At 73.1% G+C, this 54,219-nt stretch carries 56 protein-coding genes and 3 tRNA genes; 24 read left to right on the top strand and 35 right to left on the bottom strand.

Annotated elements, in window-relative coordinates; all coding sequences use genetic code 11:
* Positions 1-145: 145 nt before the first annotated feature.
* The gene (locus ACFYML_RS28730; protein ID WP_387423590.1) at positions 146-886 is read right to left on the bottom strand and encodes an SDR family NAD(P)-dependent oxidoreductase; all 741 of its coding nucleotides are present in this window, start codon (positions 884-886) and stop codon (positions 146-148) included.
* 32 nt (positions 887-918) lie between these two features.
* On the opposite strand from ACFYML_RS28730, the gene ACFYML_RS28725 reads away from it, so the two are divergent.
* Positions 919-1,077 carry a hypothetical protein gene (locus tag ACFYML_RS28725; RefSeq protein ID WP_387423589.1) on the top strand — a complete coding sequence of 53 codons (159 nt, stop codon included), beginning with the start codon at positions 919-921 and terminating at the stop codon, positions 1,075-1,077.
* A gap of 152 nt (positions 1,078-1,229) precedes the next feature.
* A complete protein-coding gene (purB, locus tag ACFYML_RS28720; RefSeq protein ID WP_387423588.1) occupies positions 1,230-2,654 on the top strand; it encodes an adenylosuccinate lyase in 1,425 nt (474 codons plus the stop codon).
* A gap of 138 nt (positions 2,655-2,792) precedes the next feature.
* On the opposite strand, the gene ACFYML_RS28715 is transcribed toward purB, so the two are convergent.
* On the bottom strand, positions 2,793-3,362 hold the full coding sequence (locus tag ACFYML_RS28715) for a YbjQ family protein (protein ID WP_387423587.1): 570 nt from the start codon (positions 3,360-3,362) through the stop codon (positions 2,793-2,795).
* A 24-nt stretch (positions 3,363-3,386) separates the two neighbouring features.
* Positions 3,387-4,067, bottom strand: a complete 681-nt coding sequence (locus ACFYML_RS28710) for a S1 family peptidase (protein WP_387271317.1) — start codon at positions 4,065-4,067, stop codon at positions 3,387-3,389.
* 362 nt (positions 4,068-4,429) lie between these two features.
* Here ACFYML_RS28710 and purS point away from each other — a divergent pair, with 362 nt between their 5' ends.
* From purS to ACFYML_RS28690, 4 genes are all read left to right on the top strand, one after another.
* Positions 4,430-4,693 carry a phosphoribosylformylglycinamidine synthase subunit PurS gene (purS, locus tag ACFYML_RS28705; RefSeq protein ID WP_073835003.1) on the top strand — a complete coding sequence of 88 codons (264 nt, stop codon included), beginning with the start codon at positions 4,430-4,432 and terminating at the stop codon, positions 4,691-4,693.
* Complete coding sequence (gene purQ / locus ACFYML_RS28700) at positions 4,690-5,373, top strand: phosphoribosylformylglycinamidine synthase subunit PurQ (RefSeq protein WP_387423586.1); 684 nt, start codon at positions 4,690-4,692, stop codon at positions 5,371-5,373. Before purS ends, purQ begins: the two co-directional genes overlap by 4 nt.
* Positions 5,374-5,440: 67 nt before the next feature.
* Entirely contained in the window at positions 5,441-8,314 is a 2,874-nt protein-coding gene (gene purL / locus ACFYML_RS28695; RefSeq protein WP_387423585.1) for a phosphoribosylformylglycinamidine synthase subunit PurL, read from the top strand.
* 10 nt (positions 8,315-8,324) lie between these two features.
* Complete coding sequence (locus ACFYML_RS28690; protein WP_387423584.1) at positions 8,325-9,074, top strand: 2-phosphosulfolactate phosphatase; 750 nt, start codon at positions 8,325-8,327, stop codon at positions 9,072-9,074.
* Between the two features lie 707 nt (positions 9,075-9,781).
* Here ACFYML_RS28690 and ACFYML_RS28685 read toward each other — a convergent pair.
* Positions 9,782-11,815, bottom strand: coding sequence for a carboxypeptidase regulatory-like domain-containing protein (locus ACFYML_RS28685; RefSeq protein WP_387423583.1), 2,034 nt, complete (start codon positions 11,813-11,815; stop codon positions 9,782-9,784).
* A 164-nt stretch (positions 11,816-11,979) separates the two neighbouring features.
* Between ACFYML_RS28685 and ACFYML_RS28680 the strand changes: the two genes are divergently transcribed.
* The 5 genes from ACFYML_RS28680 (at position 11,980) to amcA (ending at position 16,694) form a co-directional block, all read left to right on the top strand.
* Positions 11,980-12,333 carry a sterol carrier family protein gene (locus ACFYML_RS28680; protein ID WP_357434592.1) on the top strand — a complete coding sequence of 118 codons (354 nt, stop codon included), beginning with the start codon at positions 11,980-11,982 and terminating at the stop codon, positions 12,331-12,333.
* Between the two features lie 165 nt (positions 12,334-12,498).
* A complete protein-coding gene (gene purF, locus ACFYML_RS28675; RefSeq protein ID WP_387423582.1) occupies positions 12,499-14,046 on the top strand; it encodes an amidophosphoribosyltransferase in 1,548 nt (515 codons plus the stop codon).
* A gap of 62 nt (positions 14,047-14,108) precedes the next feature.
* Positions 14,109-15,263, top strand: coding sequence for a phosphoribosylformylglycinamidine cyclo-ligase (purM, locus tag ACFYML_RS28670; protein WP_387423581.1), 1,155 nt, complete (start codon positions 14,109-14,111; stop codon positions 15,261-15,263).
* 122 nt (positions 15,264-15,385) lie between these two features.
* The gene (gene amcB, locus ACFYML_RS28665; protein WP_387423655.1) at positions 15,386-16,489 is read left to right on the top strand and encodes a cyclophane-forming radical SAM peptide maturase AmcB; all 1,104 of its coding nucleotides are present in this window, start codon (positions 15,386-15,388) and stop codon (positions 16,487-16,489) included.
* Positions 16,458-16,694, top strand: a complete 237-nt coding sequence (amcA, locus tag ACFYML_RS28660) for a multiple cyclophane-containing RiPP AmcA (RefSeq protein ID WP_073834996.1) — start codon at positions 16,458-16,460, stop codon at positions 16,692-16,694. Before amcB ends, amcA begins: the two co-directional genes overlap by 32 nt.
* 147 nt (positions 16,695-16,841) lie before the next feature.
* Here amcA and ACFYML_RS28655 read toward each other — a convergent pair whose 3' ends face one another.
* Both ACFYML_RS28655 and ACFYML_RS28650 read right to left on the bottom strand, forming a co-directional pair.
* Positions 16,842-17,057, bottom strand: coding sequence for a DUF3073 domain-containing protein (locus tag ACFYML_RS28655; RefSeq protein WP_073834995.1), 216 nt, complete (start codon positions 17,055-17,057; stop codon positions 16,842-16,844).
* A gap of 302 nt (positions 17,058-17,359) precedes the next feature.
* Positions 17,360-18,442: a Glu/Leu/Phe/Val dehydrogenase gene (locus ACFYML_RS28650; RefSeq protein ID WP_387423580.1), complete on the bottom strand. Its 1,083-nt coding sequence runs from the start codon at positions 18,440-18,442 to the stop codon at positions 17,360-17,362.
* A 172-nt stretch (positions 18,443-18,614) separates the two neighbouring features.
* On the opposite strand from ACFYML_RS28650, the gene ACFYML_RS28645 reads away from it, so the two are divergent.
* Complete coding sequence (locus ACFYML_RS28645; protein WP_387423579.1) at positions 18,615-19,454, top strand: hypothetical protein; 840 nt, start codon at positions 18,615-18,617, stop codon at positions 19,452-19,454.
* Positions 19,455-19,707: 253 nt separating this feature from the next.
* Entirely contained in the window at positions 19,708-19,917 is a 210-nt protein-coding gene (locus tag ACFYML_RS28640; RefSeq protein ID WP_007073996.1) for a BldC family transcriptional regulator, read from the top strand.
* 86 nt (positions 19,918-20,003) lie between these two features.
* Here ACFYML_RS28640 and ACFYML_RS28635 read toward each other — a convergent pair whose 3' ends face one another.
* Positions 20,004-20,384 (bottom strand): PPOX class F420-dependent oxidoreductase, encoded by a 381-nt coding sequence (locus ACFYML_RS28635; protein WP_073834992.1) that lies wholly within the window; start codon positions 20,382-20,384, stop codon positions 20,004-20,006.
* Between the two features lie 114 nt (positions 20,385-20,498).
* On the opposite strand from ACFYML_RS28635, the gene ACFYML_RS28630 reads away from it, so the two are divergent.
* Positions 20,499-21,275, top strand: coding sequence for a class I SAM-dependent methyltransferase (locus ACFYML_RS28630; protein ID WP_387423578.1), 777 nt, complete (start codon positions 20,499-20,501; stop codon positions 21,273-21,275).
* 73 nt (positions 21,276-21,348) lie between these two features.
* On the opposite strand, the gene ACFYML_RS28625 is transcribed toward ACFYML_RS28630, so the two are convergent.
* Positions 21,349-21,636, bottom strand: coding sequence for a hypothetical protein (locus tag ACFYML_RS28625; RefSeq protein ID WP_387423577.1), 288 nt, complete (start codon positions 21,634-21,636; stop codon positions 21,349-21,351).
* 166 nt (positions 21,637-21,802) lie between these two features.
* Here ACFYML_RS28625 and ACFYML_RS28620 point away from each other — a divergent pair, with 166 nt between their 5' ends.
* Entirely contained in the window at positions 21,803-22,660 is an 858-nt protein-coding gene (locus ACFYML_RS28620; RefSeq protein ID WP_387423576.1) for a 3-hydroxyacyl-CoA dehydrogenase family protein, read from the top strand.
* Positions 22,661-22,816: 156 nt separating this feature from the next.
* Positions 22,817-23,560: an enoyl-CoA hydratase/isomerase family protein gene (locus tag ACFYML_RS28615; protein ID WP_387423575.1), complete on the top strand. Its 744-nt coding sequence runs from the start codon at positions 22,817-22,819 to the stop codon at positions 23,558-23,560.
* Between the two features lie 61 nt (positions 23,561-23,621).
* Here ACFYML_RS28615 and ACFYML_RS28610 read toward each other — a convergent pair whose 3' ends face one another.
* Positions 23,622-24,962, bottom strand: coding sequence for an ABC transporter substrate-binding protein (locus ACFYML_RS28610; RefSeq protein WP_387423574.1), 1,341 nt, complete (start codon positions 24,960-24,962; stop codon positions 23,622-23,624).
* A 166-nt stretch (positions 24,963-25,128) separates the two neighbouring features.
* On the opposite strand from ACFYML_RS28610, the gene ACFYML_RS28605 reads away from it, so the two are divergent.
* Both ACFYML_RS28605 and ACFYML_RS28600 read left to right on the top strand, forming a co-directional pair.
* Positions 25,129-25,518: a hypothetical protein gene (locus tag ACFYML_RS28605; protein WP_387423573.1), complete on the top strand. Its 390-nt coding sequence runs from the start codon at positions 25,129-25,131 to the stop codon at positions 25,516-25,518.
* 107 nt (positions 25,519-25,625) lie between these two features.
* Complete coding sequence (locus ACFYML_RS28600; RefSeq protein ID WP_357434604.1) at positions 25,626-26,333, top strand: DUF2786 domain-containing protein; 708 nt, start codon at positions 25,626-25,628, stop codon at positions 26,331-26,333.
* A 72-nt stretch (positions 26,334-26,405) separates the two neighbouring features.
* Here the strand turns inward: ACFYML_RS28600 and ACFYML_RS28595 are convergent, their stop codons facing one another.
* The 8 genes from ACFYML_RS28595 to crtI all read right to left on the bottom strand — a co-directional run bounded on the left by ACFYML_RS28595 (position 26,406) and on the right by crtI (position 31,608).
* Positions 26,406-26,921 (bottom strand): SRPBCC family protein, encoded by a 516-nt coding sequence (locus ACFYML_RS28595; RefSeq protein WP_387423572.1) that lies wholly within the window; start codon positions 26,919-26,921, stop codon positions 26,406-26,408.
* Between the two features lie 242 nt (positions 26,922-27,163).
* A tRNA-Phe gene (locus ACFYML_RS28590) sits at positions 27,164-27,237 on the bottom strand.
* Positions 27,238-27,308: 71 nt separating this feature from the next.
* Positions 27,309-27,385 (bottom strand) — tRNA-Asp (locus ACFYML_RS28585).
* Positions 27,386-27,418: 33 nt separating this feature from the next.
* Positions 27,419-27,491: transfer RNA gene (locus ACFYML_RS28580), tRNA-Glu, on the bottom strand.
* Between the two features lie 143 nt (positions 27,492-27,634).
* Positions 27,635-28,423: a polysaccharide deacetylase family protein gene (locus ACFYML_RS28575; RefSeq protein ID WP_387423571.1), complete on the bottom strand. Its 789-nt coding sequence runs from the start codon at positions 28,421-28,423 to the stop codon at positions 27,635-27,637.
* Between the two features lie 72 nt (positions 28,424-28,495).
* Positions 28,496-29,494 (bottom strand): MerR family transcriptional regulator, encoded by a 999-nt coding sequence (locus ACFYML_RS28570; RefSeq protein ID WP_387423570.1) that lies wholly within the window; start codon positions 29,492-29,494, stop codon positions 28,496-28,498.
* The gene (gene idi / locus ACFYML_RS28565) at positions 29,484-30,086 is read right to left on the bottom strand and encodes an isopentenyl-diphosphate Delta-isomerase (RefSeq protein ID WP_387423569.1); all 603 of its coding nucleotides are present in this window, start codon (positions 30,084-30,086) and stop codon (positions 29,484-29,486) included. Before idi ends, ACFYML_RS28570 begins: the two co-directional genes overlap by 11 nt.
* Before the next feature lie 40 nt (positions 30,087-30,126).
* Positions 30,127-31,608 carry a phytoene desaturase family protein gene (gene crtI / locus ACFYML_RS28560; RefSeq protein WP_387423568.1) on the bottom strand — a complete coding sequence of 494 codons (1,482 nt, stop codon included), beginning with the start codon at positions 31,606-31,608 and terminating at the stop codon, positions 30,127-30,129.
* Between the two features lie 117 nt (positions 31,609-31,725).
* On the opposite strand from crtI, the gene ACFYML_RS28555 reads away from it, so the two are divergent.
* A complete protein-coding gene (locus ACFYML_RS28555; protein ID WP_387423566.1) occupies positions 31,726-32,652 on the top strand; it encodes a phytoene/squalene synthase family protein in 927 nt (308 codons plus the stop codon).
* A gap of 9 nt (positions 32,653-32,661) precedes the next feature.
* Here ACFYML_RS28555 and ACFYML_RS28550 read toward each other — a convergent pair whose 3' ends face one another.
* The gene (locus ACFYML_RS28550) at positions 32,662-33,765 is read right to left on the bottom strand and encodes a serine hydrolase domain-containing protein (protein ID WP_387423565.1); all 1,104 of its coding nucleotides are present in this window, start codon (positions 33,763-33,765) and stop codon (positions 32,662-32,664) included.
* A 92-nt stretch (positions 33,766-33,857) separates the two neighbouring features.
* On the opposite strand from ACFYML_RS28550, the gene ACFYML_RS28545 reads away from it, so the two are divergent.
* Positions 33,858-35,342, top strand: a complete 1,485-nt coding sequence (locus tag ACFYML_RS28545) for a dihydrolipoyl dehydrogenase family protein (protein ID WP_387423564.1) — start codon at positions 33,858-33,860, stop codon at positions 35,340-35,342.
* Between the two features lie 7 nt (positions 35,343-35,349).
* On the opposite strand, the gene ACFYML_RS28540 is transcribed toward ACFYML_RS28545, so the two are convergent.
* On the bottom strand, positions 35,350-36,114 hold the full coding sequence (locus ACFYML_RS28540) for a crotonase/enoyl-CoA hydratase family protein (protein WP_387423563.1): 765 nt from the start codon (positions 36,112-36,114) through the stop codon (positions 35,350-35,352).
* 345 nt (positions 36,115-36,459) lie between these two features.
* Positions 36,460-37,359 carry a DMT family transporter gene (locus ACFYML_RS28535; protein ID WP_387423562.1) on the bottom strand — a complete coding sequence of 300 codons (900 nt, stop codon included), beginning with the start codon at positions 37,357-37,359 and terminating at the stop codon, positions 36,460-36,462.
* A gap of 137 nt (positions 37,360-37,496) precedes the next feature.
* Between ACFYML_RS28535 and ACFYML_RS28530 the strand changes: the two genes are divergently transcribed.
* Positions 37,497-38,348 (top strand): Rieske 2Fe-2S domain-containing protein, encoded by an 852-nt coding sequence (locus ACFYML_RS28530; protein ID WP_387423561.1) that lies wholly within the window; start codon positions 37,497-37,499, stop codon positions 38,346-38,348.
* A gap of 13 nt (positions 38,349-38,361) precedes the next feature.
* On the opposite strand, the gene ACFYML_RS28525 is transcribed toward ACFYML_RS28530, so the two are convergent.
* From ACFYML_RS28525 to ACFYML_RS28470, 12 genes are all read right to left on the bottom strand, one after another.
* Positions 38,362-39,561, bottom strand: a complete 1,200-nt coding sequence (locus tag ACFYML_RS28525; protein ID WP_387423560.1) for a LysM peptidoglycan-binding domain-containing protein — start codon at positions 39,559-39,561, stop codon at positions 38,362-38,364.
* 16 nt (positions 39,562-39,577) lie between these two features.
* The gene (locus tag ACFYML_RS28520; RefSeq protein ID WP_387423559.1) at positions 39,578-40,009 is read right to left on the bottom strand and encodes a hypothetical protein; all 432 of its coding nucleotides are present in this window, start codon (positions 40,007-40,009) and stop codon (positions 39,578-39,580) included.
* Complete coding sequence (locus ACFYML_RS28515; protein ID WP_387423558.1) at positions 40,006-40,473, bottom strand: TadE/TadG family type IV pilus assembly protein; 468 nt, start codon at positions 40,471-40,473, stop codon at positions 40,006-40,008. Before ACFYML_RS28515 ends, ACFYML_RS28520 begins: the two co-directional genes overlap by 4 nt.
* Before the next feature lie 5 nt (positions 40,474-40,478).
* Entirely contained in the window at positions 40,479-40,967 is a 489-nt protein-coding gene (locus ACFYML_RS28510) for a TadE family protein (RefSeq protein ID WP_387423557.1), read from the bottom strand.
* A complete protein-coding gene (locus ACFYML_RS28505; RefSeq protein WP_387423556.1) occupies positions 40,967-41,176 on the bottom strand; it encodes a hypothetical protein in 210 nt (69 codons plus the stop codon). Before ACFYML_RS28505 ends, ACFYML_RS28510 begins: the two co-directional genes overlap by 1 nt.
* 24 nt (positions 41,177-41,200) lie before the next feature.
* Positions 41,201-42,061 carry a type II secretion system F family protein gene (locus tag ACFYML_RS28500; RefSeq protein WP_387423654.1) on the bottom strand — a complete coding sequence of 287 codons (861 nt, stop codon included), beginning with the start codon at positions 42,059-42,061 and terminating at the stop codon, positions 41,201-41,203.
* Positions 42,062-42,196: 135 nt separating this feature from the next.
* Positions 42,197-43,096 carry a type II secretion system F family protein gene (locus ACFYML_RS28495; RefSeq protein ID WP_387423555.1) on the bottom strand — a complete coding sequence of 300 codons (900 nt, stop codon included), beginning with the start codon at positions 43,094-43,096 and terminating at the stop codon, positions 42,197-42,199.
* A gap of 55 nt (positions 43,097-43,151) precedes the next feature.
* The gene (locus ACFYML_RS28490; protein WP_387423554.1) at positions 43,152-44,681 is read right to left on the bottom strand and encodes a CpaF family protein; all 1,530 of its coding nucleotides are present in this window, start codon (positions 44,679-44,681) and stop codon (positions 43,152-43,154) included.
* Complete coding sequence (locus ACFYML_RS28485) at positions 44,671-45,504, bottom strand: ParA family protein (RefSeq protein ID WP_387423553.1); 834 nt, start codon at positions 45,502-45,504, stop codon at positions 44,671-44,673. Before ACFYML_RS28485 ends, ACFYML_RS28490 begins: the two co-directional genes overlap by 11 nt.
* Positions 45,504-46,160, bottom strand: a complete 657-nt coding sequence (locus ACFYML_RS28480) for an SAF domain-containing protein (RefSeq protein ID WP_387423552.1) — start codon at positions 46,158-46,160, stop codon at positions 45,504-45,506. Before ACFYML_RS28480 ends, ACFYML_RS28485 begins: the two co-directional genes overlap by 1 nt.
* A 19-nt stretch (positions 46,161-46,179) precedes the next feature.
* Positions 46,180-47,121 carry a hypothetical protein gene (locus tag ACFYML_RS28475; RefSeq protein WP_387423551.1) on the bottom strand — a complete coding sequence of 314 codons (942 nt, stop codon included), beginning with the start codon at positions 47,119-47,121 and terminating at the stop codon, positions 46,180-46,182.
* Positions 47,115-47,576 carry a hypothetical protein gene (locus ACFYML_RS28470; protein WP_387423653.1) on the bottom strand — a complete coding sequence of 154 codons (462 nt, stop codon included), beginning with the start codon at positions 47,574-47,576 and terminating at the stop codon, positions 47,115-47,117. Before ACFYML_RS28470 ends, ACFYML_RS28475 begins: the two co-directional genes overlap by 7 nt.
* A gap of 786 nt (positions 47,577-48,362) precedes the next feature.
* On the opposite strand from ACFYML_RS28470, the gene ACFYML_RS28465 reads away from it, so the two are divergent.
* The gene (locus tag ACFYML_RS28465) at positions 48,363-49,043 is read left to right on the top strand and encodes a prepilin peptidase (RefSeq protein WP_387423652.1); all 681 of its coding nucleotides are present in this window, start codon (positions 48,363-48,365) and stop codon (positions 49,041-49,043) included.
* Between the two features lie 138 nt (positions 49,044-49,181).
* Here the strand turns inward: ACFYML_RS28465 and ACFYML_RS28460 are convergent, their stop codons facing one another.
* On the bottom strand, positions 49,182-49,808 hold the full coding sequence (locus ACFYML_RS28460; RefSeq protein ID WP_387423550.1) for a phosphatase PAP2 family protein: 627 nt from the start codon (positions 49,806-49,808) through the stop codon (positions 49,182-49,184).
* 124 nt (positions 49,809-49,932) lie between these two features.
* The gene (locus tag ACFYML_RS28455) at positions 49,933-50,424 is read right to left on the bottom strand and encodes a hypothetical protein (protein ID WP_387423549.1); all 492 of its coding nucleotides are present in this window, start codon (positions 50,422-50,424) and stop codon (positions 49,933-49,935) included.
* A gap of 263 nt (positions 50,425-50,687) precedes the next feature.
* Between ACFYML_RS28455 and ACFYML_RS28450 the strand changes: the two genes are divergently transcribed.
* Positions 50,688-52,586 (top strand): cell wall-binding repeat-containing protein, encoded by a 1,899-nt coding sequence (locus ACFYML_RS28450; RefSeq protein WP_387423548.1) that lies wholly within the window; start codon positions 50,688-50,690, stop codon positions 52,584-52,586.
* Between the two features lie 70 nt (positions 52,587-52,656).
* Here ACFYML_RS28450 and ACFYML_RS28445 read toward each other — a convergent pair whose 3' ends face one another.
* Positions 52,657-53,142 carry an ester cyclase gene (locus ACFYML_RS28445; RefSeq protein WP_387423546.1) on the bottom strand — a complete coding sequence of 162 codons (486 nt, stop codon included), beginning with the start codon at positions 53,140-53,142 and terminating at the stop codon, positions 52,657-52,659.
* 476 nt (positions 53,143-53,618) lie between these two features.
* Between ACFYML_RS28445 and ACFYML_RS28440 the strand changes: the two genes are divergently transcribed.
* The gene (locus ACFYML_RS28440) at positions 53,619-54,074 is read left to right on the top strand and encodes a lamin tail domain-containing protein (protein ID WP_387423545.1); all 456 of its coding nucleotides are present in this window, start codon (positions 53,619-53,621) and stop codon (positions 54,072-54,074) included.
* The last annotated feature ends 145 nt before the right edge of the window (positions 54,075-54,219 follow it).

Below are 54,219 nucleotides of genomic sequence, written 5' to 3'. Positions count from 1 at the left end.
GCCGGGGGGGGGGGGGCGCGGGGCGGCCCGCGGGGGGGGGGTCCCGCCCCCCCCCGGGGGGGGGGGGGGGGGCCCCCCCCCCCCCCCACGGCGGCTTGTCGGGGCGCCCGCGCGCAGCCCGGCCGGCGGGCCGCTCGCCCGCGGGTCAGGCGGTGCCGCCGCCGTCGATGGCGATCGACGCGCCGGTGATGTGCCGCCCGCCGTCGCCCACCAGGTGGCTGACTGTCGCCGCCACGTCGGCCGGCGTCCCGTACCGGCCGAGGGCGATGTGTGCCCGCTGCGCGTCGGCGCCGGCGCTGTCGGCCGGGTTCATGTCGGTGTCGGTGGAACCGGGGAGGAGCACGTTGACGGTGATCCCGCGCGGGCCGAGTTCCCGGGCGAGGGCCCGGGTGAGACCGTTGACCGCGCTCTTGGTCATGGCGTAGACGCTCACCCCGGGTGCCGGGACGCGGCTGGCGAAGCTGCTGCCGATGTTGACGATCCGCCCGCCGGCGCCCATGTGGCATACCGCCGCCTGGGTGGCCAGGAACACCCCGCGGACGTGAACGGCGATGGCCCGGTCGAGGTCGTCGAGGCTGACCTCCTCGATCGGTCCGTACGAGAACACCCCGGCGTTGTTCACCAGAATGTCCAGCCGGCCCAGCTCGGCGACGGTCTGCTCGACCGCCCCGACCAGCGCCGCTGGGTCGGTGCTGTCGGCCTGGATCGCCAGGCCGGTGCGGCCGTACGCCTCGACGTCGGCGACCACGGCCTTCGCGCTGTCTCCCGCCTCGCGGTAGGTGAACGCGACGTGGGCGCCGTCCTCGGCCAGGCGGCGCACGACGGCGGCACCGATGCCGCGGCTCCCGCCGGTGACCAGGGCGACCTTGCCGGTAAGTCTGGACACGCTTCCCCAATCCTGTTTGTCGACTCAGGAGGATGATCACCCTATCCGGGTTGCCGGCCGTCCCCTGCTCCGGCGCCGAGGGCAACATGCAGAAGCACACCTACCTGCTGACGGTCCGCAACGCCCACGGCACGCAGAAGAAGACCATCGTGGTGACCGTCACCGTGCACGAGATCAGGCAGGTGAACTAACCCGGACACCGACCGTTTCGGTTAAGAGGTCGGCAGGTCGCCGGCGGGTGGAGTGCACCCCGCCTTCCGGCGGCCTCCGGGCCGTCATGGCCGACCATCGGCCGTGCCTTCCTCCGCAGGGCCGCCGCCGCGGTCATGGGAGACTGAGGTACGTGACGACGATCCCGAACGTGCTCGCCAACCGGTACGCCTCGCCCGAGCTGGTCGCCCTCTGGTCGCCCGAGGAGAAGGTCCGCATGGAGCGGCGGCTCTGGCTCGCCGTACTCAAGGCCCAGCGGGACCTCGGCGTGCCGGTGCCGGACGGGGTGGTCGAGGCGTACGAGCGGGTGGTCGACGACGTCAACCTGGCCTCGGTCGCGGAGCGGGAGCGGGTCACCCGGCACGACGTGAAGGCCCGGATCGAGGAGTTCAGCGCGCTCGCCGGGCACGAGCACGTGCACAAGGGGATGACCTCCCGGGATCTCACCGAGAACGTCGAGCAGCTCCAGATCCGCGCCTCGCTGGAGCTGATCCGGGACCGGGTGGTCGCCACCCTGGTCCGGCTCGCCTGGCACGCCCACGAGTACTCCGGCTTGGTGATGACCGGCCGGTCGCACAACGTCGCCGCGCAGGCCACCACGCTGGGCAAGCGCTTCGCCTCGGCCGCCGAGGAGCTGTTGATCGCGTACGAGCGGCTGGATGACCTGATCGGCCGGTACCCGCTGCGCGGCATCAAGGGGCCGGTGGGCACCGCCGCCGACCAGCTCGACCTCTTCGACGGCGACGCCGACAAGGTCGCCGAGCTGGAGCGCCGGGTCGCCGAGCACCTCGGGTTCAGCCGGGTGCTGGACAGCGTCGGCCAGGTCTACCCGCGTTCGCTGGACTTCGACGTGCTCTCCGCGCTGGCCCAGGTGGCGGCCGCGCCGTCGTCGCTGGCCACCACGATCCGGCTGATGGTCGGCCAGGAACTGGTCACCGAGGGGTTCAAGCCCGGTCAGGTGGGGTCCAGCGCGATGCCGCACAAGATGAACACCCGCTCGTCGGAGCGGGTGAACGGCTTCGCCGTGATCATCCGTGGTTACCTCTCGATGGTCGGCGAGCTGGCCGGCGACCAGTGGAACGAGGGGGACGTCTCCTGCTCGGTGGTCCGCCGGGTGGCCCTGCCGGACGCGTTCTTCGCCGCCGACGGGCTGTTCCAGACCTTCCTCACCGTGCTGGACGAGTTCGGCCCGTACCCGGCGGTGATCAACCGGGAGTTGGAGCGCTTCCTGCCATTCCTGGCCACCACCAAGATCCTGGTCGCGGCGGTCCGACGCGGCGTCGGCCGGGAGGTCGCGCACGAGGTGATCAAGGAGCACGCGGTCGCGGTAGCGCTGGCCATGCGGGAGAAGGGTGCGGCCGAGAACGACCTCTTCGACCGCCTCGCCGCGGACGGGCGCCTCGGCCTCACCCGCGCCGAGATCGACGCCCTGGTCGCCGACCGCAACGCCTTCGTCGGCGCCGCGGGCGCCCAGGTCGACCGGGTCACCGCCCGCATCGCCAAGATCGTCCAGTCCCACCCCGACGCCGCCGCCTACTCCCCACCCCCCATCCTCTGACCCACCCACCCCACCCCACCCACCCGAGCCTGGTTGATCATGAGGTTGGCGGCGACGTGGATCTCTGGCACCGCCGCTAACCTCATGATCAACGCCGGCATGCCGGGCGGGCGCGGCAGGCCCGGCGGGCGCGGGTGGTCAGGGGGATTTGGGGGTGGGGGTTTCGGCGGCGGAGGAGAGGTTGGGGGCGCTCGCCGGTTCGGCGATGCCGCCGGGGGCCGAGGCGATCTCCGGCTCGTGGGCGGTGTCGGCCGCGACCATGGGCTGGTCGGGCGGCATGACGTCCGGCATCTTGGGTACGACGATCACCGCCGTGCCGTACGCGCAGATCTCCATCCACATCTCGCCGCAGTCCCGGCTGTCGAAGCGCATGCCGATCACCGCGTTCGCGCCGAGCCGGCGGGCCTCCTCGCCGAGCCGGGCCACCGAGTCGGTACGCCAGCGGGTGAGGTTGTCCGGCGCCATCGGGTCGTAGGCGCCACCGCGCAGGTTCTTGACCCCCTCGCGGTACGGGTTCCGGGTCCTCGCCATGGAGGAGACCACTTCGCCGAGGATCTGGCGGATCTCGTAGCCGGGCAGTTGATCCGTCGTCACGACCAGCACGTTTCCGATGCTGTCAGCCGCTCGGCGGCCCGAACGTGTGCCTTGTTCACCTGATCGGATGCTGCGAAACGAGGCGGCGCGGACGGTCGGCGCGTCACCGACCATCCGCGCCGCGACCGGCGCTAACTGTCAGACACCGGCCACCGAGGTGATCCAGGACCGGTTGTACGCGACGCTGCCGTAATTCTGGATGCTCACGCCGTCGGCGGTGGAGGCCACGCCGACCTGCTGGCCGTTGTAGAACTGCGGGCCGCCCGAGTCGCCCCGCCAGGCGTTCCCGCTGATTCGGGAGCTGCGGATGGCCTGCCCGCCGTACGCGTCGGAGGCGCTGTTGCTGGTCACCTGGACGGTGGCGGTCTTGAGCTGGCTGGACGGGTTGCAGCCGCTGTAGCAGGTCATGCCCCAGCCGTAGATCGAGTTGGTCGATCCGATGGGCGGGTTGCTGCTGGCCAGCGACACGGTGGAGGTGGTCACCGGGCTGGAGAGCCGCATCAGCGCGAGGTCGTAGCGGGTGTAGGTGGTGCTCACGGTGCGGGTGGTGCCGCCCGAGGCGTAGTAGACGCTGCCGACCCGGACGGACATGCTGCCGCTGATGCAGTGCCGGGCGGTGAGCACCCACTGGGACGCGATGACGCTGCCGGAGCAGGTGAACGAGCCGTTGCTGAACACCGCGGCGGCCCAGGGCGCGGAGGAGACGGTGCCGCCACCGATGATGTACGGGCCGACGGGGGCGGCGGCCGCGCCGGACGCGGCGCCGAGGACGCCGACCATGGCGACGCCGATGGTGGCGAGCAGGGAGCGGATGCGCATCGGGAACTCCTTCACGTCGGGGGCACCCGGGGTCGCCGGGTGACGGGGAGCGGGCGACGGGTGGTCGCCAGGGCTGTGCATCGACTTACATCGATGTACCGTAGGGCCCCGGCGCGGCACTGGCAAGGAGTCGATAGAGATTAACCGATGTAACGATTTGGCCACCTGGCGGCGCTGTCGTTGCTGGTAAGGGTGCGTTCAGTGCAGGCCGGGACATCCGGTACGGCCCCCTCGGCGGGGTCACGTCGATCACTGCCCGGACGCGCCGGCCGGTTCGGCCGAGGCGGTATCTGCCAGGTAGGCTGGCTGCGCTCGCCCGTAGTGGGCCGGCACCCAACTGCGTACACAGTCAGGAGTGCCCCGTGCCTCGCGTCGTCGTCGACGTCATGCTCAAGCCCGAGATCCTCGATCCGCAGGGCCAGGCCGTCGCAAACGCGCTGCCCCGGCTCGGCGTCAGCGACGTCGCCTCGGTCCGGATCGGCAGGCGGATCGAGATCGAGTTCACCGGTGAACCGGACCTGGACCGGGCCCGGGAGATCGCCGACAAGCTGCTGGCCAACCCGGTCATCGAGGACTTCACGGTCCGCGTGGTGGAGACCGACGAGCCCGTGGACGCGCGCCAGTGACCGCCCGGGTCGGTGTGGTGACCTTCCCCGGCTCGCTCGACGACGGGGACGCGGCGCGGGCCGTACGCATCGCCGGCGCCGAGCCGGTCCGGCTGTGGCACGGCGACCCGCAGCTGCACGGCGTGGACGCCGTGGTCCTGCCCGGTGGTTTCTCCTACGGTGACTACCTGCGGTGCGGCGCCATCGCCCGGTTCGCCCCGGTCATGGAGGCGATCGTGGACGCCGCCCGGGGCGGCCTGCCCGTGCTCGGCATCTGCAACGGCTTCCAGATCCTCTGCGAGGCCCACCTGCTGCCGGGCGCGCTCACCCGCAACCAGCACCTGCACTTCCGTAACCGGGACCAGATCCTCCGCATCGAGGCCGCCGGCACCGCCTGGACCAACGCGTTCCAGCCGGGCCAGGAGGTGCTGATCCCGGTCAAGAACGGCGAGGGCTGCTACGTCGCCGACCCGGCGACGCTGGACCGCCTGGAGGCCGAGGGTCGGGTTGTCGCCCGCTACCTCGGCGGCAACCCCAACGGTTCGCAGCGCGACATCGCCGCGATCACCAACGAGGCCGGCAACGTGGTCGGCATCATGCCGCATCCCGAGCACGCGGTGGAGGCGCTCACCGGCCCCTCCCTGGACGGTCTCGGCTTCTTCACCTCGGTGCTCAAGCACCTGGTGGGGGCGCCGGCGTGACCGTGCGCGGCGGGATCATCGGTCAGCTCACCCGCCGCCTCGGCGGCGAGCGCAGCGAGGAGAGGTCATGACCACCCATCCGGACCCGGACCTGCGGGAGGCACCGGGTGCCCACCCGGCCGACCCGGCGGAGCCGCGTACGGCCACCGTGGTGCCGCAGGCCGGCCCGGCCGACGACTGGACCGCGGCCGTGGACACCGTGCCCCGGGCCACCGGCACGCCGGACGAACTGCAGCCGTACGCGGAGCTGGGCCTCCGCGACGACGAGTACGACCGGATCCGGCACATCCTCGGCCGCCGGCCCACCCAGGCCGAGCTGGGCATGTACTCGATCATGTGGAGCGAGCACTGCTCCTACAAGTCGAGCAAGGTGCACCTGCGCCAGTTCGGCGAGAAGGCCCCGCCGAGCGACCGGCTGCTGGCCGGCATCGGTGAGAACGCCGGCGTGGTCCGGGTCTCCGACGAGCTGGCAGTGACCTTCAAGGTCGAGTCGCACAACCACCCGAGCTTCGTCGAGCCGTACCAGGGCGCGGCGACCGGCGTCGGCGGCATCGTCCGCGACATCCTCGCCATGGGTGCGCGTCCGGTCGCGGTGATGGACCCGCTGCGCTTCGGCGCGGCAGACCACCCGGACACCGCCCGGGTGCTGCCCGGCGTGGTCGCCGGCGTCGGCGGTTACGGCAACTGCCTCGGCCTGCCGAACATCGGCGGCGAGGTGGTCTTCGACCCCTGCTACCAGGGCAATCCGTTGGTCAACGCGCTCTGCCTCGGCGTGCTGCCGGTCGACCGGCTGCAGAAGAAGGAGGCCGCCGGCCCCGGCAACGTCGTGGTGCTGATGGGCGCCAAGACCGGCCGGGACGGCATCGGCGGCGTGTCGGTGCTGGCCAGCGCCACCTTCGACGAGGGCAGCGAGCAGCGCCGCCCGTCCGTCCAGGTGGGCGACCCGTTCACCGAGAAGCTGCTGATCGAGGCGTGCCTGGAGCTGTACGACGCCGAGCTGGTCGTCGGCATCCAGGACCTCGGCGGCGCCGGCCTGACCTGCGCGCTCACCGAGACCGCCGCGGCGGCGGGCACCGGCATGCGGGTCTGGCTGGAGCGGGTGCCGCTGCGGGAGCCCTCGATGGAGCCGCACGAGATCCTGGCCAGCGAGTCCCAGGAGCGGATGCTGCTGGTCGTCGCCCCGGACAAGCTGGAGGCGGTGCTCAAGACCGCCGAGAAGTGGGGCGTGCTTGCCACCGCGATCGGTGAGGTCACCCCGCCCGCGCCGGACGGTCAGCCGGGCCGTCTCCTGGTCTCCTGGCGTGACCACGTCGTGGTGGACGTGCCGCCGGGGTCCCTGGTCGACGACGGTCCGGTGTACGCCCGCCCGATGCGGGAGCCGGCCGACCTGATCCTGCTCCAGGCCGACCGCGCGGAGACGCTGCCCCGGCCGAGCAACCCGGAGGCGCTGCGGGAGACCGTGCTGCGCATGATCGCGTCGCCGAACCTGGCCGACAAGACCTGGGTCACCGAGCAGTACGACCGGTACGTGCTGGGCAACACCGTGCTCGCCCAGCCGGAGGACTCCGGCGTGATCCGGATCGACGAGCGGACCGGCCTCGGGGTCGCCCTCTCCGTCGACGGCAACGGCCGGTACGCGCGCCTCGACCCGTACCACGGGACGAAGCTGGCGCTGGCCGAGGCGTACCGGAACGTGGCGGTGACCGGCGCGAAGCCGATCGCCGTGACCAACTGCCTCAACTTCGGCTCGCCGGAGGACCCGGGCGTGATGTGGCAGTTCGCCGAGGCCGTCCGCGGCCTGGCGGACGGCTGCCTGGAGCTCGGCATCCCGGTGACCGGCGGCAACGTCAGCTTCTACAACCAGACCGGCCCGGCACCCATCCACCCGACTCCGGTGGTCGGCGTGCTGGGCGTGCTGGACAACGTCGCCGACCGGGTACCGATGGGCTTCGTGGCTCGCCCTGGCGGCGACCACGACCAGCTCTTCCTGCTGGGTGAGACGCACGTCGAGCTCTCCGGCTCGGAATGGGCGTGGGTGACCCACGAGCACCTCGGCGGCATCCCGCCGCAGGTCGACCTGGCCCGTGAGCGGCAGCTCGCCGAGCTGCTGGCCGCCGCCGCCCGGGTGGGGCACCTCAGTTCCGCGCACGACCTCTCCGACGGTGGCCTCGCCCAGAGCCTGGTCGAGTCCTGCCTGCGGCGCGGCGTCGGGGCGCGGGTCGCCGTGCCCGAGCACTTCGCCGGCGGGTCGATGCCGTTCGTCTTCCTGTTCAGCGAGTCGGCCGGCCGCGCGCTGGTGTCGGTGCCGCGTGGGCACGAGAAGGCGTTCACCGCGCTCTGCGCCGAGCACGGGGTGCCGTGGGAGTTCATCGGCGTCACCGACCCGGCCGGCGGCGCGCTGGAGGTGCACGAGCAGTTCCGGATCGGCCTCGACGAGCTGCGCGCCGCGCACACGGCGACCCTGCCGCGCCTCTTCGGCGGCGTGGAGGCGGGCCAGGTGGCGGCACTCGGTGCGGGCGTCGTCCCGGCCGTCGGCGAGCAGCCGGCGGGCGACCCGGCGACCGCTCCGGCCCCCGACCCGGCCGGCCAGGCCGACGGCGGGTCGCCGGCGGAGGCGGCGGACGCTCCCGCGGCGGAGACCCCGATGGCGGCGGACGCCGCTGCGACGACGGCCCCGGACACCGTAGTGGCGGCGGACGCTCCTGTGGCGGCCCAGGACGCCGCCGTGGAGGCGCCGGAGGCTCCGGACGTGGCCGCTACGGACGCGGCGGCGGAGGCGAGTGACGCCCCGGCGGAGGGCGGGGACGCCGCGCCGGGCGCCGACGGGACCGATGCCCCGGTCGACGCCCCCGAGGCGACGTCCGACCCGGCCGGGCCGGCGGGCTCCGCGACGGCTGCCGGTGACCCGGACGACCAGGCCCCCGCGCCGGATCAGCGCTGAGGCCCTGGCCTTGGCCGTCTACGCCCAACCCGGCTCCGGCGCCCGGTTCGACTGGGGGCTGACCGGGGCGGCGGAACTCGGCCGGGTCTGCGCGGCCCTGGTGGTGGTGGACGTGCTCTCGTTCACCACCGCCGTCGAGGTGGCGGTCGGTCGCGGCATGCGCGTGCACCCGTTCCCCTGGGGGGAGCAGGCCGCCGAATACGCCCGCCGGGTGGGGGCGGTCGCCGCGGTCGGCCGCCGGCAGATGACGCAGGAGCATCCATGGTCGCTCTCGCCGGCGGCGTTGCGGACCGCACCGGCCGTCGCCGATCTGGTCCTGCCCTCGCCGAACGGCTCGGCGATCAGCGCCGCCGCAAGCGCCACCGGTCTGCCGGTGGTGGCGGCGTGCCTGCGTAACGCGCCCGCCGTCGGGCGATGGCTGCGCGCCCAGGGGTACGGCTCGAACGACGCGCCGGTGGGTGTGGTGGCGGCCGGTGAGCGCTGGCCGGACGGTTCACTGCGCCCCTGCGTGGAGGATCAGCTCGGGGCGGCCAGCGTGCTGGATGCCCTGTCCGGGGTGCCGGGCGGGCTCTCGGTGGAGGCGGCGATGGCCCTGGCCGCGCTGGCCAGCACGCCCGACGTGCCGGCCGCCGTCCGGGGGTGCGTCTCCGGGCGGGAACTCGCCGAGGGCGGCTTCGCCGGGGACGTGGAGGTCGCCGTTCAGGTGGGTGTCTCCGACGTGGTACCGGTTCTGCGCCAGGGTTACTTCGCCGCCGCCTGACCCGGCTCCGCCGGCTGGCCCGGCTCTTTGGGTTCGGTCCGTGGGTCCGCCGCCTGGTCCGGCGCGTCTGCTGGTCCGGCGCGTCTGCTGGTCCGGCGCTGTCTGCTGGTCCGGCTCTGCCCGTTGGTCCGGCCCTGCCTGCTGGTCCGGATCGGGCCGGTGTTTCGGCGCGCTGGCTGCTTGCGTGTCGGTGACTACCGACCTGATGACGTAAACAACTCACGTGTTCGCGAACGATCACAGCGACTTCGGGTGCAGTTGTTGTCGCTGGGGCGACAACAACTGCACCCGAAACCGACAGCCGCTCTGTCCGGCGGCCGGACGCGCCGGAGCTGTGCTGGCCCATCCCGATGGTTCATCTACGCCATCAGGCGCACATGCTCCGGCTGGATGACGCCCGGCACGCCCGCCGCCAGGTTTGTCACAGGGGCCCGACAACTGATCGGTGGCGAGGGCGGACCGGACCGAGCCTCCGTGGGGTAGGCGCCGCCGCTGCGGCAAGTCGACCACGGCGATCCGTTCGGCAGCTCCTCGACCTGGCTCTGGGCGCGCCTGTGTCCGGATCCGGACCCGCGAGCTGAGCAGGGCGAGCCCCCAGATCCCGCAGGTCGGCCACTGCGGACTGCCGTACCGATCATGCGAAGTGGCCGCCCGGATCGTCCGGGCGGCCACTGTCGATATCGGTGCGGGGCACGTGGCCCCGGCGGTCAGTCGTCCAGCCAGTCGAGGCGGCGGCCGCCGCGCTCCTGCGGGCCGTCGGGTCGGCCCCGGCCGGCCTGGGCCGGATCGCCGTAGTGTCCGCCCTGGTCGTAGCCCTGGTTGTCGTAGCCACCGGTCCGCTGCTGCGGCGGCTGCTCGTGGCCGTAGCCGCCCTGCTGCGGCTGGCCGTAACCGGCGTCGCCGCGGTAGCCGCCCCGCTGGTCGTGGCCGTCGTAGCCCTGTTGCGGGCCGTTGTCGTAGCCGCCGCGCTGGTCGTAGCCGTCGTAGCCCTGCTGGCCGCCGTCGTAACCGCCCGACGGCCCGTTGTCATAGCCACCGGAGGGGCCACCGTAGCCGCCACCCTGGCCGTAGCCGGTGCCCGGCTCCGGGCCGCGGCCGTACTGTCCCTGGCCCGGCTGGTCGTAGCCCCGACCCTGGTCCGGCCGGTCATAGCCCCGGCCCTGGTCGGGCTGATCGTAGCCGCGACCCGGGTCGGGCTGGTCGTAGCCGCGGCCCTGGTCCGGCTGGTAGGTGCTGGTCGGGTACGGGTCGGCCGGCGGCGCGTACTGGGTGTTGTCGCCGGTGTAGCGGCCGGTCGGCTCGTCGTACCGCTCGCCGCCGTAGCCGCCGCCCTGAGCGGGCGGGTAGCCAGCGGCACCGGCGCCGTAATCCCGGCTGCCGTAGCCGCCACCCGAGGACGGAGCGTTGCCGTAGCCGCCACCCGAGGAAGGCGCGTTGCCGTAGCCGCCACCCGAGGAGGGCGCGTTGCCGTAGCCGTTGTGGCCATAGCCACCCTGGCCGGCCGGCTCGTCGCCGTAGCCACCGCCGCCCCAGCCGTCCTGCCCACCGCCGACGCCGTACGCGGGCCCGGGCGGGGCGCCGTACGGGTCCGGCGGGACGTCGTCCACGACCGGGCGGTGCATCATGGTGGGCGCGTCGCTGAGCGAGGGACCGCCGACCATCGTCGGCGCCGCTCCGGCGCCCATGCCGCTGACCACCCGGGTCTGGTCGTCGGCACCCCGGTAGGCGCCCCGGGCGGCCGGCACGGCACCCGCGCCCGCCGGGCCACCCGGACCCATCGGACCACCCGGGCCGTCACCGTCGACGTCGTCGTCGCCCTCGTTCTTGCGCTTCATGTAGAGCAGCACGATGGTGCCGACGCCCACGGCCACGAAGAGACCGCCGAGCAGGATCAGCAGCCAGTTGCCGAAGCCGCCGGAGTCCTGCTGAGCGGCGGGCTGCTGCCCAGCGGCCGCCTCGGTGGCCGGCGTGTCGGTGGCCTCGTCGGTGGCCTCGTCGGTCGGCACCGGCTCCGCGCTGGCGGACGGCGACGGGCTCGGACTCTTCTCGACCTTGATCGGCACGCTGATCCGCACGCCGGTCACGGCCTGGCCGGCGGTCGCGTTGATCGTCTTGTAGCCGGTCTTGCCGTCCTTGCCAGAGGCCAGGTCGACCCGGCCGGGCGCGATCGGATCTGAGGACGAGCCGGTGAACCGGAAGTTGCCGCTGCCGTCGGTGTTGGTCTGGCGGGTGATGCCCTTGCTGTCCCGGAGCATGACCACGACGCCCTCGAGCGGCTCGCTGTTGTCCGCGATGATCACCTTGCCGGAGATCGACTTGACCGTCTGCGCCTCCGGCGGCGCGCTTGGCTTGACGGTGACGCGCAGCGTGCGGGGGCTGTTGTCCCCCGTAACCGTGATCTTCGCCTGGGCTCCGTTGGCCGCCGGCGCGTTGCCTGCTGCCGACAGGGTCAAGGTCACCTGCTTCGGCCCCGGCGTCTCGAAACTGATCGGCCCGCAGCCCCCACAGGTGACGCCGTCAGGCAGATCGGTGATGTCGATGTCCGCGGAGGTTTCGCCAATGTCCGGTCTCACGACGACGTTGACCGAACTGCTCTTGCCGGCCTCAATCGTGACCGAGTTGTCAGCCGTGCTGATCCTGGCGGCGGAGGCGGGTGTGGCGGGGACGGCGAGCAGCGCGCCGACAACCAGCGCCACCACCACACCGGCCCGCTGCTTCCAGGCACGTCGGTGTGTTGACACGTCCACCGCCTTCCGGGTCTGATCTCTCCCCGCCGGCCGGCGCCGGGCCGGGGACGATCACTCACGGTACGAATACGCCGTCGGCAACTATGCCTTGTCCGGCCGGATCATCTCTACCCAGGGCCAGCGTCGGCCGTGATGCTGTCGAATCGTATCGTCCCGTCGTGTCCTCTCCGCACACTAAGTCCGCCGCGGTCGCGGCCGCGTTGACCGCGCTGGATGAGGGGCGTACGCCCGAACGACCGGTGTTCCGGGAGGCGGTCCGTACCCTGCTGGCCGTTCTCGCCGAGCGCGCCCCCGGCCGATCGGTGGAGGTGCGGGTTCCACCATACGGTGCCGTGCAGTGCGTGGCCGGACCGCGACACACCCGTGGTACGCCGCCAAATGTGGTGGAAATGGACCCGGAGACCTGGCTCGCGCTGGCCAGCGGCCGCCTCGGCTGGGCGGAGGCGGTCACTGAGGGTCGGGTACGGGTCAGCGGGATCCGCGCCGACCTCGCCGACTACCTCCCGCTCTAGCTGGGGGTACACCTGCCCGCCATCACGATCAGCAGGCGAGCCGTGACTGTCAGTGTCGACTGCTATTCGCGTACACTGTCAGGCGACGACGGCCCCGGCCGGTCCGCGCGGAGCTGGCCCCCGACTCCGCCAGGCCGGGTCCAGACCAGCATGAGGGAGCGGCAGGTGCCCCGAGGCGATGGCCGGCTGAGCCACGACCTTGACCCCCAGCGACCCGGCCCCCAGGACGCGTGTGGCGTCTTCGGTGTCTGGGCCCCGGGGGAGGAGGTCGCCAACCTGACCTACTTCGGGCTGTACGCCCTGCAGCACCGTGGCCAGGAGGCCGCGGGCATCGCGGTGAGCGACGGCTCCGGGGTGGTGGTCTACAAGGATCTTGGCCTGGTGGCCCAGGTGTTCGACGAGCCGACTCTGGCCAGCCTGCGCGGGCACGTCGCGATCGGCCACGCGCGCTACTCGACCACGGGTGGCTCGACCTGGGAAAATGCCCAGCCGACCATCCGGGCGACCAGCTCCGGCACCACGATCGCGCTGGCCCACAACGGCAACCTGGTCAACACCGCCGAGCTCCAGCGCGAGGCGGCCACGCGGGGCATGGACTCGGACGGCTCGACCAACGACACCTCGCTGGTCACCATGCTTCTGGCCAGCCGTCCTGATCTCTCCGTCGAGGCGGCCGCGCTGGAGGTGCTGCCCCAGCTGCGCGGCGCGTTTAGCTTCGTGTTCATGGACGAGTCGACCCTCTACGCGGCCCGCGACCCGCACGGGGTGCGCCCCCTGGTGCTCGGCCGGCTGGAGCGCGGCTGGGTGGTCGCCAGCGAGACCGCCGCGCTGGACATCGTCGGCGCTAGCGTGGTCCGCGAGGTCGAGCCCGGCGAGCTGATCGCCATCGACGAGGACGGGCTGCGATCCACCCGGTTCGCCGCCCCGGAGCCGAAGGGCTGCCTCTTCGAGTACGTGTACATCGCCCGCCCGGACGCCACCATCGCCGGGCGCAACGTGCACGCCGCCCGGGTGCAGATCGGCCGCCAGCTCGCCCGGGAGCACCCGGTCGAGGCCGACCTGGTGATCCCGGTGCCGGAGTCCGGCACCCCGGCCGCGATCGGCTACGCCGAGGAGTCCGGGATCACCTACGGCCAGGGCCTGATGAAGAACCCGTACGTCGGGCGCACCTTCATCCAGCCGTCGCAGACCCTGCGCCAGCTCGGCATCCGGCTCAAGCTGAACCCGCTGCGCGAGAACGTCCGGGGCAAGCGCCTGGTCGTGGTGGACGACTCGATCGTCCGCGGCAACACCCAGCGGGCCATCGTGCGGATGCTGCGCGAGGCGGGCGCCCTGGAGGTCCACGTGCGGATCTCCTCCCCGCCGGTCAGCTGGCCCTGCTTCTACGGCATCGACTTCGCCACCCGGGCCGAGCTGCTGGCCAACGGGCTGGACAACGAGGGCATCCGGCGGTCGATCGGGGCGGACACGCTGGGTTACGTATCGCTGCCCGGCCTCGTCGCCGCGACCGAGCAGCCGAAGACGCGGCTCTGCCGGGCGTGTTTCGATGGGGAGTACCCGATCGAACTGCCGGCCGGGCACCTGATCGGCAAGCACGTGCTCGAAGGCGTGGGCCGGCGGGTCACCGCCGAGGCGGCCCAGGCCACCGCTGACATCACCACCGCCGCACTCGGCGACAACCGCAAGCCGTCGGCCGCTACCCACCGCCCATAGCACCTCCGACGCGGGTCCGCTCACCGCAACAGCGGCTCGCGAGAACCACAAAGGGGAGAACCGTGACGCACGTGTCCGAGCGCAGCGGCGCAGGAACCAGCCCTTCGGGCGCCGGCGGCGACCGCCAGCCCTGGACGGCCGGCACGAGCCGTACGACGCGCAAACGTTCGGTCTCCTACGCCGACGCCGGGGTGTCGATCGAGGCGGGCGACCGCGCGGTCGAGCTGCTCAAGTCCAAGGTCAAGCAGACCCGGCGCCCGGAGGTCCTGGGTGACCTGGGCGGCTTCGCCGGCTTGTTCCGGCTGGACACCAAGAAGTACAAGAACCCGATCCTCGCCTCCTCGACGGACGGGGTCGGCACCAAGCTGGTGATCGCCCAGCAGCTCGACATCCACGACACGGTCGGCATCGACCTGGTGGCGATGGTGGTCGACGACCTGGTCGCCTGCGGCGCTGAGCCACTGTTCCTGCTCGACTACATCGCCACCGGTGAGGTCGTGCCGGACAAGGTCGCCGAGATCGGCGCGGGCATCGCCGACGGTTGCCGGTACGCGGGCTGCGCCCTGCTCGGCGGCGAGACCGCGGAGCACCCGGGCGTGCTGCGTCCCGACGAGTACGACATCTCCGCCACCGGTGTCGGCGTCGTGGAGGAGAGCGAGATCCTCAGCTCCGAGCGGGTCGAGGTGGGCGACGTCGTGATCGCGATGCGCTCCTCCGGCCTGCACTCCAACGGCTACTCGCTGGTCCGGCACGTGCTGCTGGGCGCCGGCCGGATGCGGCTGGACGTGGTGATCGAGGACTTCGGCCGGCAGCGCACCCTCGGCGAGGAGCTGCTCACCCCCACCAAGATCTACGCCCAGGACTGCCTCAAGCTGATCGCCGAGGCCGAGGTGCGGGCGTTCGCCCACGTCACCGGTGGCGGCATCCCGGGCAACCTGGTCCGGATCCTGCCGGAGCACGTCGACGCGGTGGTCAACCGCTCCACCTGGAAGCCCCAGCCGGTCTTCGACCTGATCCAGTCCAAGGGCCGGATCGAGGACCCGGAGATGGAGGCGACGTTCAACATGGGCGTCGGCATGTTCGCCATCGTCTCCGCCGAGGACGCCGACCGCGCGCTGGCCACCCTGACCGGCCGGGGCGTCGACGCCTGGCAGGCCGGCGAGATCATCGAGGGCTCCGGCAACGTGCAGATGATCGGGCAGCACACCCGGGGATGATCACACTCTGGTGATCATCCGGGCACCTGATCGGGGGTTCACCCGAGTAGCCACCGCCGCCTAGCCTGAAGGGCACTTCGGGCTGACGGGGAGGGTTGATGGCTGCTCGTACGCATCCCGGGATGCGCGGCATCGCCGCCGTCCCCTCGTACGTGGTGATGCAGCCGACCACGCTCTGCAACCTCGACTGCGCCTACTGCTACCTGCCGATGCGGGCGGCGGACCGGCGGATGCCGGTCGCGGTCGCCGAGGCGGTGGCGGCTGCGGTGAACCCGTGGGCGGCCGTCGGCCGCTTCTCCGTCGTCTGGCACGGCGGGGAGCCCCTCGCGGCCGGCCGGGAGCATCTGGCGGCCCTGCTGGCCCCGTTCGGCCCGGAGGTGGAACACCACGTCCAGACCAACGCCACGCTGGTCGACGACGCCTGGTGCGCGTTCTTCGCCGAGCACGGCGTCCGGGTCAGCGTGAGCGTGGACGGGCCGCGGGAGCGTAACGCCGAGCGGGTCACCCGGGGCGGCCGGCCGGCGTACGACCGGATCCTGGCCGGGGTGGCCGCGCTGCGCCGGCACGGGTTGCCCTTCTCGGCCCTCGCCGTGGTGTCCCGGCCCGCGCCGGGCCTGGCCACCGAGCTGTACGACTACTTCCTCGACCTCGGCTGCGACGTGCTGGGCGTCAACATCGAGGAGACCGAGGGGGTCAACACCCGGAGCAACGCCCGGGACGCCGTCGCGGTGACCGGATTCTGGGCGGAGCTGGTCGGCGCCTGGCGCCGGGATCCCCGGATCCACCTGCGCGAGGTCGAGTGGACCCTGCGGTACGCCGGGGCCGTCCTGGCCGGCACGGCGGACGACCTGCTGCCCCGCCAGCTCGACCCGATCCCCACCGTCGCCCACGACGGTACGGTGGTGGTGCTCTCCCCCGAGCTGGCCGGCTTCAGCGACGCTCGGTACGGGGACTTCAGCAGCGGCAACGTGCTGAGCACCCCGCTGGCCGAGATCCTCTCCGGTGCGGGGCGTACGCCCTGGGTCGGCGAGTTCCTCGCCGGCGTCGAGGCGTGCCGGTCGTCCTGCCCCTACTTCGGGTTCTGTGGCGGCGGCCACGCTGCCAACCGCTACTTCGAGCTGGGCCGTTTCGACGGTACGGAGACCGAGCACTGCCGCAACAGCAAGATCCGCCTACTGGAGGGAGTGTTGGAGCATGCCCGAGACCGCGAGTCGCCGGCAGCCTGAGCGCGTCGGGGAAGCCGCACCGGACCCGGTGGCGGACCGCGTGCGGGAAGCCGCTGTGGGATTGACCGCTCTGCTCCACGAGGCCGAGGCCGCGCGGCTGCTGCGGGCGGAGGTGTCGGGCGGTGACGGGGCCAGCGCGGTGTGCGCCTGGAACCACTTCGAGAACATCCCGACGTTCTACAACTGGAACAACCGTCCGCGTTGACGCCAGCCGTCCGCGATCAAGGACCTGCCGGTGCGCCCGGGCGAGGCCCGGTGCGGCAGGTCCCTGATCGTCGGTCGGTACGCCGGCTTCCGCTGAGCACATGCGTGAGCACGCGGGGGCTACCGCGTGCTCAGATGTGACCGGAGGTCAGCGGGTCGGACGGGCCCAGGTGTCCGGGTCGTCGTCCGCGTGGTCCTCGTCATCGTCGTCGACATACTCTTTGTAGTCGTCGTCGAAGTCGTGGTCCGACTTGCCGCTGCCGCCGAGTTCTCGCTGCAAGGCGGCGAGGTCGGTGTTCGGGGAGTGGTACTTCAACTCCCGGGCCACCTTTGTCTGCTTGGCCTTAGCACGGCCGCGCCCCATGGCTCGACCCCCTCGCACAGAATGCGGGGCAGCCCGAAGGCGGGCCCCGATGACGTCAGGCATCTCTCGTGGCTCTTACGGTACATGGGGATGCCACCGTTCGGCACCTCGGGTTACCGTCAGCCGGCCCTGCGCGTCGCAGTGTTCCGGCCGTCACAAATTGTACCCGGTAAGGAGCGGGCACCGTGACCGGCCGTGACACTGGACAAACCGTCGCGAAGCTGCCTAATTTCCAGCTTAACGCCGGCAAGGTCAGCCCCGCACGTCGGGGACGGAGCGGTGCCCCGCCCCCGGCGTGATGTTCACCGCAGGTGGATCGTCCGCAGCCGGCCGACCTCGGCCATCCGCCGCTCGGCGAGCCGGTCCGCGGCCACCGCCGGCGGGACGCCCTCGTCGTCGGCGAGCCGCAGGATCTCCCGGGTGGTGTCGTAGATCCGGGTCGCCCGCAGCTTCGCCCGCTCGAAGTTGAAGCCCTCGATCTCGTCGGCGACCTGGATCACGCCGCCGGCGTTGACCACGTAGTCGGGGGTGTAGAGGATGCCCCGGTCGGCGAGGACCTTCTCGATGCCCGAGTGGGCGAGCTGGTTGTTCGCCGCGCCGGTGACCACCTTGGCCCGCAGCACCGGCACCGTGTCGTCGTTCAGGGCGCCGCCCAGCGCGCACGGGGCGTACACGTCGATGTCGGAGGCGATCAGCGCGGCGGTGTCGTCGACCAGCTCGACCTGCGGGTGGGTGGTGCGCACCCACTCGAGGGCCTTCGGGTTGACGTCGGTCGCCACGACCTCGGCCCCGTCGCCCAGCAGGTGCCCGGTCAGGTACTTGCCGACCTTGCCCAGGCCGGCCACGCCGACCCGGCGCCCGGCCAGCGTCGGGGCACCCCAGACGTGCTCGGCGGCGGCCCGCATGCCCTGGAAGACACCCCAGGCGGTCAGGATGGAGGAGTCGCCGGCACCGCCGTGCTCCACGCTGCGTCCGGTGACGTACCGGGTCTCCCGGGCGATCACGTCCATGTCGGCGACGTAGGTGCCGACATCGCAGGCGGTGTAGTAGCGCCCGCCGAGGGACTCCACGAAGCGGCCGTACGCGCGCAGCAGCGCCTCGCTCTTGTTCTGCTCCGGGTCGCCCCAGATGACGGCCTTGCCGCCACCGAGGTCGAGGCCGGCCAGGGCGTTCTTGTAGGCCATGCCGCGGGAGAGGTCGAGCACGTCGGCGAGGGCCTCCTCCTCGCTGGCGTACGGGTAGAACCGCGTGCCGCCGAGCGCGGGGCCGAGCGCGGTGGAGTAGATCCCGATGATCGCCTTGAGGCCGGACTGCGTGTCCTGGCAGAACACGACCTGTTCGTGGCCGGTGGATCCGGGGTCGTCGGTGCTGGTGAATACGCCCATTGCTGACTCCTGTGTCGGTGTGCGTCCTTGTGGGGCGCGGACCTGGTGGCGTGCCGGCGGGATGCTGCCGGTGCTGCAGAGCCTAATATCGGCCGGAACCGTACTGCCGTGCACGTCACGGCCCCCCGTCACGCCGGCGACGCGGGGTCCCGTCTCGTGGGAGGATCGCCCCGTGCCGTCGCTCTTCGCTTCTTACCTGCGGGTGTACGAGCCGCTGACCGCTTTCGACCGGGACCGCCAGTCGTTCTGGCGCCGTTACGTCAGCGAGGGCCGGGCGGTCGCTCCCCTGGAGGGACCGGTCCGGCAGCGCACCGCGGTGATCGAGGCGCTCGGTGCGGGCTGGACCCGGCTGCCCGACCTGCCGGACGAGGCGTACGTGCTGGAGACCGACGAGACGCTGCTGGTCTGCCCGTGGAACCTGCGGATCCGGGTGGCGGAGGCGGCGCTGAGCGCTCGGGACGGGGTGCCGTCGGTGCTGGCCGACGCGTTCGTCCCGCCCACCCTGGCCGGGCAGGCCAAGGCGGTGGTGGAGGACTGGCGCAGCGGGGCGCGGGTGCTGGAGCACGGGGTGCCGCGGGTGCACGAGCAGATCGCCACCTGGGGGGTGCCGCTGCGCTGGTTCGTGCTCTTCGACCGGCAGGAACGGCAGTTGGTGACCGAGCCGGACCGGCGCGCGTTGCGCTACCGGACGGAGATCTCCAAGGCGCGCCGCCGGTCGTCCCGGGCGCTGTCGGTGCTGCGCAAGTCGGTCGGCGACGCCCCGATCACCGAGGCGGTCGAGGAGGCCGCCCGCTGGCTGGAGGAGTTCCACCCGCGTTCGGTGGTGGAGCTGGACTACGGCGGCCTGGTGCAGCTGCTGCCGGACGAGACGCTGGCCGCCGACGACTCGACCGAGCTGGTCGCGACCGGGCTGGCCGGGCTCTCCCGGGGCGAGGCGGAGGAGGCGTCGGCGGCGTACGACAAGCTGGTCGCCCGGTGGCGGGCGGTGCAGCTGCTGGAGCGCTGCAACTAGCCCGAATTGCCCGATAGAGACCTCTCGATGCGAGACTGTCTCGTAGTTGACGCATCACGAACCGTGATCATGAGTCCTAATAAGGTACTGTCTGCGGCGTAAAAGTCGTAAAAATCGGGCATGGTTCATCCGTCCGTCTAGGGACCTTCAGCCGTTCGGCCCATGTCGGACATCGGGGACTAGCCGGACCATGGGAGACGCGTCGGCCGGCGGGACCCCGGCCGATGTCTATACATGTGGAGGAGTGACCCCGATGGCATCGCGAACGCATGAACCAGAGCCGCTACTCACACCGGCCGAGGTGGCGTCGATGTTCCGTGTCGACCCGAAGACGGTGACCCGGTGGGCCAAGGCTGGCAAGCTTAGCGCGATCCGGACGCTGGGCGGCCACCGCCGCTACCGCGAATCGGAGGTCCGGGCCCTGCTGCAGGGGCAGATTCCCCAGCAGCGCCAAGGGGACTGACCACCGGACTTTCTCAGGCGTTCCGATCAGGGGCGGCCGGACGTACGCGCGAGCGGCGATCCGCCGCCCTTAATCGTGTCCGGGGTTCACTCGTCCAGCACGACGCGCAGCCCCACCGTGCCGCGCTCGCCACGGCGCAGCCGGCTGCCCAGCAGGCTGAGCCGCCCGATCATGCGGTACTTGTGCTTCAGCAGTCCCCGGATCCGTTGGGTCCCGACCAGATCGCAGATCGCCGCGTGCCCCGGTAGCGCCTCGCCGTGCGGCCGGCCGCGAACGTCGCACGGTGCCACGGTCACCCGGCCGTCCCGCCGGATCCGCTTGACCTTGCCGGAGTCCGACGCCGTCCACACCGCCAGCGCGTCCCCGTCCCGCACCGCCCAGACCGGCGTCGCCACTCCCCGGCCGTCCTTGCGGAACGTCGTGAGCAGCACGTACTTCTCCGCCGCCAGGCGGTCCAGGTCGGTCACGCCGCCCAGGATACGGCCGCGACAGCCCGGCCGAGCCCGGATAGCGTGATCGCCGTGAGCGCGAGGAGCGAGCCGGGTCTGCGAGCCCCGCAGTCGCGAACAGAGACAGCGCCCGTGACCGGGGAACCCACGATCGGCGACGTGTTCGGTGAGATGATCCGCGACGCGTACGCGGTCGCCACCGGGGTCGGACCCCGGCCACTTGTCGGCGGGCGGCTGCCCCGACCGGTCATCGAGATCATCGAGCGGGACGACGGCCTGGTCAACGGCGCCCCCGCCGGGCACTACCTGGACCCGCCAGAGGCGTGGCAGCCGTACGACCACCGGGCCGTGGAGCGGGTGCGCGGGCACGCGCTGGACGTGGGCGTCGGTGCCGGCCGGATCGCCCTGCACCTGCAGCAGCGCGGCGTCCCGGTCACCGGGCTGGACACCTCGGCCGGGGCGTTGCGGGTCTGCCGCCACCGGGGCGTACGCGACCTGGTGCACGGCACGATCGACGAGCACGTCGCCGACGGCCGCCGGTATGACACATTCCTGCTGCTCGGCAACAATCTCGGGCTGATCGAGGGACGGCAGCGCGCACCCGGATTCCTGGCCGCGCTCGCCGCGCTGGCCCGGCCCGGCGCCCAGGTCATCGCGCACGGCACCGACCCGTACGGCACGACCGACCCGGTGCACACGAGCTACCACGAGCGCAACCGGCGGCGGGGCCGGTTCGGCGGCCAGCTCCGGCTGCGGCTGCGCTACCGGCTGCTCGGCACCGAGTGGTTCGACTATCTGGTGTGCTCGGTCGACGAGCTGGCCGAGCTGGTCCACGGCTCGCCGTGGCGACTGGTCGACGTGGACGACCGGGACCACCCGTACTACCTGGCCACGCTGAAGCTGGCCTGAGCGCGGGCGCCGCGGTCGGGAAGGGCCCCTGCGCCGCCGCCGAGGGCGTTGACCAGGGGCCCCTCCGTCCCGCTCACACCTGAACGGTCGGGGAGTGCTGCTCCGGCGGGAGGCCACCGTCCCCGTCGACCACCTCGTCCGGGGTGCCGTCCTCGTCGAGGTCGACCATGGTGACGTCCACCTCGCCGTCACCGTCAGTGTCGAACTGGAACAGGTCGGCCTTTCCGTCGCCGTCGGTGTCCACCACCCACACGTCGGTCCGGCCGTCGTTGTTGGTGTCCGCGCGGAGCAGGTCCACCCGCTCGTCGCCGCGGGTCTCCACGGTCTCCGGGTTCTCGGCGCTCTCCGGTGCCTGGCTCATGTCGGTCCTTCCGTGTCGGCTTCGACGGCCGTCGTACCCGATCCGGCGCGCCCCCACGCACGCCGCCCGGGCCGGCCCTGCATAGGGTCGCACCCAGGAACGAGCGGAGCATGCGGGCCGGCGCGGCGGAGACCCCGCGCGCCGCCGCACGCGGCGAGGGGACGTCATGAGTGGTCGTTTTGTGGTCGTCGGGGCCGGCACCATGGGCCTCGGCATCGCGTACGTGGCGGCCGGCGCCGGTTATGCGGTGGAGCTGGTCGAGGTGGATCCGACCCGCGGGGCGACCGCCGTGCAGCGCCTCGGCGAGCTGTGGGAGCGCGGGGTGCAGCGCGGCAAGCTGACCGCCGAGGAGGCGACGGCGAACCGGGCGCGGGTCACCCTGCGGGCCGGGTTGGCCGAGGTCGTCGAGGGGCCCGACGTGATCGTCGAGGCGGTCCCGGAGCGGCTCGACCTCAAGCGGTCGGTGCTGCGGGAGGCCGAGGCGCGGCGTCCCGCCCTGCTCGGCAGCAACACGTCCAGCATCCCGATCGCCGACCTGGCCGACGGGCTGGACCGGCCGGCGGACTTCGTCGGGTTGCACTTCTTCAACCCGGTCTGGGCGATGGCGCTGCTGGAGATCGTGGTCGGCCCGGCCACCGCGCCGGGGACCACCGAGGCGGCCGTCGCGCTCGCCGGGCGGCTGGGTAAGGACCCCGTCGTCGTACGCGACATGCCCGGCTTCGCCACCTCCCGCCTCGGGGTCACCCTCGGGTTGGAGGCGATCCGGATGGTCGCGGACGGGGTGGCCAGCCCCGCCGACATCGACAAGGCGATGGTGCTCGGCTACCGGCACCCGGTCGGCCCGCTGGAGCTGACCGACCTGGTCGGGCTGGACGTCCGCCTCGACATCGCCCGCACCCTCCAGGCCGCGTACGGGGACCGGTTCGCGCCGCCGCCGCTGCTGGTGGAGATGGTGGCCGCCGGAAAGCTGGGCAAGAAGTCCGGCCAGGGCTTCTACACGTGGGAAGGCGGGGTCAAGCAGTGAGCGAGCGTAGCGAGCGAACCATCAAGCTCAGCGCCATGAAGCCTCGCGCCGGCGCCGACCGTAGGGAGGCGCAGGCGTGAGCGAGCGTAGCGAGCGAACCATCAAGCTCAGCGCCATGAAGCCTCGCGCCGGCGCCGACCGTAGGGAGGCGCAGGCGTGAGCGAGCTGCGGATCGAGGAGCTGCCGGACCGGCTGGTGGTGACGCTGGACCGGCCGGAGAAGCGCAACGCCATCGACGCCGACCTGATCGCCGAGTTGCACGCGGTCTGCGCCGAGCTGGAGGCGCGGCCCCGGCTGCTGCTGCTCACCGGCGGGGCGGAGGGCATCTTCGCCGGCGGGGCGGACATCGGCCAGCTCCGCGAGCGCGGCCGGCTGGACGCCCTGGCCGCGATCAACCAGGCCGCCTTCGCCCGGATCCGGGCGCTCCCGATGCCGACCGTGGCGGCCGTGGACGGCCCGGCGCTGGGTGGGGGCGCCGAGCTGGCGTACGCCTGTGACCTGCGCGTGTGCACGGCGCGCGCGGTGTTCGGCCAGCCCGAGGTGCGGTTGGGCATCCTGGCCGGCGCCGGCGCGACCTACCGCCTGCCGGCGCTGGTCGGGGAGGCCCGGGCCAAGGAGTTGCTCTTCACCGGCCGCCGGGTGGACGCCGACGAGGCCCTGCGGATCGGGCTGGTCAACCGGGTGGTGGCCGAGCCGGCGGAGCTGCTGCCCACCGCGCACGGCCTGCTCGACGAGATCGCGAAGGGTTCGGCGCTGGCGCTGCGGCTCACCAAGCTGGCCGTGGACGCCCCGCCCGCCGCCCACCCGCAGCTCGACCTGCTCAGCCAGGCGGTGCTCTTCGAGGACGAGGAGAAGCACCGGCGGATGACCGAGTTCCTGGAGCGGCGCCGGTCCCGCTGACCGGTCCGGACATGCGACGAGGGCCGCACCGGGCGAACCGGTGCGGCCCTCGTCGTCGCGTTCAGTGCTGGATCGGTACTCCGGCATCGGCCAGCGTGGTGATCACCTGCAACGACTCGCCGAAGCCGATGATCAGCACGGCGTCCGCCCCGTAGTCCTTTATCTCCCTGGCGCCGGCCGAGAAGTCCACCGTCTGCCCGTCGGCCGGCAGCGGGTACGTGAGCAGCTTGACCTGGTCGCCGCCCAGACCGGCCCGCTCCAGCTCGGCGCGGACGTTCTCCTGCAGGCCCTCGCCGTAGGAGTCCTTGCGGGCCACGATGGCGACCTTGTGCGGGCCGTCCCGCATGATCACGTCGGCCAGGGCCCGGCCCTGGAGGATGTCCGACGGGGCGGTGCGGAAGTAGAGCCCCTTGTCGTCGATCGTGGTGAGCCCGGCGTCGGTGTTCGACGAGGAGAAGAGGATCCGGCCGGCGGCCACCACGTCGGGCAGCACGGCCCGGGAGATGCCGGACGCGGCCGCACCGATGATGACCTGGACGCCCTGCTGCACGTGCGACGCCACCGCCGCCTTCGCCACCTCGGGGTTGGTGCCGTCGTCGCCGTCGATCCACATCACCGGCTGGCCCAGCACGCCCTCGGCGGCGTTGATGTCCTTGATGGCGAGCGCCGCGCCGGCGGCCAGCGGCGGGTACGCCAGGGCCAGGTCACCGGTCTTCGGCAGCAGACCGCCGATGATCAGCGGCTTGTCCCCCTTGCCCGGCTTGCCACGCTGCTTCTTCCCCGGCGGCGGGGCCTTGGTGCTCGCCCCCGACTCGTCACCGGCGCCGACGAACTCGGTCTTGCCGTCGTTGATCCGCTCGTGGTCGAAGTGCAGGGTGGCGTAGCTGGCGGTGGCCGGCTCGCCGGCATCGGTGAACCCGGCCCGGGTCAGCGACACCCCGCGGTACTCGATGTCCTGGCCGGCGCGGGCGAGCCGCAGACAGGTCGCCGGGTCCTCGCAGCGCTGCCCGCCGTTGGTCACCCCGACGATCTGCTGGGCGATCTCGGCAGGCTGGGTGGAGCCGGCGAGCTGGGCGGCCAGCGCGCTGATCACCACCGCGTCGTACGTCTCGGCGGAGTAGAGGTAGTCGGTCAGCTTGGGGTCTACGGTCCGTAGCCGTTCCTTGAAGCTTTCCGGCAGTTGGGTGAGCGGAATTGTGCCCTTCATGCCGTTCAGAAGGCTCGCCCGGTCCTTCAGTTCGGCCGCGTACGAGTTCTGCATGTTGCCGTCGGTGCCGTAGAGGCGCACCTGGGTGGTGGTGTTCGCCTCCTCGGGCTGGTCGCTCCCGCAGGCGCTGGTGGCGAGCAGGAGCGCCGCGCAGGCCACGGAAATGGCCGCGCGCGACGCGCGTGATACGAGCATTATCGTCCTTCCTCCGGCGAAGGTCCGCTGCGCACATTAGCGTGCCGGGCCGGCCCGCGGGACCGTGGAGGTGGCTCCGTCGGCAGCCCGACTGCGGATATCACGCACCGTGATGGCTGGGCCGTTTCGGGGTCACGGCTTGACCGTCGGTCCTACTGTTCGGCAGGTGACCGACGAAGCACAGCAGACGCTGGACGACGCGACCGCGGTGCTCCGCTCGGCGCTGGCCGGCGACGGCGACGCGGTGGTGGGCACCTTCGATGCCGTGGTGGACCGCGCCGGGCTGGCCGGGGCGTACGGGGTGGCGTGGTGCCTGGCCGCCACGATGGTCGGTGACGACGCCCCGGCGGGCGGCTGCGCGCTCGACTTCCCCGGAATCGACCAGGCCGGCTACGACACCCGGTGGGTGGCCCGCTTCGTCAGCGCGTACGCCAACGACGACGCCGACACCGGCGAGGCGCTCTTCGGCGCCGCGGTCGCCGACGGGCTGCTGCCGGACTGCCTGCTCACCCTGGCCGGGTCGACGGTCGCCACGCTGCGCAGCCGGGCGGGCTGACCGCCGGGCCACGGCTCAGGGCCGGCGCTGCGGGTCGGCCCGGCACGGCCAGCGCGCCGGGCCCGGCGCATCCCGACCAGTCCTGCCACTGTGGTAGCTCTGGGGGCATGTCCGAGGCGATGCTGAGCAAGGTCCGCAAGCTGCTCGCCCAGGCCGAGGACCCGGCCTGCACGCCGGCCGAGGCGGCGGCGTTCATGGCCAAGGCGACCGAACTGATCGCCCGCTACGGCGTGGACCGCGCGCTGCTCGCCGCCCGGGAACCGGCCACCGACCCGGTCGGCGACCGGGTCGTCGAGGTCGTCGCCCCGTACGCCCGGGACAAGGCCGGCCTGCTCGCGGCGGTCGCCGACCCGCTGCGCTGCCGCTGCGTACGACGACGCCAGGGCAGCGGCTTCGCGATGCACCTGTTCGGCTTCGCCAGCGACCTGGAACGGGTCGAGCTGCTCTTCACCTCGCTGCTGGTGCAGGCCGCGCACGGGTTGGCCGGTGCCGCCGTACCGGCCGGGGAGCATCCGGCCGCGTTCCGGCGTACCTGGCTGGCCGGCTTCGCCCACGTGGTGACCGAGCGGCTGCGCGCGGCCGAAGCCGACGCGGTGGCCGAGTCCGGCGCGCCCTCAGCGGCGCTGGTGCTGGCCGACCGCTCCGATCGGGTCCAGCGCCGGCTCGCCGAGGTCTACCCCCGGCTGCGTACCGCGCCGGTCCGCCGGCTGGCCGGCACCGGGTTCGGCTCGGGTGCGGCGGCGGGTCGCCGGGCCGACCTGGGGGGCACCGGCGTGGCCGGCCGGGGCGCCGCGACCCGGGGCATCGGGGGGTGAGCGCGGACCGGCGCGGGTGCACCGGTCAGGTAGGACGTTCGGCGGTGAGCCCGGACCGGCGGGGCGCTCCGGTCAGGCCGGGTTGCGGGCGACCGTGGCCAGGTAGCGGCAGAGCAGTTCGTGCCAGCCGGCGGTGAGCGCCTCGCGGTAGCCCTCGGCGGCCGCACCGTGCCGATCGAAGTAGCGGTGCTCGACGTCGACCCGGGTCAGCTCCGGCCCTTCCGGCTGGAAGAGCACCTCGACCTCGCTCGCCCGCGCCGGGTCCGGCACCGCCACCCGGTCCGGCCCGATCTGCCAGGTGAAGACCAGGCGGCGGGGTGGATCCCAGGTCAGCACCCGGCCCCAGTCGCTGCGGAAGCCGTACGGGCCGATCTCGTAGAGCATGCCGCCGGCCCGGGGCTCCATCCCCAGTTCGGCCAGGGCCTCCGGCCCGGACCAGGTGTATTCGCGTACCCACCAGTCGGCCAGCGACCCGGTGAAGACCGCGAAGGCCCGTTCGGCGGAGGCGGGGGCGAAAAGGCTGCTGCGGAGAGTGAACCGGTCGAATTCCTGACGAACCTCATCCGGATCGACCATCTCCTGTCCCATAGGCCCGGACCATACCGGCTGATGCCTCGCTGTGCAGCTTCACAGTGCGCCCGCTTCCCGACACTGGGAGCGAGATTTCCCGAAAGCGAACTGTCCGGCCTTCTATGCGATCAGTGACGGTGATCACGAGGGAAAGCGGTCAACCACGGCCAGCCGGGACACGGCCATCTGGCCTAGACGCCGAACGGTCCCCACCGGCGATTCCGCTGGTGAGGACCGTTGTAGCCCGGCGAAAGGCTATGTGGCCAGGGGCGGGGTCGAACCGCCGACCTTCCGATTTTCAGTCGGACGCTCGTACCAACTGAGCTACCTGGCCGTGCCGCTCGGCTCATGCTACCGCATGGGCCGATACGCAGAACGCCGCGCAGATGAGCGCGGCGTCAGCGCTGGCGGTCCTGACGGGACTTGAACCCGCGACCTCCGCCTTGACAGGGCGGCGAGCACTCCAACTGCTCCACAGGACCTGGCTGGTGTTGCATCCGGCCTGAGCCGGACCGTGCCCCCAACGGGATTCGAACCCGTGCTACCGCCTTGAAAGGGCGGCGTCCTGGGCCGCTAGACGATGAGGGCGGCCCCGCCATCATTGCACACTCGCAACTTCAAGCGGACTTGCTCCCATCCGGCCCCGCCGGAGGCATAAAGAGCATATGCCATGCCCCGGCGGTCGACCAAACCGGTATGCCCCTGGCCGTGACGACGGGCGGAAGCACAGGTCAGCGGGGTGGGGCGAGACCGTACCGGCGCTTGAGGTCGGGAATCAGCTGCCGGCAGGCCGCCATGGTCTGGCGCCGGTCGCCGCCTCCGTCGTGCATCAGCACGATCGAGCCAGGGCGCGCCGCCGCCGTCACCCGCTTGATGATCGTCTTGGCGGGTGGGTGGTCCCAGTCCTGCGGGTCGACGGCCCAGTGCAGCGGGCGCATGCCGAGCTGGCGGGCGACCGTCACCTCCTCCGGTGTCCACCGGCCGCCGGGCTGGCGGAACCAGCTGATCTTGGCGTCCGGCACGGCGGTCCGGATGGCCTTGTTGGTGCGCACCAGGTCCGCCCGGATCTGCGCGACCGGCCGCCGGCCGAGGTTCAGGTCGTGCCGCCAGCTGTGGTTGCAGAGCTGGTGGCCCTCCCGGACGATCCGTGCCACCAGCGCCGGGTGGCGGCGGGCCTGCGTGCCGATCAGGCAGAAGGTCGCTGTGACGTGGGCCGCCCGCAACTGGTCCAGGATCTGCGGCGTCCACCGGGGGTCCGGCCCGTCGTCGAAGGTCAGTGCGACCTCCCGGGTGCCGCTCCGGCGCTGCAGCCCGGCGGGCAGGGTCTTGGGCAGTGGACGCAGCTTCGGCTTCGGCGGGGTGGTGCGCTTGGGCTTCGGGGTGGGGCTCGGCTCCGGCGCTGGGGTGGCCGAGGCCGTCGGCGGGCTGCCCGCCTGGGCGGGGGGCTTGCCGGGCTTGCCGCAGCCGGTCACCAGCAGGACCAGGCCGAGGATGAGCGCCAGCACGGCGCGTGAACGCATCGTCGCTCCCGAAGAGGGGTCGGGGTATGACTTACCGACGGTAGTGGACGTCGCGCCGAACCGGGAGGGGCGTCAGCCCGCCGTCGGCTGCTCCAGCGAGTCCCGTACGGCCACCGCCAGCGAGACCGCCTCGGTCAGGTCCACCGGCCGCACCACGCCGGCCGGCAGCGCGTCGGCCTGCCATCCCGGCCCGGCGGCGAGCACCAGCAGCGGCCGGCGAGGGGCGGCGAGCAGCGCGGAGAGCTGGTGCGGACCGGCGGTGGCCCGGGTGTGCGACCAGAGCGCCACGGCGGCCGGCCCGGTCCGGTCGACCGCCTCGAGCAGGGCCGCCACCGGCACCCGTGCCCCCAGCAGCCGGTAGCCCACTCCCGTCTCGGCGAGCGCGGCGCCCAACGCCTCGAGCGGCAGCGTGTGCTGTTCCTCGTCGGCGCAGGAGAGCAGGATCGGGGGTGGGCCGGCGGTCGGGTGCGACCGGGCCGCCGCGGCGAGCGCCTCGGAGACGCACCGGGACATCAGGTGTTCCACCTCGATCAGCGCGGCAGTGGCGGCGTGCCGTTCGCCGATCCCGGCAAGCACCGGCCGGAGCAGCCCGTCCCAGGTCGCCACCACGCCGTCGGTGGCGAGGGCGTGCGCGATCGTCTCGCCGATCGCCACCGAGTCCAGCCGCATGGCGGCGCGGGCCAGCCCGCGGGCGACCGGACCGGCCCGGCCGACCGGGATGGTCGTCCCGCCACCGTCCCGGGCGGCCCGCGGGGCGATGGCCCCGGGTCGCCGCGCGGCGTCAGACCCGCCGGGCTGGCGTTGTCGCCGGAGCCGCGCGCCGAGGTCGGGCGGGACCACCGCGGGCGCCTGCCGGGCCCAGCGGGCCGCCTCGGCCGGGGCCACCCCCTCGACGGTGAGCCGCCGCATGATCTCCAGGCGGGCGAGGTCCGCCGGCGTGTAGCGCCGGTGGTGTCCCGGTAGGTGCGCACTGGGACCGAGGCCGTAGCGCTGGTGCCAGGTGCGCAGGGTGGTGACCGCGACCCCCAGGCGGCGGGCGACCGCCCCCGCGCTCAGCGCCTCATCGGCCACCCGGCCGCTCCGGTGCCTGATCGGCCGGCGCCGGACGGGCCGGGCCGGCGACGGGAGCCGCCGGCCGCAGCAGCCGGCTCACCACCCCGCCCAGCCACGGCGCGTACGCGCGGGGGTCGACGTCGAGGTCGGCCGTCAGCTCGCCCGGGTCGACCCAGCGCAGACCGGCCACCTCTTCGGGGTCGGGTCGGGTGGGCAGAGCGGTGGGCACCTCGGCGCGCAGCACGTGGTCGTACTCGAACTCGACGCGGCCGGTGGCCGGGTCCTCTGCGTAGTAGACGTACACCCCGACCTCGGTGAGGTCGACCGGGTCGACGCCCAGTTCCTCGGCCAGCCGCCGGTTGGCGGCCTCGGCCAGCGACTGGCCGGGCAGCGGGTGACCGCAGCAGGAGTTGGCCCAGCGCAGCGGGAACCGCGTCTTCACGGCGGCCCGCTGCTGGAGCAGGATCCGCCCGTCCGGGTCGACCAGCAGCACCGAGAACGCCCGGTGCAGCCGACCGGGCGGCTGGTGGGCGGCGGCCACGGTGGCCTCGCCGAGCGCGTGCCCGGCGTCGTCGACCAACTCGACCAGATGTTCTTCGCGGGACGTCACGGGACCGGCCTTTCGTTCGGGGCCGCGTCGCGCCACGCGCTCACCGACCGGCTCCGGTGATGCGCGCGGCGGCGAGCTTGCCGCTGATCAGGACCATGGGCACCCCCACCCCCGGCTGCGTGCCGGAGCCGACGAAGACCACGTTGCCGAGCGTCCGGTGCAGGTTGGTCGGGCGGAACGGCCCGGTCTGGAAAAGGTTGTGCGCGGCGGCGAACGGGGTGCCGGCGGCCATGCCCTGCTCCGCCCACTCGGCCGGGGTGATGGTGTGCAGCACTTCGATCCCGGCCCCGAAGCCGACGTAGCCCCGCTGCTCCAGGGTCTCGACGAGCTGGTCGGCGTACCGGCGGGTCAGGTCGCCGCGCCAGTCGAGGGGCGCCCGGTCGAGGTTCGGCACCGGCGCGAGCACGTAGTAGGTGTGCCGCCCGGCCGGGGCCACCGACGGGTCGGTCCGGCTCGGGTTCGTCACCAGCAGCGACGGGTCGGTCATCAGCTCGCCTCGCCGGATCACCTCGTCGAACGTGCCCTTCCAGGACCGTCCGAAGTGGATGTTGTGGTGGGCGATCTTCGCATAACCCTGCCTCGAACCGACGTGCAGCACCACGCACGAGGGCGAGTAGGTGAGCCGCCGCTGCCGGCCGGCGGGCAGCAGGTCCCGGTAGGCGACCGGCAGGTCGGGGTTGAGCACCACGACGTCCGCGGGGACGAACTCGCCGTCGGTGGTCACCACCCCGGTGGCCCGGCCGCCGGCGGTCTCCACCCGGCTCACCGTGGTCGCGTACCGGATCTGCACGCCGTGCTTCTCCGCCGCGCCGGCCATCGCCCGGGAAACCGCGTGGACGCCGCCGCGCGGGAAGGACACCCCGGCCACCGAGTCGAGGTACGCGATGACCGCGTAGATGGCCAGCGCGTCGTGCGGCGCGAGCCCGGCGTACATCGCCTGGAAGGAGAAGATCCGCTGGGTACGCGGGTCGCGGAAGAACTGGTTGATCTTCGTCTGGAGTCGGCGGAACGCCCCGTTGGCCAGCAGCTTCACCAGGTTCACGGTGAGCAGGTCGGTCGGCGCGTCCAGGTTGCGCTCGATGAAGTCGGCCCGCTCCCACTGCCACAGGTTCCGGGCGTAGTCGACGAACCGCAGGTAGCCGTCGGCCTCGCGGGGGCCGCAGACCCGGGCGATCTCGGCGGCCATCCGGGTGGTGTCGCTGATCACATCGAGCGTCGACCCGTCCGGGTAGTACGCCCGGTACGCCGGGTCCAGCGGGGTCAGGTCGAGCCAGTCGGTCAGCTCCTCGCCGACCGCGCCGAGCGCCTCGGCGATCAGGTCCGGCATGGTGAGCACGGTCGGGCCGGTGTCGAACTCGTACCCGTCGACGGCGAGCCGCCCGGCGCGCCCGCCCGGCACCGCCTCGCGTTCCAGGACGGTCACCTCCCGGCCGTGTCCGGCCAGGTGCAGCGCGCAGGCCAGCCCGCCCAGGCCGGCGCCGACGACCACCACCCGGTCGGTCCGTCTGGTCACGCTCCGCATGTGCCCACCTCCCTCACCGCTGCGTCGGTCTCGACGCCACTGCGTCGTTGGCCATGTCGGGGAGCGTACCTTAGGCTACGAGTTGCGTCGATTGATGCGTCGATATGAGGAGGGCTGGTGGACGCCGATCTCGCCGCGGCCTACGACCGTTGTCGTGAGCTGCACCGACGTCACGGTCGGACCTACTATCTCGCCACCCGCCTGCTGCCCGCTTGGAAACGGCGGCACGTGCACGCCCTCTACGGATTCACCCGGTACGCCGACGAGATCGTCGACTCGACCGAGGACCTGACGCCGGCCGAGCGCGCCGCCCGGCTCGCCGCCTGGTCGGACCGCTTCGCCGCCGGGCTGCGCGGGGAGCCGGTCGACGATCCGCTGCTCCCCGCGGTGCTGCACACCATCGCCATCTTCGAGCTGGACCCCGCCGACTTCGCGTCGTTCCTGCACAGCATGGCGATGGACCTGACGGTCACCGGCTACCCGACCTATGCCGACCTGCTCGCCTACATGGAGGGCTCGGCCGCCGTCATAGGCACCATGATGCTGCCGATCCTGGGCAGCTCCGACCCGACCGCAGCCCGGGAACCGGCCCGCCAGCTCGGCCTGGCGTTCCAGCTCACCAACTTCATCCGGGACGTCGCGGAGGACCTGGACCGGGGCCGAACCTACCTCCCCGACGAGCATCTGGCGATGTTCGACGTCACCCGTGCCGACCTGCTCGCCGCCCGGGCGGACGGGCACAGCACGCCGCAGATCCGCGAGCTGATCAAGTACGCGGTGACCCGCGCCCAGGCCCACTACGCGGCGGCCGCGCCGGGCATCCCCCTGCTCACCGCCGCCTCGCAGGCCTGCATGCGCACCGCGTACGAGCTCTACGGCGGAATCCTCGACGAGGTGGCCGCCCAGGGCCACGACGTCTTCGCGCGGCGGGCCCGGGTACCCGTGCCGCGGCGGCTGGCGGTGGCCGCGCGAGCGCTGCTCACCCCCGCCGGCACGCCGGTGGCCGTCCCCGGGCCGGCGATCCAGCCGGCGCTGGCCGTGTGAAAGGGCCCGTCACAGGCAGGAGTGCAGGGCCTCGACCAGCTCTGCCACCCGGTCGTGCTCGGCGAGGCGGGAGGTCGCGTACGCGAACGTGTAGCCGCGTTCCGGGTCGGCCCAGGCGCTGCTCCCGCCCATCCCGCCCATGCCCCAGCTCCCGTCCGGCTCCCACTGCATGCCCAAGGTCCAGTACGCCCGCCGGTCCAGCACCAGATCCGGGCCGTCGTACTGCACCCGGGTCGCCTCGGTGACCAGCTCCGGGCTGAACAGGCGTATCCCGTCGAGGGTGCCGCCGGCGAGCAGGCCCGCGTAGAGGCGGGCCAGGCCGGACGCGGTGGCGTGCAGGTTCACCGCCGGGACCTCGGCGGACCGCCACAGTGAGTGGTTCACCACCGCCAGGTCGAGGCCGCCGGCCGGGTTGCCGATCGCCCGGGCCCGCAGCGACCCGGGCTCGCCCAGCATGCGGGTCGGCCAGCCCGGATCGGCGTACGACAGGTCGGCGCAGCGCCGCTGGTCGGCCGAGCTCAGGCCGAAGCCCAGGTCGAGGCGCCACGGTCCGGCGATCTCCTCGGCCAGGAACCGGCCCAGCGACCGCCCGTCCACCCGGCGCACCAACTCGCCGACCAGGTGCCCGTACGTCCAGGCGTGCTCGCCCGCGACGCTGCCCGGCGCCCACTCCGGCTCGGCGACGGCCAGGTCGGCGCAGAGCAGCGCCCAGTCGGCGACCGCCCCGGCCGGCCGAGGCACCGGAAACGCCGGCAGCCCGGCGGTGTGGCTGAGCACCTGGCGCACGCTCGCCGGGGTGCGGAACTCCGGCCAGTACGCGGACACCGGCCGGTCCAGCTCGACCTGGCCCCGGTCGACCAGCATGAGCAGGCAGAACGCGGCCACCGGCTTGCCGACCGAGTAGACGTTGACCAGCGTGTCCGGCCGCCACGGGTTACCGGCGGCGGCGCGGTCGGCGGTGGCCGGGCCGGACATGACGCCCGCGCGGTGCCCGCCCGTCAGGTCGACCACCGGCTGCCCGTCGTACCAGATGGTCAGGCCGGCGCCCGTCTCCCGCCCGGTGGCGAGCAGGTCGTGGAAGCAGTCCCGGACCGGGGCGAAGCGCGCGTGCATCCGGCCACGGTAGGCCGTCCACGTCGGAACGGGCACGCTCAATTCCGCCCGCTGCGGTGGCTCACCGCCCACGCGTACGGGATGCTGGCGGGATGGCGGAGCCGGAACTGGTGGACGTGGTCGTGGTCGGGCTCGGGGTCGGCGGCGAGGAGGTGGCCGGGCGGCTCGCCGAGGCCGGCCTCACCGTCGTCGGGATCGAGCGGAATCTGGTCGGCGGCGAGTGCCCGTACTGGGGCTGCATCCCCAGCAAGATCATGATCCGGGCAGCGAACGCGCTGGCCGAGGCGCACCGGGTCAACGAACTGGCCGGCTCGGCGCAGGTCCGGCCGGACTGGGCGCCGGTCGCCAAGCGCATCCGCGAGGAGGCCACCGACACCTGGGACGACAGGGTGGCGGTGGAGCGCTTCACCGGCAAGGGCGGCCGGTTCGTCCGGGGCAGCGGCCGGCTCGACGGGCCCAACCGGGTACGCGTCGGCGACCAGGTCTTCGAGGCCCGGTACGGGATCGTGCTGGGCACCGGCACCCGCCCCTCGATCCCGCCGATCGACGGCCTGGCCGACACCCCGTACTGGACGAACCACCAGGCGATCGAGGTCGAGGAGCTGCCGGCGTCGCTGCTGGTGCTCGGCGGCGGCGCGATCGGGCTGGAACTGGCCCAGGTCTTCGCGCGGTTCGGCGTCCAGGTGACCGTGATCGAAGCGGCCGACCGGGTGCTCGCCATCGAGGAGCCGGAGGCGTCCGAGGTGGCCGCCCGGGCGCTGCGCGCCGACGGCGTACGGATCGAGACCGGGGTGCGGGCCGGGCGGGTCAGCCACGACGGCACCACCTTCACCATGCACGCGGACGGCACCGACTTCACCGGCGAGCAGTTGCTGGTGGTGACCGGCCGGAGGGCGCACCTGGAGGAGTTGGGCCTGGACACCGTCGGCGTGGACGCCGCCCAGCGCTACCTGCCGGTCAACGAGCGGATGCACGTCACCGAGGGCATCTGGGCGGTCGGCGACCTCACCGGCGAGGGCGCGTTCACGCACATCGCCATGTACCAGGCGGCCATCGTGGTGGCCGACGTGCTCGACCACATGCGGCATACCAAGGGCGGCCCGGACGCGAGCGGCACCGCCAGCGTGGTCGGCGGCGCCGCCGGGGCGGCCAGCGCGGTCGGCGGGGCGATGAGCGCCGGCGGGCCGACCGCCGCGCCGGGCAGCGTTCCGCGCGCCGACTACCGCGCGCTGCCCCGGGTCACCTTCACCGACCCGGAGGTGGGCGCGGTCGGCCTCACCGAGCGGCAGGCCCGCGAGCGCGGCATCAACGTCCAGATCGGGTACGCCGACCTGACCGCCTCGGCCCGGGGCTGGATCCACAAGGCCGGCAACGAGGGCTTCATCAAGCTGATCGCCGACGCCGACCAGGGCGTGCTGGTCGGCGCCACCTCGGTCGGCCCGGCCGGCGGCGAGGTGCTGTCCGCGCTGGTGGTGGCGGTGCACGCGGCGGTCCCGGTCAGCCACCTCCGGCACATGATCTACGCGTACCCGACGTTCCACCGCGCCATCGAGGACGCGCTGCGGTCGTTGAAGTAGGCCCGGCTCAGTCGGCCGGTGCGCCGTGGCGGCCGGCGCCCTCGGTGAACCGGGCGGCGCCCTTCATCGCGTCGGTGATCAGCGACTCCGTGCCGAAGGCGAGTTCGGTGGCCATCGCCTCCGGCTCGGGCAGGCCGGCATTGGCGAGCAGCGCCGCGCGGTCGTTGCGCAGGCAGGTCTGCGGGTGCCCGGCGATCTCGGCGGCCAGCCGCTCGGCCGCCGCCCGGGCCTCGCCCGGGGCGACCAGCCGGTTCACCAGACCCATCGCGTACGCCTCCTCGGCCGGGACCGGGCGGCCGGTGAGGATCAGGTCCATGGCCCGGCTCTCCCCGATCAGCCGGGGCAGCCGCACCGTCCCGCCGTCGATCAGTGGTACGCCCCAGCGTCGGCAGAACACCCCGAGCGTCGCGTCCGACTCGGCGATCCGCAGGTCGCACCAGAGCGCCAGCTCCAGGCCGCCGGCCACGGCGTACCCGGAGATCGCGGCGAGCACCGGCTTGGACAGGCGCATCCGGGTCGGGCCCATCGGGCCGTCGCCCTCCGGCTCGACGCGGTTGCCGCGGGGCGTACCGATGGCCTTGAGGTCGGCGCCCGAGCAGAAGGTGCCGCCGGCGCCCCAGAGCACGGCGACCGCCGCGTCCGGGTCGGCCTCGAACGCGCGGAACGCGTCCGCCAGGGCCCGGGCGGTCGGGCCGTCGACGGCGTTGCGGGCCTCCGGCCGGTCCAGGATCACCGTGGTCACCGGCCCGGCATGCTCGACGCGTACTCCCATCGGGTCAGCATGCCCTCGACGTCGGCCGGCGTGCCAGCATCGCCGCCGTGTGGGGGGCGGCAGGATCCGTGCGCTGTGCGGCGAGTGCGGTTACTGGTCAGCGCGTGCTTTGGAGCTGATGGCGTAAACGAATCGGGCCGGCGCGAGTTGGTTCCCGAAAGCCGCCTCCAGATCTTGGACAGTTTCTGTCCGCCACGAACGGCAAATGGACGAGATTCGAAAATGCGCGCCAGGACGAGGCGCGCGACCTGACCCGGCGCTTCCTCTCCTGGGCCCGGGCTCGGTGACCGGCTCGAGGGCGCGGCCCGCCCGGTGGGCGGCGCGAGCCGCGTGGCCGGTGAGCGCTCAGCCGCGGCGGGCCAGGGTGGCGCCGAGGGCGGCCCCCACCACGCAGGCCACGCCGAGTAGTTGCGGCCAGGCGAGCAACTCGCCGAGCAGCAGCGCGCCCACCAGCGCCGCCACCGCCGGCTCCAGGCTGAGCAGCACCGCGAAGACCCGTGCCGGCATCCGGCGCAGCGCGGCCAGCTCCGCCGAGTACGGCAGCACCGACGACAGCAGCGCCACCCCAAGCCCGAGCGCCACGATGCGGGGGTCGAGGAGTTCCGCGTCGCCGGACGCCACCCCGAACGGGAGTACGCAGAGTGCACCCACCGCCATGCCCAACGCCAGCCCCCGGCTGCCCGGCACGTGCCCGCTCATCGCCTTGCCGAGCAGCACGTACCCGGCCCAGCCGACCGCGATCAGCGCGCAGAGCAGCAGCCCGAGCGGGTCGACCCCGATCCCGCCGAGCCCGGCCAGGAGCAGGACGCCGGCCCCGGCCAGCAGCGCCCAGAGCACGTCGACCACCCGGCGACTGCCCAGCAGCGACACCAGCAGCGGGCCGGCGAAGCCGACCGTGACCGCCACCCCGAGCGGCACCCGCTGCAGGGCGGCGTAGAAGGCGAGGTTCATGGCGGCCATCGCCACCCCGAACGCACCGACCAGCCCGGCCGCCCGCCAGCCGGGCCACCGCGCCGGGCGGGTGACGGCCAGCAGGACCAACGCGCCGAGGCCGAGCCGCAGCGTGGTGGTGCCCCCGGCGCTGGTGGCGGCGAAGAGCTGCTTGGCCACCGCCGCACCGACCTGGGTGGAGACCATCCCGAGCAGCATCAGCAGCGGCGGGGGTACGGCCTCAGGGCGGCTCAGCGCCGCGACCAGCCGGGCCGCTGGCAAAGACGACGGGGTGCGGGAGGCGTGCGCGTACACCCGGACCACGATGGCGGCCGGCGGCGCGGAAGGCGACGGATTTACCGCCCCGAGGCGGCTCCGCGAGCTGACACCCGATGGGGTGATTCGGGGTTGCCGCCCGGTTTGGGAGCTCGGCTGCCGGGAAGTTGGACCGGGTGCGCGGACTATTGATGAAACTCGAACAGAACTCCCGGCTCGACGGGATCGGCGACCGGCTTCAGCGGGCCGTCCAGGGCACCCTGCGCGGCCAGCGGATCCGGGACTTCCTGCACGGTGTCTGGCTGGGGCACCCGCTGCACCCGGCGATGGTGCAGCTGCCTGTCGGCGCCTGGATGAGCGCCGCGGTGCTGGACCTGATGCCGGGGCAGCGCCGGGCCGCGACCACCCTGATCGCGGCGGGCACGGTGACCGCCGTACCGGCCGCCGTCGCCGGACTCAACGACTGGGCGGCCCTGTCCCGCGACCAGCGGCGGGTCGGCCTGGTGCACGCCACCGCCAACAGCATCGCCCTGGCCTGCTACGTCGGCTCGCTGGTCGCCCGGCGGAACGGCCGGCACGGCATGGGCCGGGCGCTCGCGTACGCGGGGCTGTCGGCGGCGAGTGGTGGGGCGTACCTGGGTGGGCACCTCGCCTACAAGCAGGGGGCGCAGGTCAGCCAGAGCATCTCGGAGATGCACCTGATGAGCGAGGGCTGGCACCCGCTGGGTGACCTGTCCAGCGTGCCGCAGCGGCAGCTCGTCACCCGGGAGATCGACGACGTGGCGGTGATCCTCTACCGGCACGGCGACGACGTCACCGTGATGCTGGAGCGCTGCCCGCACCAGAGCGGCCCGCTCGGCGAGGGCAAGGTGGAGCAGGTGGACGGCCACGACTGCGTGGTGTGCCCGTGGCACGGCAGCACGTTCCGGCTCAACGGTGGCGAGGTGGTGCACGGGCCGGCCGCCAACGACCAGGTCATCCTGCCGACCCGGGTGGTCAACGGCCGGCTCGAGGCCCGCCTGCCCTGACCGGGGCCGCGGGTCAGTCCTTCCGATGCCGGCCGATGGCCAGCGCCCGGCCCGCGGCCCGGGCCACCGGCCGTCTCCGCAGGCCGAGCACCGCCCCGATCTGCGCGCCGACGATGCTCGCCACGGCCAGCACCGCCGAGATCGCCAGCGGCCGGTTGATGCCGTCCTCGGCGGTGGCCGGGGAGGCCCCCGCCGCCATCGCCGGCGGCTGGCCCGCCGATTCCGCCACCGTGGGCCCCGCCCCGGTCCGCCCTGGGGACGGCTTCGCCTTCGGCGCCTGCCCGATCGCCCCGGCACCGCCCGCGTTCGACGTCACGCCCGCTCCGTTCAGGGGCGTCGTCGACGATCCGGGCGCCGCCGGTCCGTCCGGAGCGGCGGCCGGCGTACCCGGGCCGGGGGCCGGCCGGGCCGGGGTGACCACCGCTCCGGTGGCGTGCCGGCGGGCACCGTCATCCACCGCGCCCGCGGGCAGTTTCAGCAGTTGGCCGGGGCGGATCCGGTCCGGGTCGGCGAGCCGGTTCAGCCGGGCCACCTCCCGGTAGCGCTCGAAGTCGTCCAGGTACCGCTCGGCCACCGTGCCCAGGTAGTCGCCCTTCGCCACCCGGTAGACGGCCGGCGCGCCGGCGTCGGACGCCGGCGGGGCGGCGAGCGCGGGAGCGGCCACCTGTTCCGGCGGGGCGGCGCGCCTCAGCGTGGCCTGTTCCGGCGGCGCGGCCACGACCGGCGGCGCGGCGGCGGCCGGCGGCGCGGCGGCGAGCGGCGGCGCGGCCACGACCGGGGGCGCGGCGGCGGCCGGGTACGGGGCGGTCAGGCTGGCGGCGCTCGCTGCGGCCGGGCTCGCCGCCAGGATCAGCGCCACCGAGCCGACCAGCGCGGCCGCCGCCCGCTGCTGCCGGCGCATCCCGGGCAGCCGGGGCGCCGGCCGGCGCAGCGCCGCCGCCAGCAACTCCACCAGTACGGAAAACGCGAACGTCGCCCAGCCGAACCAGCCCACCACGGCCAGCGCCCGCAGGAAGAGCTGCCCGTCGTCGCGGCTGGTCAACGCCGTACCCACCTCGGCGAGGGTGGGCAGGTGATCGGGGAGGGGGTTGCCGGCGAAGGCGAGAAGCGCGAGCGGCCCGCCGGCCAGCACCGCACAGAGCACCACGAGGGCGCCGAGCCCGGTGAGGACCTGGCCGGTCCGCCGTACGGCGGAGCGTTGCGGTGCGGCCATGGCTGCCTTCCTTTCCTTACGGTGCCCCGGTGAGCGCCCGCGCGGTGGCCTCACCGGTGACGGTGACGGGGTTGTCCAGGCCGAACAGGCCGAGCAGGTTCCGGCGGTAGGTGATGCGGACGCGCACCCGGATCTGCTTCTCGCCGTCGACCACCGGGAAGCTGACGTCGTGGCCGCGGACCCCGCCGGCGGCCCGCAGGTAGTCCGCGACAGCGTCCCGGGCGCCCGCCTCGTCGATCTCCTTCGGGCCGCCCTCGATCGCCCGGGCCCGGTCGATGACCTGGCCACCGCTGCGGGCCGCCTCGGCGGCCAGGTTGTCCGCGCGCTGCAACGAGCGGAGCTGCCCGGCGCCGTCGTAGGCCAGGCTGATGATCACGAGTACGCCGGTCATCGCCACGGCGAGGAAGATGCTCACCCGGCCGCTCTCCGACACGTGCCCACCGCTCATCGTCGACTCCGGTAGGTGTCCAGCGGGGAGGTGAAGCTCGCCGAGATGGTCTTGCCGCCCGGCACCCCGGGCAGCCCGGGCGCCCTCAGGTCGGCGAAGGAGACCCTGCAGGTCACCGTGACCGTGACGGTGGCCGGCACTCCGGGCGCGCTGCGGTACGCGGCGGCGAAGCTGGTTTCCCTCTCCCGTACCGAGCCTCGGAAGGACAGTGCCGGCGGGGCGGTGCAGTGCAGGCCCGACCAGTCGAGCTGACGGCGGGCCGCGTCGGTGGCCGCGGTCCGGCCGGCACCCGCGTCCCGAGCGATCGAGGCGGCCCGGGCGGCATCGTGCGCGGCCGACTCCACCGCCTCGGCGGCCACGGCCGTCCGCCCGGCCACCCCGGCCAGCACCATCAGCCCGATGAAGGCCGGGGCGAGCACCGCCACCTCGATCGAGACGGAACCCCGTTCCCGCCGGCCCGCCATGCGCCTCACCCCGTCGTCCAGCGTTCGACCGTGCCGTGCGCGGTCTGCCGGACCGGGAAGTGGACCCCCGGAATCACTGACAGGCTGCGCCCGCTGACCGTGCAGGTGACCTCGGTGGCGGCCGTCGTGCAGGTGGGGCCGGGGGCCTGCCAGTCGACGAGCCAGTCACCGGCGGCGCGCAGGAAGGTGCTGGCCCGGTCCCGGCCCGCGTCGGGCGGGGCCTGGAACGCACGCTGGGCGTTGACCCCGGTCTGCGCCGCGTTGAGGGCGGTGGACCGGGCGACGAACCAGACGGCGACCTGGATCGAGGCGAAGAGCAGCACCAGGATCGCCGGCATCACCACCGCCAGTTCGACCGGGTTGGCCCCCCGCTCCGCCCCGCCTTCGGCGACCCGACCACGGACGACGGCGGCGATCCGCCCCGGGTCGCACCGGCCGGTGGTTCGGCCGGCGGACGCCGGCCGGGTCCGGTCCGTACGAGCGGGGCGACGCATCACGGCGCCTTCGGCGCCGTGTTGTCCGGGATGGCGTTCATCCAGTTGTTGGCCTTGGCCAGGGCGAGTCCGGTGACCGCCATGGCGACCGCGACCAGGCCAAAGATGATCACCGCGGTCGGCACCGGGCTGTCGCCGCGCTCGGTGTCCCGCCGTAGCTCGGCCAAGCGGCTGGTCACCGCGGTGTACAGGTAGGTGGACAGGCGCATGGTGTTCTCCTTCTCGCAGGTGGCTCACAGACGGGCGAGGAACGGATAGACGGCGAAGCCGAGCAGTACGAAGACCAGCAACGAGCCCGGGATGTCCAGCCGGCTGGTCACCCCCTCGGCCCGGGCCAGGTTGTCGGTGCGGATCTGGTCGCGCAGCGAGTCGGCGCGGCTGCGGAGGGTCTCGTGCACCTGGGCGCCCTCGCTGCCGGAGGAGCGCATGATCGCGCCCACGTCGCCCAGCTCCGGGATACCGATCCGGTCGGCCAGCTCCTGGAGCTCGTCCCAGGGCGAGTGCATCTGGAGCTGGGCGATCCGCAGCGCCTCCCGGATCCGGTCGAAGACCCAGCCGTCGCAGACCGCCGCCGCCCGTTCCAGCGACTGCACCGGGCCGTGCGCCGCGGACAGCTGCAACGCCACCAGGTCCAGGTAGGTGCAGACCGCCTGGCGGAACTCGTCCCGCGCGGCGTCCGCCTTCGCCAGCACCTCGCGGTGGGCGAGCAGACCGGCCAGGAACGCCACCCCCAGGCTGCCCAACACGGGTACGACCAGCGGCAGCGACACCCCGCCGAGGAACAGCACCGCCGACGCCAGGGCCGGCGTGGCGAACCCGATCAGGGCGGAGAGCAGCACCGACAGGGCGTACTGCTCGGGGGTGCGGTCGAGCAGGGCGAGCTGCCGGTGCGGCGGGCGCAGCCAGCGGGAGAAACCGCCCAGCCAGTCCGGCCCGCCCCGGGCGGTGGCCAGTTGCCCGGGCGGCTGGTGCAGCCGGCGCAGCGCGGGGCCGAGCGCGGGGGTGGCCGGCAGCGCCTCGCGGACCAGCAGGAAGAGGCCGAGCCCGACGGCGGCCCCGCCCAGCACGGCCGCGGCGAGCTGCCAGTTGAGGATCACCTGAGCCTCTTTTCGTTCGCGACCGCGGGGCTCGCCAGCACACTCCGCGCGCTCACGCCGCCGCCTCGCTCCGCGCCGCGGCGGCGCGATGCGCCGCGCTACTGAGCTTGATGGTTCGCTCGCTCCGCTCGCTCACGCGATCACCTCGTCCGGGTCGGGAGCCGGCAGGAAGCGCGCGGGCCGGGGCGGCTGGCTCATCGACCGGACCCAGACCAGCAGCCCGATGAACGCGCCACCCAGCACCGCCATCACGAGCTGCCCGACCGGCGTCCGGTACGGCCGGATGTACTCGGTGTTGACCAGCCCGTACGCGAGCGCGGCCAGGGTCATCCCGGTGAGGAAGCGGACCGCGAACCGGGGTTGGGTGCGCTTGGCCTCCACCTCCCGCCGGGTGGCCACCTCGGCCGACGCGGCGGCGGCGATCGAGCCGAGCACGTCACCCAGCCGCTCGCCGCGGTCGGTCAGGTGCAGGATCAGCGCGGCCACCACCTGGTCGCAGACCGGGTCGCCGATCTCGTCGGCGAAGGCGAGCAGCGCCGACCTCGCCAGCCAGCCCGCCTGGAGCCGGGCGGCGAGGGTGCGTACCTCCTCCTGGATCTCCTCGGGGGCGGTGGCGATGGTGCCGACGATGGCCTGCTGGAGGCCCTGGCCGGTGCCGCAGATGTCCTTCAGCCGGCGGGTCCACTCGCCGACCGCCTCGACCCGGGCGATGGCCCGCTGCTCGGCCCGGCCCACCCCGAAGAGCCACGGCACCCCGGGCACCGCCAGCGCCACCAGCAGGCCGACCACCGGCAGCCCGGTCAGCAGGAAGGACACCGCGCCGGCCACCACCGCCGCGCCGAGCTGCACCTGGTACTGATGCCGCTCCCGTCGGCTCGCTCCGGACCCGGTCCAGACCCGGCGCAGCACCGGCCGGGTGCCCGCCGCCGGACCCGCCGGCCGGTCGGTGCCGACCAGCGCGACCACGGCCAGCACCAGCCCGGCCACCGCCGCCGCGCCGGAGAAGAGAGCGACCAGCTCGATCATCGTCATGAGCCTGCCTCTGTTCGCGACTGCGGGGCTCGCAGGACCGGTTCACTCCTCGCGCTCATGACTGCCGCCCGTCGAGGTGGGTGTGCCGGGGGCGGCGCCAGGCGCCGGTGCCGGCCTCGATGAAGCGGGTCAGCAGCCGGGCGTCGTAGCCGACGCGCAGCAGTTGGTCCCGGATCCGCTCGGGGAGGTGGCGGGGGACCGCCCGGCCGTCCGGCCCCGGCCCGAAGACCGAGGTGGTGGTGATCCGGTTGCCGTCACCGACGCCGATCACCTCCTCGACATGCGAGACGAAGCGGTGCTTGCGACCGCCGATCGCCGTCTCGTCCTCCACCGTGACGTAGACGATCAGGTCGAGCGCGTTGCCGGCCATCCGGCGCGCCTGGTCGACCGTCATCTCCCGGCCGTGGGAGAGCGCGAGCTCGATGATCCGTTCGCTCACCCCCGCCGGGGTACGGGCGTGGATGGTGCACATCGACCCGCGGCTGGTGGTCATGGCCTGGAGCATCGGCACGATCTCCCGGGACCGGACCTCGCCGACGATGATCCGCAGCACGCCCATCCGCAGCGCGACCGGGATCAGGTCGGCGATGCTCACCTCACCGGCCGGGCGGCCGTCCAGCCCGCGTTCGCCGTGCCCCTCCCGGGCCTCGAAGCTCATCACCGCCCGGTGCCGCTGCCCCCGGCGGGCCGGCAGCAGCTCGCGGCTCTCCTCCAGCAGCACGTACGGCTCGTCCGCCGGGATCTCGTCCATCAGCGCCCGGATCACCGTGGTCTTCCCCGCCCCGGCCAGCCCGGCGACCATGATGTTCAGCCCGGCCCGCAGGGACGCGCGGAGGAAGTCGCGCAGCAGCGGGTCGATCATCTCGTCCAGGTCGGGCCGGCCGCCGGCGATGTCCTCCAGGCTCACCGCCAGGGTGTTGTGCTTGCGGATCACCGCGTACGGGCGGTGGCTGACCAGGAAGACCGCGGCGAGCCGGCTGCCGTCCGGCAGTTGCAGGTCGAGGGTCGGCTTCGAGGTGGACAGCGACCGCTCGGTGGCCCCGGCCCGGCGGGCCGCCGCCTGGAGGATCTCCACCAGTTCGTCGTCGCTGTCGGCGATCGGCTCGGCCCAGTCCACGCCGCCGCCGTGCCGGGTGATGCGTACCTGGTCGCAGCCGAGGATGTGCACCTCCTCGATGGTCTCGTCGACCAGCAGCGTCTGGAGTCGCCCCAGGCCGACCAGCTCGGCGGTCACCTGGTCGAGCAGCAGCCGTTCCGCATCGGCGGGCATCGGCGTGCCGGCCCGGCGCACCGAGTCCGCGTACGCGGAGACCACCGCGACGGCCAGCCGGGCCCGCTCGACCTCCTCGGCGTCCGCGTCGAACTCCCGGCCCCGCTGCCAGAGGGTGAGCCGCTCGCTCAACTCCCGGCGCAGCTCGCGGACCACCGCGAAGTCGACCCGGGGGCGGGGCGGCGGTGAAGGCGCCGGCGGCGCGACGGCCGGTGCGCCGGGATGGTGCCGATTCGGCGGGACCAGCGGCGGCACGGTGGAGGTGGCGCCGGGCTGCTGCCCGCGCGGGTCGTGGGAGACCGGCTCAAACCGCACCGGACACCCCCGGCCCGCTCGGTGCGGTCACCGCCCGCGGTGGCGCCGCCCCCGGCCAGGCCAGCCGGGCCCGCCGCCGGTCCAGCAGCGCCCCGACCGGCACCTCCAGGGCGCCGGCCGCGCGCATCAGCGGCCGGCCGGAGCGTACGGTGCCGCCGAGGCTGAGCACCGCGGCGGTACGCGGGTCGTGCGGCAGCCGGGCGATCACGGGCAGCCGCAGCGCCTTGCTGATCTCGCTGGTGCCGTGCCCGTCCCCGACCACCAGCAGGCGCAGGGTGCCCGGAGGGACCCGGTGCTCGGTGAAGTCCCGTTCGATGGCGCGGACGGTCGACCGGGTGGCCGACAGGTCCGGCAGGTGCGCGCGGGTGACCAGCAGCACCACCGCAGCGGCCCGCAGCACCGGCCACGGTGGGCCGCCCACCTGGAGCCGGCCACAGTCGACCAGCACGTCGTACGGCGGGACACCCTGCTCCAGACTCGTGAAGAAGTCGGCGAAGCGCTGCCAGAGCGGGCTCACGCTGCCGGCCTGGGCCGGGTCGACCACGCCGGGCAGCAGCAGCCGCTCCCGCTTCGGGGCGTCCAGGTCGACCAGCTGCGACCAGAAGGCGCCCTCCAGGTTGCCGTCGCGCAGCTCACCGACGGCCAGTTCGCCGATGCCCCGGGGACCGTCGAGCGCGCCGCCGAGATAGCCGGCGAGGATCGAGCCGCCCGCCGGGTCGCACTCGGCCAGCACCAGCCGCCGGTGCCAGCTCAGCGCGGCGGCCAGCGCGGCGGTGGTGACGCCCGGGGAGCCCTTGGCCGAGACCAGGGCGATGACCGCCATCAGGCCGCCCCGGTGAGCACGAGCGCGATCCGGTCGTCCGCGGCGAGCGCCACCACCGCCGGCACGTCCCGGACGGCCAGGGCCAGATAGACCACCACATCGTCGTGCTCCGGTGCGACGGTGTCGATCACCGTGGCCTCGAACCGGGTGCCGCCGGCGCGCGCCCCGCCCTCGGCGTTCCTGTCCGGGGTGCTGATCAGCAGGACCTTGTCGCCGGGGTGGAGCGTACGGGCCGGCACCTGGCTCGGCTTGAGCCCGAGCGCGAGCTGCTGCTGCCCGGGCCCGAGCAGCGGGGCGTCGGTGAGCTGCGCCGCGGTGAGCAGGGTGCCCGGGGTCAGCCGGACGGCCGCCCGCAGGCCCACCACCTCCTTCAGCCGCCGGGTCGGCACCGGCTGCAGCCCCTGGCCGCCGGAGACCCGTACCGCGACCAGGTCGTCGGCGCTGAGCTGCCGGCCCACCTCGACCGGGCGGGCCACCGCCAGGTAGCTGCCGGTGGACCGGACCGAGGTGACCGCGAAGGCCGCGCCCAGCCCGCCGAGGGCGATCAGCAGCACCGCCAGACCGAGCAGGCCGGGGCGGATCCGCCGCTGCCGGACCACCCGGGGCGGCGCCACCGGCGCGTCCAGCGGGGTCCCGTTCCGGGTCGCCACACTCACCGGGCCACCATCCTCGCGCTCATCGGGTCACCACCTGGAGTTCGTTGATCTGCACCGGGACCGTGCCGCTGACCCGGCTCTGCGCGATGTCGCCGCTCTCGCCCCCGCCGACCCAGCGCACGGTCCAGTAGGTCGTGGCGCTGACCTGGTAGGTGCCGGCCCGGGCGTACCCGCGGTGGTAGCCGCAGTCCGGGGAGGTCAACCCGGCCCGGGGGCCGTCGGCGGCGTACGGGGTGCCCGGCTTGCGGCAGGTGATGCTGCTGCCGTCGCCCATGTTCCAGACGATCCGGGTCACCCGGGCGGTGATCCGGACCGTCAGCCCCCGGTCCGAGGCGGAGGCGCGCAGCGGCCCGAAGTAGGAGGACCCGCTGCTGGCCCACATCCAGACCGGCAGGCCGACCAGGCCCGGGCCCTTGCTCCGTCGGGGCGCGACCGCGATCCGCGGCGGCAGCAGCGAGATCGAGGCGAGCGCGCGGCGGGCCAACTCCTCCGGGTCGGGCGGCGCGCCGTAGCCGGGCGGCGGGGCGTCCCGCAGCACCATGGTCTGCGCGCCCAGGTCACCGCCGTTGCAGGTCTGGAGGTACCACTGCTGGCCCTCGGGCGCGGCCTGCTGCGGCTCGGCCAGCTTGTAGTAGCAGCCGTCAGCATTGTTGAACCAGCCCAGCTGGTCGTCGTAGCAGGGGATGGCCCGGCCGTTCCACTGGCACTTAGGGGCGGTGCCACCACCGTTGCCGCCCCCGCCGGCGTTCCCGCCGCCGCCCGGACCCGGGACGCCCGGATCGTCGTCCCAGACGTTGCAGTCGTTCTGGCCGGGCGGGCAGTCGCCGCCGGGGCCGGCCGCCCGGGCGGGTACGCCGGTCAGCGTGAGCAGCAACGCCAGGCCGGCGGCGAGCAGCAGCCTTCGGGGTGTCCCGGCCCGGGTCGGGCGGGCCGGGACACCCCTTCCTCCCCAGGTCAGCACGGCTGGTCCTGATGCGCGGCACCGGCGGTGATCAGCCATCGGCCGTCCGGGTAGCGGGCGGCGGTGGCGGTGGCCAGGTACCGCCCGCCGCGGGTGCCGGGGACGAGCCGGTGGTCCTTGGCGTAGACCAGGCGGTAGCCGGTGGCGTCCAGGCAGTCCTGGATCTCCACGACGGGCGGGTCGGCGGCCAGGTCGACCGACACGACAGTGGGATCGGAAACGAGCGTTCCGGTGCGCATCGCGCCGTGCTCCTTCGCCTCACGAATTGCCACCCGAACCCGGGTCAGCAGTGGATCCGCCAGGAATCGGGCCAGCGCGGGATGCGCCGGGTCGCTGCGCGCGCTCGCCGTGCGGGACGCGTCCAGATAGCCGGAATAGGCGGCGAGGGCGGCTTTTCCGGCCGCTTGTTCGTCGGCCGTCGATTGGGTGGCCGGCGCGCCGCCGGTCCCGGTCAGTGGACGGGCCGCCGCCTCCGGTTCGGTGCCGCAACCGGCGCTCGCACCCAGCAGGGCAAGGCTGAGCAGGCAGCTTGTCCAGCGGCGGGAATCCCGTGTGCGCAACGCCGTGCCCTCCTCGGTGATGGCCCGGAGCGGTCGCGCGGGCGTACTCCGGGCATGCGGAAGCGCGCCCGGATGAATGTGACCGGGCCTCAACTGACTGCCGCTGCAATTACCTGTGTTGATCTTTACTGAATTCGAAAGGTTGTCTCCGATTGGCCTCCGACGCCAATTGCTCGGGGTTGCGCCGTACCCAAGGGGCGAGCATAGGCTGACGTCCGCCGATGCAACAGAGGCAATTCATTCGACTACTTTGAGTGATGGCAGGTGGTGGTGGTCGGTGGGTGTCCGAACGGCGACGCTCGCCCGACGGGCAGTCAGGCTGGTGGCAGGAGTGCCCGCAACCTGTCAAGAGCCCGGCCGGGCCGGTTGGCGGTCGAGCGGTGGAGGAATGGGTGGCATCGGTGCCTCTGGTCCGATCCGTCCCGCCGGAATCCGGGCTGTTCCACTGCGGTTGGTCGCCGATCTCCCGGCCTCCGGCCGCTGCGGTCGGGACGCCGGTTTCCGCGCCATCCGCCACACGTCGGCGCGGCCAATATCACTCTCCGTGATCCAGAGTGGAACGGTCAGCAACCGTGCCGGAGGGGCGACGTGACGACCGTACGGCTCCGGGGCACCGGATCGGAGACCCCTGCCCGGCGTCCGGTGGTGCGGCTGCTCGCCGCCCTGGCGCTCGTACCGCCGATGCGGCTGGCGGTCGCGCGGTACGCCGTACCCCCGGGCTCGGTGGACCGGGCCGGGTGCGACCGCTGCGGCACGCCGGTCGGCCTGGACCGCCCGCTGCCGGCGCTCGGGCCGGCGGCCCGCTGCCCGGGCTGCCGGGCCCGGATCGGCGCGCCGCCCGGCGCGGTGGAAGCCGCCCTGGCCGCGGCGGTGGTGGCGCTCGCACTGGCCGACGGACCGCTCGGCGGGCGGGCGGCGGTCGCCTGGTGGCTCGCCTGGGCGGTGCCGCTGGCCCTGATCGACGCGGCCGTGCACCGGCTGCCGGACCGCCTCACCTATCCGGCGGCGGCCGGCGTCTGGGCGCTGCTCGGGGTGGCCGCGCTGGCCGGGGCCGGTCCGGCGCCCTGGCTGCGGGCCACCGCCGCCGGGCTCGTCCTCGGCGCGGGCTTCGCCGCCACCACCCTGCTGCTCGGCCGGCGCGGGTTCGGGCTCGGCGACGCCAAGCTCGCCCTCGGCGCGGGCGCGCTGCTCGGCTGGTACGGATGGTCGGTGCTGATGGTCGGGCTGGTGCTCGCCGTCAGCCTCTCCGCGCTGGTCGGGCTGGCCCTGCTGGCGGCACGCCGGGTCCGCTGGTCCAGCCACCTGCCCTTCGGCCCGTTCCTCATCCTCGCCACCGCCCTGGCCCTCCTCCTCACCCCCTGACGCCGCCCGCCGCGCCTGTCCTCCGTCGCCACCCGGTGGCCACACCTTCACCGAAAGAGTGGCCATCACGCGCGGGACAAGGACTGTTTCCGTGAAGCTGCGGCCAGGGTGGTCATGGGCACGGCGGCGGCGGGTGGATCAGCGGCGGGCGGGGCGGGTGAGTGGTCGGGCGGCGCGACGGCTGCGCCGAGCCAGCAGCTCGGCGACCGGGCGGGCGGCGAGCGGGGTGAGCAGGGTGCCGACGAGGACCCCGAGCAGCAGGCCGGCGGCCACGTCGTGCGGGTAGTGCACCCCGACGAAGGTGCGGGACAGCGCGGCCAGCAGGGCCAGCGGGGCGGCCACCAGGCCGATCCGGCGGTGCAGCAGCAGCGTGGTGGCGGCCAGCGCGCCGGCGATCGTGGCGTGGTTGCTGGGGAACGACCAGTCGCCGACGGGTGGGCAGTGCCCGGCGACGATCACCAGGTCGGCGGGGCTGCGGCAGGGCCGGTCCTCGGCGATCAGGTCCTTGAGCCCCTCGCTGGCGCCGTACGACAGCAGCACCGTGACCGGCGCGGCCAGGGCGAGTGCCCGGCCCCGGGCGTCCCCGCCGGCCAGCCGGGTCAGCGCGGCCAGCACCATGAGCACGCCGAGCAGCAGGATCGCACCCTCGGTGAAGTGGGTGGCGAACCAGTGCACCGGCTGCGGCGTGCTGTCGGCGTACCGCACGATGTCGTGGTACCAGTCCGCGCTGATATCCGGAACGTCGGTCATGACGGCGTCAGTCATGGATCACCTCACCAACTGTTCATACTCCGTTCACCCGGAGGGTGTCGGGAAAATCCCCATCGGGCACCGGAGTCTCAGGCGGTTCACAGCCGGTTGGCAGGGATCACGCAGTGGCGGGGAGGGGCTATGGAGCGTCGGACGGGTGGGGCGGCGCCGGCTGCGGGGGCACCCCGGACATACGCTCGACGACCTCCTCCAGCGCCTCGAAGGCGTACGCCCAGTTGTGGCACTTGAAGCTGCGCAGCCCCTCGATCGGGCTGCGGCAGTCGGCGCAGTGCACGCCGGGGATGGCGTCCGGCACCTCGGTGTTCACGTATTTGCGCTCACCGAGGATCACCCGGGCGATCATCGTGCGGTCGTGCACCCCGTGCAGGGCGGAGGAGACGATGTCGTACCAGTTCACCCGGCGACCGCACTTCGGGCAGTCCGGCTCGTCGCCGCTGACCCAGAGCGGGGCGCCGATGCTGCGCGCCGGCATGTTGAGCAGCTTCTCCAGCCGGCGTACGTCCGACTCCGGGGTGGTCCACCGGTGCCGGCCCGGCAGCGAGGCGGGCGAGTCGTAGACGGCGCGGAACACCACCGGACCGACCTCCACGGTCTCCCGTCCACCGGTCATCGGTACCCCCTCACTGCAGCATGCTTGCCACCGTCGTACCAGGTGGCGGGCATTCGCAGCCGGATCATGGACACGACGGGCCAGCGGCGTGTCGCTCAGCGTGTCACACCCCATCAGGGCCCAAGCATGCTTCGACCGCCGACCCGGTGACCAGGGCTTCCAGGGTTGATCGTTAACACGTATCGTGCACCTGCCGCCGCGTGCCGCGGGCGCGATCCGCCGGGCCCGGCCTCCCCTGACTACCTCCCGCGAGGAGTTGCGCTGTGCCCCGACACCACCCCCGACGACCCCTCGCCGCGGCGATGGCGTCGCTCCTGGCCGCCGGTGCGGGGACGTTCGCCGCTACTACGGCCCCGGCCTTGGCCACCACCGGCTACTCCACGAACACCTACGGGCTGACGGCGAGCAACGGCAGCAGCTCCCTCACCTTCTCCGACGGGCGGGTCTTCACCAACTCGGCCAGCGAGAAGATCAACTGCGCTTCCTGGTCGCCTGACGGCAGCCGTGCCGCCTTCGTCAACCGGGACGGCGCGATCCGCACCCTGCGCTACGACGACCCGGATGACGTCCACCAAGTGGTCGGGCCGGAGGCCGGAACGGAACGCCGCGACCCGAAGTGGATTGGGCGCACCGGCGAGATCATGTGGGCTGCCAAGCCGCTGGGCCGGCCGTGGCAGATCGAGTCCACCCGCAACTACAACGGTGTCCGGAACCCCCTCAGTCCATGGGACGGCGCGAACTACTCGAACCCGGACAGCGACAACGCCGGCGACATCGTCGCCCAGCGCCAAGCCGACGACGGCGCCGGCAACCCGAGCGGGACCGCGTCCATCGGAACGCTCGACGACTACCGGCACTTCGAGGAAATCGCCACCAACGCCAGCAACCCGACGATCTCCCCGGACGGAAAATGGGTAGCGTTCGTGCGGGACGGCGACATCTGGAAGATCTTCCGGTACAGCGGACAACTGACCCGCCTCACCAACAACGGCGGAGTCCACGACAACCCCGAATTCTCGCCGGACGGGCTCTCGCTCCTGGTGAACCGGACCGCTGTGGGCTCGGACACCCCGACCGTGGTCCGGATCGATTCGAGCGGTAGCTGGCCCGACCGCTTCTGGGCCATCGACGGACTCAGCGGCGTGCCGGCGTACCAGCCGCAAATGCAGGACCGGACGGTGCGCGTCGCCGGCAAGGACCGGTTCGGCACCGCCGTGGCCGCCTCCCAGGCCCACTGGCCCAAGCACGACGACCCCGCCGACGTCCGCCCGCGGGCCGGAGCCGTCGTCCTGTCCCGTTCCGACACGTACGCCGACGCGCTCGGCGGCTCGGCCCTCGCCGCAGCCAAGAAGGGGCCGCTCCTGCTGACCCCGCCCACCGCGCTGCAGCCGCAGACCGCCGACGAGATCCGCCGGGTACTCCCGGCCGGCGGCACCGTCTACCTGCTCGGCAGCGAGGGCGCCCTGTCCCGCGCCGTGGCTGACGCGGTGGCCGGGCTCGGCTACAAGGTCGTCCGGCTCGCCGGCACCGACCGCTTCGGCACCTCGATCGCGATCGCCAACGCGATCAACCCGAACCCGCGTGAGGTGCTGGTCGCGACCGGGATGAACTTCCCCGACGCGTTGGCAGCCGGCGCCGCAGCCGGTTCCCGCAACCGCCCCGGCAGCGACATGTCCGCCGTGGTGGTGCTGACCAACGACACCAAGCTGCCACCCACGACCAAGGCCTACCTCGACGCCCGTCAGACCGGCGGCAGCAAGCTCATCGCGATCGGCAAGCAGGCGGTCGCGGCGACCGACCCGTACCCGACCCTGGACTTCGCCGGTAAGGACCGGTTCGAAACCGCCAACGTGGTTAACGTCCACTTCTTCGGCAAGGGCGGCAGCGTCGGCCTCGCCACCGGCATGGACTGGCCCGACGCACTCGCCGGCGGTGCCCTGATGGCGACGCTGAACGGCCCGCTCATGCTGACCTTCGGCACCCAGGACACCCTGCACGCCGCAGCCAAGGAGTACGCCGACAAGTTCAGTGGCGCGGTCGACACTGCCCTGGTTTTCGGCTCGTCAGCCGTGGTCAGCGACCCGCAGGCGGTCGAGCTCGGCAAGACGATCAGCGGCCCGATGGGCAGCTCGATGGCCACCAACGGAACCATCGTCAACTAGGGACGTCCCGAGCGCGAACGAAAGGGCTCGGCGCCACCGCCGGGCCCTTTCGCATGGCCTTCGCGTAGGGTCAGGGCATCAGGCCGAGCTGCGCCATGATGCCCGCCAGGTCCGGGTGAATGCTGAGCTCCACGAACAGCCCGTCCTTCACCCGAGCGAAGTACGCTCCCCGCCCAACCACCGTCTTGCCGGTGGGCGGCACCTGCCTCGAACCCACCGCCATGGGACCGGTATGGGTCCCGGTGAACTCAACCTCGGCGGCGACCGAGCCATCATCCTCGTCCACGAGGCGGCTGGTACGGCGAATCCGCATGTCCGGCAGCGCGGTCAGCCGTGCCCGCACGTACTCGCGCGCGCCCTCCTTGGTTGTGACTGGCGCGCCGATCGTGGTGTCGCGAAGCACGAAATCATCGGCCAGCAGGTCAACGAACGCATCGAGACGGTGGGTGTCCCACGCCGCGAGCCGGGCATCGTCCAGCCTTTCGAGGGCTTTCCTGTCGATCGCGCACCTCCAGCCGGCAACCTCGTACGCTCTCGGTACATCCTGCCTGGGCATCGCCGATCAGCCGTCGCATATCGCTTGTCCGATCACGATCATGGCGGTGACGTCGGCCGGGCTGCAACGTCCATGACCGTCCGCCCGCCCGCCGGTTCGCGTGCTCGGCGGGACTGTCGGCGGAGACCCGCCGACGGCTGTCGGGCGCTGCCGGCTTGGCTTCTCCTGCAACCGCTGATTGGCGTCCGGCACCGGCCTGATCGAGGTTTGCGCTGGCTTCCTGCTGCCTCCGGCCGTTGAACCAAACACCCGGTGCGCGTTCATCTGTTATCCGATGGCAGCTCCAACAATCGGCTGCCGATCTAGCCGGGCGGGTGCTTCCAGATGCCCAGGTAGACACGGTTTTTCTAGCCCGACATGTGGATAGCGAATTTGTCGATCGCCATGGTTACGTTTTGCGTGAAGGTGATGCCATCGAGGCATCCGGCCGGCGGATGGGTTCACGCCGGCCTCCACTTTCCACTCTGGGGGATGACTTGAAGAGAAGGCTGATCGGTTTCGCCTCGGCGCTCGCTGTCGCTGTCGGCGGGTCTCTGGCCGTCGCCGCTCCGGCGCAGGCCGCCCCGGCCGTGATGATCACCAAGGTCTACTACGACTCCCCGGGCAGCGACACCGGATCCAACAGCAGCCTGAACGCCGAATACGTCCGGCTGACCAACAAGCGCAGCACCGCCATCAACCTCAAGGGCTGGTACGTGCGCGACAAGGCCGGCTACACCTACAAGTTCAGCAGCGACTACAAGGTCGCCGCCGGGAACAGCATCATCATCCACACGGGCAAGGGCACCAACAAGGGAACCCACCGTTACTGGGGTCGCTCCTGGTACGTCTGGAACAACACCGGCGACAGCGCGTACCTGCGCAACCCGTCCGGCTCCCTCATCGACAGCTGCACCTGGACCAAACGCGGCAGCGGCTACACCTACTGCTGACGCCGTAGCTTGGGAACGCCGGTCCTCCTACGTTGGGCCGGCGTTCTCTGTGAGGTGATCTCAGTAGCGCATAAGGGTTGATCGGCGCGACACGGACGAAGGCGGCGATTCGGTCGGCAGTGGAAACAGGCGTGGAGCCATCGAT

This window comes from Micromonospora sp. NPDC007230, from assembly GCF_042869115.1.
Taxonomy (GTDB): domain Bacteria; phylum Actinomycetota; class Actinomycetes; order Mycobacteriales; family Micromonosporaceae; genus Micromonospora.
Note: the sequence above shows the minus strand (reverse complement) of the source record. Positions and strands in the feature narration are given on the sequence as shown.

Coding starts and splice junctions, on each gene's coding strand:
- ACFYML_RS28640 (WP_007073996.1), top strand. CDS start 19,708: ATGGCATCGCGAACGCATGAACCAGAGCCGCTACTCACACCGGCCGAG.
- ACFYML_RS28485 (WP_387423553.1), bottom strand. CDS start 45,504: ATGGCGGTCATCGCCCTGGTCTCGGCCAAGGGCTCCCCGGGCGTCACC.
- ACFYML_RS28460 (WP_387423550.1), bottom strand. CDS start 49,808: ATGACTGACGCCGTCATGACCGACGTTCCGGATATCAGCGCGGACTGG.
- amcA (WP_073834996.1), top strand. CDS start 16,458: ATGCCCGAGACCGCGAGTCGCCGGCAGCCTGAGCGCGTCGGGGAAGCC.
- ACFYML_RS28550 (WP_387423565.1), bottom strand. CDS start 33,765: ATGCACGCGCGCTTCGCCCCGGTCCGGGACTGCTTCCACGACCTGCTC.
- ACFYML_RS28505 (WP_387423556.1), bottom strand. CDS start 41,176: ATGCGCCTGTCCACCTACCTGTACACCGCGGTGACCAGCCGCTTGGCC.
- ACFYML_RS28545 (WP_387423564.1), top strand. CDS start 33,858: ATGGCGGAGCCGGAACTGGTGGACGTGGTCGTGGTCGGGCTCGGGGTC.
- ACFYML_RS28525 (WP_387423560.1), bottom strand. CDS start 39,561: ATGGCCGCACCGCAACGCTCCGCCGTACGGCGGACCGGCCAGGTCCTC.
- ACFYML_RS28710 (WP_387271317.1), bottom strand. CDS start 4,067: ATGCGCATCCGCTCCCTGCTCGCCACCATCGGCGTCGCCATGGTCGGC.
- crtI (WP_387423568.1), bottom strand. CDS start 31,608: ATGCGGAGCGTGACCAGACGGACCGACCGGGTGGTGGTCGTCGGCGCC.
- ACFYML_RS28465 (WP_387423652.1), top strand. CDS start 48,363: ATGCGGCTGGCGGTCGCGCGGTACGCCGTACCCCCGGGCTCGGTGGAC.
- ACFYML_RS28595 (WP_387423572.1), bottom strand. CDS start 26,921: ATGGGACAGGAGATGGTCGATCCGGATGAGGTTCGTCAGGAATTCGAC.
- ACFYML_RS28620 (WP_387423576.1), top strand. CDS start 21,803: ATGAGTGGTCGTTTTGTGGTCGTCGGGGCCGGCACCATGGGCCTCGGC.
- ACFYML_RS28600 (WP_357434604.1), top strand. CDS start 25,626: ATGTCCGAGGCGATGCTGAGCAAGGTCCGCAAGCTGCTCGCCCAGGCC.
- ACFYML_RS28520 (WP_387423559.1), bottom strand. CDS start 40,009: ATGAGCGGTGGGCACGTGTCGGAGAGCGGCCGGGTGAGCATCTTCCTC.
- ACFYML_RS28715 (WP_387423587.1), bottom strand. CDS start 3,362: ATGGTCGGTGACGCGCCGACCGTCCGCGCCGCCTCGTTTCGCAGCATC.
- ACFYML_RS28510 (WP_387423557.1), bottom strand. CDS start 40,967: ATGCGTCGCCCCGCTCGTACGGACCGGACCCGGCCGGCGTCCGCCGGC.
- amcB (WP_387423655.1), top strand. CDS start 15,386: ATGCGCGGCATCGCCGCCGTCCCCTCGTACGTGGTGATGCAGCCGACC.
- ACFYML_RS28650 (WP_387423580.1), bottom strand. CDS start 18,442: ATGGGCGTATTCACCAGCACCGACGACCCCGGATCCACCGGCCACGAA.
- ACFYML_RS28625 (WP_387423577.1), bottom strand. CDS start 21,636: ATGAGCCAGGCACCGGAGAGCGCCGAGAACCCGGAGACCGTGGAGACC.
- ACFYML_RS28515 (WP_387423558.1), bottom strand. CDS start 40,473: ATGGCGGGCCGGCGGGAACGGGGTTCCGTCTCGATCGAGGTGGCGGTG.
- ACFYML_RS28725 (WP_387423589.1), top strand. CDS start 919: ATGATCACCCTATCCGGGTTGCCGGCCGTCCCCTGCTCCGGCGCCGAG.
- ACFYML_RS28610 (WP_387423574.1), bottom strand. CDS start 24,962: ATGCTCGTATCACGCGCGTCGCGCGCGGCCATTTCCGTGGCCTGCGCG.
- ACFYML_RS28495 (WP_387423555.1), bottom strand. CDS start 43,096: ATGACGATGATCGAGCTGGTCGCTCTCTTCTCCGGCGCGGCGGCGGTG.
- ACFYML_RS28575 (WP_387423571.1), bottom strand. CDS start 28,423: ATGCGTTCACGCGCCGTGCTGGCGCTCATCCTCGGCCTGGTCCTGCTG.
- ACFYML_RS28455 (WP_387423549.1), bottom strand. CDS start 50,424: ATGACCGGTGGACGGGAGACCGTGGAGGTCGGTCCGGTGGTGTTCCGC.
- ACFYML_RS28445 (WP_387423546.1), bottom strand. CDS start 53,142: ATGCCCAGGCAGGATGTACCGAGAGCGTACGAGGTTGCCGGCTGGAGG.
- purL (WP_387423585.1), top strand. CDS start 5,441: ATGACCACCCATCCGGACCCGGACCTGCGGGAGGCACCGGGTGCCCAC.
- ACFYML_RS28540 (WP_387423563.1), bottom strand. CDS start 36,114: ATGGGAGTACGCGTCGAGCATGCCGGGCCGGTGACCACGGTGATCCTG.
- ACFYML_RS28655 (WP_073834995.1), bottom strand. CDS start 17,057: ATGGGGCGCGGCCGTGCTAAGGCCAAGCAGACAAAGGTGGCCCGGGAG.